This is a genomic window from Maribacter luteocoastalis, from assembly GCF_048890225.1.
GTDB lineage: Bacteria > Bacteroidota > Bacteroidia > Flavobacteriales > Flavobacteriaceae > Maribacter > Maribacter luteocoastalis.
In genome coordinates, this window is record NZ_JBMFZG010000006.1 from 230,686 (window position 1) to 288,356 (window position 57,671).

47 protein-coding genes and 1 pseudogene (1 of these 48 running past the window's edge) are annotated in these 57,671 nt (G+C 39.7%); 2 read left to right on the forward strand and 46 right to left on the reverse strand.

Features of this window, described 5'->3' with window-relative positions:
• Positions 1–1,493, forward strand: partial view of a DUF1593 domain-containing protein gene (locus ACOCEA_RS13370; protein ID WP_420756755.1) — the 3' portion only. It extends 1 nt beyond the left edge of the window; 1,493 of the gene's 1,494 nt are visible here — the last part of the coding sequence; only part of the start codon is in view: it crosses the left edge, with 2 bases visible at positions 1–2; the stop codon is at positions 1,491–1,493.
• Positions 1,494–1,593: 100 nt separating this feature from the next.
• Here ACOCEA_RS13370 and ACOCEA_RS13375 read toward each other — a convergent pair whose 3' ends face one another.
• The 46 genes and pseudogenes from ACOCEA_RS13375 to ACOCEA_RS13600 all read right to left on the reverse strand — a co-directional run bounded on the left by ACOCEA_RS13375 (position 1,594) and on the right by ACOCEA_RS13600 (position 55,233).
• Positions 1,594–3,768, reverse strand: coding sequence for an alpha-glucuronidase family glycosyl hydrolase (locus tag ACOCEA_RS13375; protein WP_420756756.1), 2,175 nt, complete (start codon positions 3,766–3,768; stop codon positions 1,594–1,596).
• Between the two features lie 248 nt (positions 3,769–4,016).
• On the reverse strand, positions 4,017–4,976 hold the full coding sequence (locus ACOCEA_RS13380) for a fumarylacetoacetate hydrolase family protein (protein ID WP_420756757.1): 960 nt from the start codon (positions 4,974–4,976) through the stop codon (positions 4,017–4,019).
• 16 nt (positions 4,977–4,992) lie between these two features.
• Complete coding sequence (locus tag ACOCEA_RS13385; protein WP_420756758.1) at positions 4,993–6,132, reverse strand: FAD-dependent monooxygenase; 1,140 nt, start codon at positions 6,130–6,132, stop codon at positions 4,993–4,995.
• Positions 6,133–6,160: 28 nt separating this feature from the next.
• Entirely contained in the window at positions 6,161–7,276 is a 1,116-nt protein-coding gene (locus tag ACOCEA_RS13390; protein WP_420756759.1) for an alpha/beta hydrolase family protein, read from the reverse strand.
• A gap of 37 nt (positions 7,277–7,313) precedes the next feature.
• Positions 7,314–8,303, reverse strand: coding sequence for a VOC family protein (locus tag ACOCEA_RS13395; protein ID WP_420756760.1), 990 nt, complete (start codon positions 8,301–8,303; stop codon positions 7,314–7,316).
• 161 nt (positions 8,304–8,464) lie between these two features.
• Complete coding sequence (locus ACOCEA_RS13400) at positions 8,465–10,120, reverse strand: GMC oxidoreductase (protein ID WP_420756761.1); 1,656 nt, start codon at positions 10,118–10,120, stop codon at positions 8,465–8,467.
• A 73-nt stretch (positions 10,121–10,193) separates the two neighbouring features.
• The gene (locus ACOCEA_RS13405; RefSeq protein WP_420756762.1) at positions 10,194–10,727 is read right to left on the reverse strand and encodes a nuclear transport factor 2 family protein; all 534 of its coding nucleotides are present in this window, start codon (positions 10,725–10,727) and stop codon (positions 10,194–10,196) included.
• Positions 10,728–10,745: 18 nt separating this feature from the next.
• A complete protein-coding gene (locus ACOCEA_RS13410) occupies positions 10,746–11,618 on the reverse strand; it encodes a hydroxypyruvate isomerase family protein (protein WP_420756763.1) in 873 nt (290 codons plus the stop codon).
• Positions 11,619–11,624: 6 nt separating this feature from the next.
• Complete coding sequence (locus ACOCEA_RS13415; RefSeq protein WP_420756764.1) at positions 11,625–12,512, reverse strand: hydroxypyruvate isomerase family protein; 888 nt, start codon at positions 12,510–12,512, stop codon at positions 11,625–11,627.
• A complete protein-coding gene (locus ACOCEA_RS13420) occupies positions 12,505–13,515 on the reverse strand; it encodes a sugar phosphate isomerase/epimerase family protein (protein ID WP_420756765.1) in 1,011 nt (336 codons plus the stop codon). Before ACOCEA_RS13420 ends, ACOCEA_RS13415 begins: the two co-directional genes overlap by 8 nt.
• Positions 13,506–13,907: a C-glycoside deglycosidase beta subunit domain-containing protein gene (locus ACOCEA_RS13425; RefSeq protein WP_420756766.1), complete on the reverse strand. Its 402-nt coding sequence runs from the start codon at positions 13,905–13,907 to the stop codon at positions 13,506–13,508. The genes ACOCEA_RS13420 and ACOCEA_RS13425 overlap by 10 nt, the downstream gene beginning before the upstream one ends.
• A 1-nt stretch (position 13,908) precedes the next feature.
• Positions 13,909–14,298 carry a C-glycoside deglycosidase beta subunit domain-containing protein gene (locus tag ACOCEA_RS13430; protein ID WP_420756767.1) on the reverse strand — a complete coding sequence of 130 codons (390 nt, stop codon included), beginning with the start codon at positions 14,296–14,298 and terminating at the stop codon, positions 13,909–13,911.
• Between the two features lie 16 nt (positions 14,299–14,314).
• Complete coding sequence (locus ACOCEA_RS13435; protein ID WP_420756768.1) at positions 14,315–15,301, reverse strand: sugar phosphate isomerase/epimerase family protein; 987 nt, start codon at positions 15,299–15,301, stop codon at positions 14,315–14,317.
• A 32-nt stretch (positions 15,302–15,333) separates the two neighbouring features.
• Positions 15,334–16,107 (reverse strand): MFS transporter, encoded by a 774-nt coding sequence (locus tag ACOCEA_RS13440; RefSeq protein ID WP_420756769.1) that lies wholly within the window; start codon positions 16,105–16,107, stop codon positions 15,334–15,336.
• 42 nt (positions 16,108–16,149) lie between these two features.
• A complete protein-coding gene (locus ACOCEA_RS13445; RefSeq protein WP_420756770.1) occupies positions 16,150–16,533 on the reverse strand; it encodes an MFS transporter in 384 nt (127 codons plus the stop codon).
• A 95-nt stretch (positions 16,534–16,628) separates the two neighbouring features.
• Positions 16,629–19,067, reverse strand: coding sequence for a TonB-dependent receptor (locus ACOCEA_RS13450; RefSeq protein WP_420756771.1), 2,439 nt, complete (start codon positions 19,065–19,067; stop codon positions 16,629–16,631).
• 389 nt (positions 19,068–19,456) lie between these two features.
• Positions 19,457–19,693 (reverse strand): annotated as a pseudogene (locus ACOCEA_RS13455) (glycosylhydrolase-like jelly roll fold domain-containing protein); the annotation flags it as partial.
• A 269-nt stretch (positions 19,694–19,962) separates the two neighbouring features.
• Positions 19,963–23,361, reverse strand: coding sequence for a glycosyl hydrolase (locus ACOCEA_RS13460; RefSeq protein ID WP_420756772.1), 3,399 nt, complete (start codon positions 23,359–23,361; stop codon positions 19,963–19,965).
• A gap of 224 nt (positions 23,362–23,585) precedes the next feature.
• Entirely contained in the window at positions 23,586–24,527 is a 942-nt protein-coding gene (locus ACOCEA_RS13465) for a sugar phosphate isomerase/epimerase family protein (RefSeq protein ID WP_420756773.1), read from the reverse strand.
• Positions 24,514–25,497, reverse strand: a complete 984-nt coding sequence (locus ACOCEA_RS13470; RefSeq protein ID WP_420756774.1) for a sugar phosphate isomerase/epimerase family protein — start codon at positions 25,495–25,497, stop codon at positions 24,514–24,516. Before ACOCEA_RS13470 ends, ACOCEA_RS13465 begins: the two co-directional genes overlap by 14 nt.
• Entirely contained in the window at positions 25,498–26,262 is a 765-nt protein-coding gene (locus tag ACOCEA_RS13475; protein WP_420756775.1) for a nuclear transport factor 2 family protein, read from the reverse strand.
• Between the two features lie 150 nt (positions 26,263–26,412).
• Entirely contained in the window at positions 26,413–27,336 is a 924-nt protein-coding gene (locus ACOCEA_RS13480) for a helix-turn-helix transcriptional regulator (RefSeq protein WP_420756776.1), read from the reverse strand.
• Positions 27,337–27,389: 53 nt separating this feature from the next.
• A complete protein-coding gene (locus tag ACOCEA_RS13485; RefSeq protein WP_420756777.1) occupies positions 27,390–28,616 on the reverse strand; it encodes an MFS transporter in 1,227 nt (408 codons plus the stop codon).
• Between the two features lie 129 nt (positions 28,617–28,745).
• Entirely contained in the window at positions 28,746–29,513 is a 768-nt protein-coding gene (locus tag ACOCEA_RS13490) for an SDR family NAD(P)-dependent oxidoreductase (RefSeq protein ID WP_420756778.1), read from the reverse strand.
• Entirely contained in the window at positions 29,510–30,139 is a 630-nt protein-coding gene (locus ACOCEA_RS13495; RefSeq protein ID WP_420756779.1) for an O-methyltransferase, read from the reverse strand. Before ACOCEA_RS13495 ends, ACOCEA_RS13490 begins: the two co-directional genes overlap by 4 nt.
• A gap of 1 nt (position 30,140) precedes the next feature.
• Positions 30,141–30,626 (reverse strand): cupin domain-containing protein, encoded by a 486-nt coding sequence (locus ACOCEA_RS13500; RefSeq protein WP_420756780.1) that lies wholly within the window; start codon positions 30,624–30,626, stop codon positions 30,141–30,143.
• Positions 30,627–30,753: 127 nt separating this feature from the next.
• Complete coding sequence (locus ACOCEA_RS13505; RefSeq protein WP_420756781.1) at positions 30,754–31,524, reverse strand: SDR family NAD(P)-dependent oxidoreductase; 771 nt, start codon at positions 31,522–31,524, stop codon at positions 30,754–30,756.
• Between the two features lie 102 nt (positions 31,525–31,626).
• On the reverse strand, positions 31,627–31,917 hold the full coding sequence (locus tag ACOCEA_RS13510; protein WP_420756782.1) for a Dabb family protein: 291 nt from the start codon (positions 31,915–31,917) through the stop codon (positions 31,627–31,629).
• 79 nt (positions 31,918–31,996) lie between these two features.
• Positions 31,997–32,290, reverse strand: a complete 294-nt coding sequence (locus ACOCEA_RS13515; protein WP_420756783.1) for a DUF3861 domain-containing protein — start codon at positions 32,288–32,290, stop codon at positions 31,997–31,999.
• 7 nt (positions 32,291–32,297) lie between these two features.
• Entirely contained in the window at positions 32,298–33,515 is a 1,218-nt protein-coding gene (locus ACOCEA_RS13520) for an MFS transporter (RefSeq protein ID WP_420756784.1), read from the reverse strand.
• Between the two features lie 27 nt (positions 33,516–33,542).
• The gene (locus ACOCEA_RS13525; RefSeq protein WP_420756785.1) at positions 33,543–35,636 is read right to left on the reverse strand and encodes a beta-galactosidase; all 2,094 of its coding nucleotides are present in this window, start codon (positions 35,634–35,636) and stop codon (positions 33,543–33,545) included.
• Positions 35,637–35,639: 3 nt separating this feature from the next.
• Positions 35,640–37,157, reverse strand: coding sequence for a carboxylesterase/lipase family protein (locus ACOCEA_RS13530; RefSeq protein ID WP_420756786.1), 1,518 nt, complete (start codon positions 37,155–37,157; stop codon positions 35,640–35,642).
• Between the two features lie 17 nt (positions 37,158–37,174).
• Positions 37,175–38,110 (reverse strand): prolyl oligopeptidase family serine peptidase, encoded by a 936-nt coding sequence (locus ACOCEA_RS13535; protein ID WP_420756787.1) that lies wholly within the window; start codon positions 38,108–38,110, stop codon positions 37,175–37,177.
• 29 nt (positions 38,111–38,139) lie between these two features.
• On the reverse strand, positions 38,140–40,251 hold the full coding sequence (locus ACOCEA_RS13540) for an alpha-L-rhamnosidase-related protein (RefSeq protein ID WP_420756788.1): 2,112 nt from the start codon (positions 40,249–40,251) through the stop codon (positions 38,140–38,142).
• A gap of 21 nt (positions 40,252–40,272) precedes the next feature.
• Entirely contained in the window at positions 40,273–41,982 is a 1,710-nt protein-coding gene (locus ACOCEA_RS13545) for a GH35 family beta-galactosidase (protein WP_420756789.1), read from the reverse strand.
• A gap of 17 nt (positions 41,983–41,999) precedes the next feature.
• Positions 42,000–43,976, reverse strand: coding sequence for an alpha/beta hydrolase-fold protein (locus ACOCEA_RS13550; protein WP_420756790.1), 1,977 nt, complete (start codon positions 43,974–43,976; stop codon positions 42,000–42,002).
• 259 nt (positions 43,977–44,235) lie between these two features.
• Positions 44,236–47,073: a TonB-dependent receptor gene (locus ACOCEA_RS13555; protein ID WP_420756791.1), complete on the reverse strand. Its 2,838-nt coding sequence runs from the start codon at positions 47,071–47,073 to the stop codon at positions 44,236–44,238.
• Positions 47,074–47,214: 141 nt separating this feature from the next.
• Positions 47,215–48,123, reverse strand: a complete 909-nt coding sequence (locus ACOCEA_RS13560) for a helix-turn-helix domain-containing protein (RefSeq protein ID WP_420756792.1) — start codon at positions 48,121–48,123, stop codon at positions 47,215–47,217.
• A 50-nt stretch (positions 48,124–48,173) separates the two neighbouring features.
• The gene (locus ACOCEA_RS13565) at positions 48,174–48,929 is read right to left on the reverse strand and encodes a cyclase family protein (RefSeq protein WP_420756793.1); all 756 of its coding nucleotides are present in this window, start codon (positions 48,927–48,929) and stop codon (positions 48,174–48,176) included.
• A gap of 16 nt (positions 48,930–48,945) precedes the next feature.
• Positions 48,946–49,683, reverse strand: a complete 738-nt coding sequence (locus ACOCEA_RS13570) for an SDR family NAD(P)-dependent oxidoreductase (RefSeq protein WP_420756794.1) — start codon at positions 49,681–49,683, stop codon at positions 48,946–48,948.
• Between the two features lie 3 nt (positions 49,684–49,686).
• Positions 49,687–50,964: a histidinol dehydrogenase gene (gene hisD, locus ACOCEA_RS13575; protein WP_420756795.1), complete on the reverse strand. Its 1,278-nt coding sequence runs from the start codon at positions 50,962–50,964 to the stop codon at positions 49,687–49,689.
• Positions 50,965–50,978: 14 nt separating this feature from the next.
• Complete coding sequence (locus ACOCEA_RS13580; protein ID WP_420756796.1) at positions 50,979–51,266, reverse strand: antibiotic biosynthesis monooxygenase family protein; 288 nt, start codon at positions 51,264–51,266, stop codon at positions 50,979–50,981.
• Positions 51,267–51,848: 582 nt separating this feature from the next.
• Positions 51,849–52,655, reverse strand: coding sequence for an SDR family NAD(P)-dependent oxidoreductase (locus tag ACOCEA_RS13585; protein WP_420756797.1), 807 nt, complete (start codon positions 52,653–52,655; stop codon positions 51,849–51,851).
• Between the two features lie 2 nt (positions 52,656–52,657).
• Positions 52,658–53,422 carry an SDR family NAD(P)-dependent oxidoreductase gene (locus ACOCEA_RS13590; RefSeq protein WP_420756823.1) on the reverse strand — a complete coding sequence of 255 codons (765 nt, stop codon included), beginning with the start codon at positions 53,420–53,422 and terminating at the stop codon, positions 52,658–52,660.
• A 29-nt stretch (positions 53,423–53,451) separates the two neighbouring features.
• Positions 53,452–54,297 (reverse strand): fumarylacetoacetate hydrolase family protein, encoded by an 846-nt coding sequence (locus ACOCEA_RS13595; RefSeq protein ID WP_420756798.1) that lies wholly within the window; start codon positions 54,295–54,297, stop codon positions 53,452–53,454.
• Between the two features lie 63 nt (positions 54,298–54,360).
• Entirely contained in the window at positions 54,361–55,233 is an 873-nt protein-coding gene (locus ACOCEA_RS13600) for an SMP-30/gluconolactonase/LRE family protein (protein ID WP_420756799.1), read from the reverse strand.
• 654 nt (positions 55,234–55,887) lie between these two features.
• Between ACOCEA_RS13600 and ACOCEA_RS13605 the strand changes: the two genes are divergently transcribed.
• Positions 55,888–57,669, forward strand: a complete 1,782-nt coding sequence (locus ACOCEA_RS13605; RefSeq protein WP_420756800.1) for an acyl-CoA dehydrogenase — start codon at positions 55,888–55,890, stop codon at positions 57,667–57,669.
• The last annotated feature ends 2 nt before the right edge of the window (positions 57,670–57,671 follow it).

The following is a 57,671-nucleotide window of genomic DNA, read 5'->3' on the forward strand; positions in this document are numbered from 1 at the left end:
TGAAAAAATGGGCACTTTTAATGCTATTGGCTTTTGCATTGAGCCACATTACGGCACAACAAACACCCAAACGGACCATAGTAACCACTGATGGTGAAATTGATGATGTAGATACCTTTATTAGGTTCTTGTTGTACACAAATGAATTTGAGACCCAAGGTTTGGTCTATTCTAGCTCTATGTGGCACTGGAAGGGTGATGGAAAAGGCACCAAGTTTACTTCCGAAATGGAGATGACCCAACAGATCTATGGGGAAGACCTGACTGATCTGCGATGGCCCGGCACACAATGGATACAAGAACTCTTGGCTGACTATGGTAAAGTATATCCAAATCTAATTTTACACGATAAAAACTTCCCTTCCCCTGAAAAACTCTTGGGTATGGTACGGGTAGGAAACATCGACTTTGAAGGGGAAATGGAGAAACGTACCGAAGGCTCCGAGCTAATCAAGGAAAAATTATTGGATAATGATGACCGAGACCTGTTCTTACAGGCTTGGGGCGGAACCAATACCATAGCCCGTGCCCTTAAATCCATAGAAGAAGATTATTCGGGTACTAAGGATTGGGAGGCGATTAAGGAAAAAGTATCAAAAAAAGCCATCATCTATACGATTATGGACCAAGATGCCACGTACAAAAAATACATTGGTCCTAATTGGCCTGAAATCAGGGTCTTTTATAATGCCAATCAATTTTGGTGCTTTGCCTACCCATGGAAACGAGTGGTTCCCCAAAGCCAGCAACCATATCTAGAAGGTAGCTTTATGGGCCCCAACATTATAAACGATCACGGTCCATTATTACAGAAATATTACTCCTATGGCGACGGACAAAAACAAGAAGGAGATCCTAACCACTTTGAGGGTGACATTTCAAAAATCATCAATACGGAACGGGGAGATTTTGCCAAATACGATTTTATCTCCGAAGGTGACAGTCCCGCTTTTTTGCATTTGGTAGATGTGGGACTCAACAATTATGATGATCCATCTAGAGGTGGTTGGAGCGGCCGTTTTGTCCTTTCGGAAGAAAATCCATACCGATATGAGGATGGGGACCATGCAGCGGATTTGAATCCAGAAACCGGGGAAATGGACAAAAGCTATCCTCAGACCCGTTGGATAAAAGCAATGCAATTGGATTTTGCCGCCCGTGCCGATTGGTGTAAGGAATCATTTGCTGAAGCCAACCACGCACCGGAAATCAATGTATCCGAAGGTACGGCTATTAGTGTCCAACCGGGTGATACCATCACATTAAACCTATCCACCAAAGATTTGGATAATCATCCTGTGGCGCTTGCTGCTTGGTGTTATGAAGAAGCTGGAAGTGGAAATGCTGAAGTGGCCACAAAGGATAACATAGCCACTGTACACATTCCGGAAACGGCTAAAACGGGAGACCAATTCCACATTATTGTTGAAGGAACCGACACCGGTTTCCCTGCGCTGACCAGATATCAAAGAGTGATTATTTCGATTCAATAATAAGTAGTTACTAGAGCCCAAAATTATATTTTGGGCTTTTTCCCATTCTTTTTCTAGTATTTTGAATTACAACCGCTAAATACAAAAAATTACCTTACCATCAATCCCACTGCGGTCTAATACCCGGAGCAAATGGAAATTTGAGTGATTTATAGTACTCTAGGCTATACAAGGGTTTAGACACACCGTCTGGTACATCTTTTTTAGAGAAAGTTTGAAAATATAATAAGCAAGCATCGCGCCACCATTTGGCTTCCTTTAATTGAATTTCCAATAACATAGTTACTTCTTCGTGTTGTTCTTTGGAAACAAAAGGCTTCATTATACTCCATGTGGTTATCATTCCGGCAACCTCGTCAACACCTTGTTGGTATTTCAAAGCTATCCCATCCCATAAGGTTGCTCCGTTTTTAAGTTTATAATCCCATGGAAGATGGTGAAACCAGAGTAAATATTCTTCTGGAATTGTTTGTGGATCATTCCAAAGTTCCTGCAATGGTTTTGCATATTGTTCTGTAGCGTTGCTTCCGCTTGGAGTTCGGTCAAATCCAATACCCTGACTATCTGCTTTATGGTAGTAGGTAGGATTCCATTCGGGTCTGCTTAATTCACTGACCCAAGGGCCGGGCCCATAATGGTGTCCGGTATCAAAAATATGGTGTAGTCCTAATGGATTCATATAGTTCACTACGGTTTCCCTAGATTTGATAAGCATTCTCGTCATAGGTTCCAAAAAAGATTCATCATTAGAAAAAGTCATCCGTAGCCACTCATCGGCAATGGTTTCTGAACTTAGATAAGGGTCCCATGCCAATCGTCCAAAACCATACCAATTGGCTTGCGCAAAGGGATGGCCTGTCCAATTTAAATCTGTCCCTATATTGGCAACACCTGCCATGCCGGTCAATTTCTGATTGTGTAGAGAACCATCGATAACCTTTGCTACCGTACTATTTTCTTCTTTTCTAAACGTATCTGCATCCAAGACTTCCTCAAAAAGTTTAGGTAAGAATACAAGGTGTGTACTAAAACCCAGATACTCTTGGGTTATTTGAAATTCCATCATCAACGGAGTTTTTGGCATGGCACCAAACATAGGGTGAAATGGTTCCCGAGGTTGAAAGTCTATTGCCCCATTCTTGGTTTGCACCAATACATTCTCCATGAACTTACCATCATAAGGAACAAACTCTGAATACGCTTGTTTGGCACGGTCATCGGCATCATGTTCAGAATACACAAATGCTCTCCAAATTACGTTCCCCTTATGGGGTAACAGTGCTTTGGCCAACATATTGGCCCCATCTACGTGGTTTCTGCCATAATTCTGTGGCCCTGGTTGCCCTTCTGAATTAGCCTTTACCAAAAAGCCTCCAAAATCTGGGATTAATTTGTAAATCTCATCTGCCTTATGAACCCACCATTGTTGAACCTTAGGATCTAAGGGGTCTGCGGTTTCTAGGTTCCCTATCTCAATAGGTGCAGAAAACCTGGCCGTCAAATATATTTTTATGCCATACGGGCGAAATACCCTAGCTAATGCCTCTACTTTTTCGAGATACATTGGGGTAAGTATTAAAGCGTTTGCATTTACATTGGTCAAGGAAACGGCATTAATGCCAACGGATGCATTTGCACGGGCATAATCAATATATCGCTGATCAATAAATTCAGGAAGTTTTTGCCAGTTCCATAAAGAAAAACCGGCGTATCCCCGTTCAACGGTACGATCCAAATTATCCCAATGATTAAGCATTCTGAGTTTAATTTTTGGAGTATCTACTGCATTGATATTGTGAAGATTTTTATGTTGTTGCATAAGGTTTAGTAGCCTATATACACCATAAAGTATTCCGATATCCGTATTGGCGGTCACAACTAAAACTGTTTTACTTTTGATAGATACCGTTTTTATAATAAATCCTTCGTTTCCAATTTCTACATACGCTTTAGATAGTGATTGTTGTATATCACTATTTAAGTTCTCCTTAGTACCAATAATCATGGTATTTTCTAATCTATTTGAATTAGTAGGAATACTAGCAAGTCCTAGCATTTTCCTTAAACCCGTATGAAGTTCGTTTTTGGCTATCATAAGTGTCTCGGTAGAACCTGGAAAATATATCGATTTGGAATAATCTCTATATTTCTTGGTCAGGGAAGAATCTTCTATATTGGAATAGGGCATCCAGAGTTCATAACCATTGGTTGATTGTGAGATTCCAGAAAAGACACATAGGAATACTAGAACAAGTACGTGTTTTAATTGTATCATTATATTTTCAAAAATTGATAAGTATTGTAACGAATTTTTAAAGATACAAAAAGGACCTTTAGCGAATTTATACCCCAATTATTAGGATAAAAAAGAGGATGTATAAAAAGTCTGATAATGACCTTACTGTCACATCGAGCGGAGTCGAGATGTCTTAAGCCTCAGTAGTTTATTGTTCTCGACTCCGCTCGAAATGACCGTAGCCCCGACTTTTTAGACATCCTCTAAACAAAGTTCCAAAACTTAAATTAGATAACTGTATTCCTCAAAACCCCTATTCCTTCAATTTCCAATTCTACCACATCACCAGGTTCCAATGGTCTATGAACTGTAAAATTGTTTTCTATTAGGCTACCCCATCCTACGGTTCCACTACCTAGAATATCACCCGGCATCAGGGTTACATTATTTTCAGAGGCACGTTCCATCATTTGCGGAAAAGTCCAATGCACCGTTTTGTAGTTACCCTCACAAATGGTTTTTCCATTAATCCGGGAAGTCATTTTTAAATCAAAGCGGCCATCAGTCGTTTTTGGCATAGCAAGATGCTCTGGGTGTATTTCCCTGGAAATACCACAACGGTATTGTTCAAATTCATCCTTGGTAACGATACAAGGTCCAATCGCATTTGCAAAGTCCTTTCCTTTATGTGGGCCCAACGGAACCGTCATTTCATGTTTTTGAATAGCGCGGGCCGTCCAATCGTTGAAGACGGTATATCCAAAAATATAATCATCTGCATTTTCAGTTTTGATATCCTTTCCCCTTTTTCCAATAACCACTGCCATTTCCAATTCAATGTCCAATTTGGTTTCCCCTTTTGGGCGCTGAATTTCGTCCTCCGGACCATATACACCATGATGATTGGTAAAATAGAAAATGGGCATATCATACCAAGCTGGGCCAACCGTATGTCCAAATGATTTGCTCGCATTTAGCATATGTTGTTCAAAACCTATATAATCCCTAAAACTTCTAGGATTGGGTAGGGGGGCAAGAAGTTGTACATCACTTAACCTATAGTGTGCATCAATTTGTTCTAGATTATTATCCTTGATAATCTTAAAATATAGTTCATGGTCATCGATAAAAGATAGCATATTGTTGGGAAGTCTTGAATCTGCTTTTGGCATATCTATAATACCATCGTTCTTTAACCAACCAATACTCGTATTCCCTCGCTTGTCCTTATAAGTTACTAATTTCATGTTCGTATTTTATCAATTAAAATGGAGCCATTAAACCTCCTACGGCCTGACCAATTAATTTTCCAGGATGGGCACCTGCTGGAAGGGGTTTCCCTTCAAATTCCAATAATTCCCATTCCGCCAATGTTTCTGAAGCATTTACCACCATCATACAACGGTCGTAACGCCTTTTCATAAATGCTGTAAAGGCATCATCAACTTTTATGGCATTTTTCAACTCTTCTGCCAACACTACCGCATCTTCAATAGCCAATGCCGCACCAGATCCCAGTTGTGGCACTGTTGCATGGGCACCATCACCAATGACAATAACTCTTTTTTTGTACCATGGGTCTGGAAGATGCACAGCATCCAAAGGCCTATAATTGACTAGATTCGGATCCTTGATCTGGGCACGGGCATCCTGTGCTATTTTTATATCGTATTCAGAGAGATAATCCTTTAATTTTGGAACGAATTCAGATTTATCTATCCAAGGATTATCAGCTCCTTCAGCAGAGACCAAGAACATGTACATACTATCCTTGGACATGGGAATGAACCCTATTTTACTCTGCTTACCGTAATAGATATAACCTGTATCTAAATCAGGATGCTTGGGAAAAGCGTAGCGCCAAACACTTAACCCCATATAGCGAGGCTTTAATTTTCCGAAAACCATATCGCGTATTTGGGAATGGATACCATCCGAGGCAATTAAGATGTCGTACGTTACAATACTTCCATCACTGAATGTTACGGTTACATTATCATCGTTATTTTTAAGTTCCTTTACCGTAGTGCCCATTCTATAGGGGATATTTAATTTTTGGGCCTCCTCATACATTACCTCATGCAGAATTCTTCTTGAAATCCCATTATGGCTAGGGTACTTTCCCATTGGGGGCGGACCTGCAACACCAACAGGATGTCCACCAGCAGTGTACATTTTTACCTGGCCATACGGAAAACCACGTTTCATGGCCTCATCGGCAATACCAATTTTATCCAATGCCTTAAGGGCATTTGCTTGTTGAATGATACCTACACCATATACGTTGAACTCTTCCAATCTTTCTACAATCGTGACATCGACGCCATTTTTAGCCAAAGCTATCGCAACGGATTGCCCACCGATACCTCCACCGACTACAAGAACTTTTTTAACTGCTGCCATACATTTTTAGTTTTAATTCAATACGTATTTATTCGTGGATTTTCTCTGCAATCCAATCATACATATCCAAGGTTGGCATAAAATTGTCCACTTGGCAATGTTGTGCCCCACTTTCACCTTCTGGTACAATTTTCATTTTATGCTCGCAGGTAAGATGTTTTTCCAGTGTTAAGGCATGTTCCACAAAGTTTTGTTTGTCCCCTCCGCCATGCATTATAAATGTGGGCATTGAGATTTTTTCTGCTACCCCGTTCTCTAAGGTAAATCCTTTAAGTTTCTCAAGAACTTCTTCATAGCTATTGGCATCCATGATATGTTGAACAATTTCGGCTAAGGGATGTTTTCCATTACGGCCTTCCCAAACCGAATAGTAGGACCACACAGCACCAAATATCATACATACCTTAAAACGAGGTTCAAATGCTGCACAACGAGCTGCCATATATCCGCCCATGGAAACACCGGCAATACCTACCCGTGTGGTATCCACATCATCCTTAAGATTTTCCAGTACCCAATCCAGTACCGCGGTACCCGCTACATTGTAGTCATGTCTTGAGTGAATATGATTTAAACGCAAAGCTGCACCTTGTCCTGGTCCATCCATAGCCAACAATGCAATTCCCCTTTCATTCAAATGGTTGCCTATTCCAAAATAAAGCTCTTCGGCCAAACTGTCCAAGCCGCCGAACATAACCATTACCGGAGGATTTTTAACCCCAGTAGGTTTAAATAGATACCCAGGTAAAAAAGATCCTTCAAAAGGGACTTCTACCTGTAAAGGTTTTTCATCAAAATAGGTAATGGCCTTTAGAAACGCTTCCCTAGCTTTTAGATAGGTAGGTATTTTACGGTCATCATGGAGATTCATAAAAAACTCGGCCGTCCGTAAATAATTAAAAGCCCTTAAATAGGTTCGTCTTGCAGAAACAAAAGCCTTTTTGTTTTCATAATCCTCTGCCCAGCCATATACCTCATCACCTTTTTTTAGCCATTCTAGATTAAACGTTTCTCTATTGTCCGGATCTATATTACCTGCTACCTCCAATATCTCGGCAAATTCACCACCTCCATAATGTGCTTGGGTCAATGCCCTGTTTACTTGATAAGAAGGCATGTACTTGCCTGGAAAAAAATGCCACATAATCTATTTCTGATTTATTTTATATAAAAGACAATATTTAAATGTCAGCTGGTTTTACAACACCATCTGTTAGACCTAATTTTTTTCCCTTTGCCATTTCTGCAAACGGATTAGCCGAACCCCATGCATCGTTAGGATTGTCCTTTAAATAATGGACATCTAAATGATCAGGAGCAAAAACCAGTCTGGCGCAAGCATAATATTCAAATAAGATCCCACTACCTGGATCTACAATATAAATGAAAAATCCTTCATCTGCCTTGTGCCTTGTGGGTGCCCCCATAACACTTTTATACCCTTTCTCAATAAAATAATCCAAGGCTAAAAGTACTTCTTCACGGCTATCAACATTCCAACAAATATGATTAAGCACTGCTTGGTTGGGCTCAATGTTAGGGTCGCTAAAAATGGCAATGTCATGTGAAAGGTTGGCTATGGTATGTAGGCCACCGATAGGTGGAATTTCATCTGAAATCCGAATTTCATCTGGATTTTTTAATCCTAATGCTTTCCAAAATGCTTTTTCAGCAGGGTATGCTCCTTTGGATACCATATAGGTGACATGGTCAAATCTTCTTGGATTGGCACCTTTTAAACGGTTGCTCGCATAACGGTCGGCATAGATACTTCCACGTTCGCCTTCTTCACGTAACCATTCAACCTCCCAAAAAACCTCGTGCATATGGCCTTCGGGTGATTGAAACCTAAAAGCTTTACCATGACCAAGGTCACCCGTATGCCAACCCCTTCCAGCGCCTATACTTTCCAAGTAAGTAACTACTTCTTCCAGAGCTTCCGGACTATCTGCTCGCCATCCAATATGGCCTAGACCAGATTCCTTGCTTTGTGTTAGTTTTAATGTATGATGAAAATAATCTCCCCAAGCCCTTAAATAGACCGAGTTTTCTTCTCTTCCTGTAATGTCCATCCCAACGACATCACTAAAAAAGTGTACAGATTTTTCCAAATCTTTGGTCAGTACCTCTACATGGGCCATCTGTGAAAAATAATGTGGATTTTTTGCCATTTTATTGATATTATCTTGTTTTATTAAATAATCCGTATCAAAAATAGATCGTAAATTAAAGTTTAATGAATCATTTATATGCTATTTGTATTCATAATCAATTAAATTATGTGATTATTGATTAATATATTGCGTATTAATATTCAAACTCTATGTGTTCATTATTTAAACTCCTTAGCAATAAATTCGCAAGCCCTTACGGTAAGTGCCATTGTAGTCAGTGTTGGACCACAAGAGCCATTGGTTGGGAAACAAGCACTGTCCGTTACAAAAACATTGGGGGCATCCCAAACCTGATTATAAGCATTCAATACTGAATCTTTGGGGTCAAATCCCATTCTGGCACCACCACATTCATGAATGGCCGCACCAAGGGCCACACTTTTCTTATAGTTCAATTTAAACAATAATCTTTCATACCACGGTGCATTAGGTAGCAAATCATACTCTTTGGCAATTCCTAACGGACTAATAGCAAAATCTACTTTGTAGCCTGCTGCTGCAATAAGGTCTTTTTGCGTCTGCACCTGCGTTTTTAACAGATTTATCTCATTCTCATACATTTTGATATTAATGTTTGGAATAGGAATTCCCCATTTATCCTTGCGCCTTTTATGAACAGAAACATAATTCTCTTTGTACGGAAGCATTTCACCATGGCCCATTAAACCAAAAACGGACTCCATTCCCTGAGGAACCATAGGTCTCCCGACAATGCCCTGAATATTGAACCCTCCCTTAAAGTCAGGATTTGTTACTTTATCCAAATTCTGAAATCTTGGTATATAGATACCTCCATGATTGTCCTTTGGGTTATCGGCATCGACCAATTCGCCCCCGTACTTACCAGGAACATTCCCGAATATCCAGGAAGGTACCTGATCCATAAAATACTTGCCCAAAATACCTGATGAGTTACCTAGTCCATTGGGATGTTTACCTCCACCAGAGTTTAACATCAGTCTTATGGTTTCCACGGTAGAAGCACAAAGCATCACCACATCGGCATTGACGGTATACTCCTTTTTTGATTCGGAATCAATGTAGGTAACCCCGGTGGCCTTGCCAGTCTGGGCATCCGTATTTACTTTAGAGACCATGGCATTGGCCCGTATTTCCAAATTTCCGGTGGCCATGCCCGCAGCAAGTGGACTGGTGGTTCTTTTGTCGTTTTCATCTACCGGTGTGGCCTCCTTTTTTACATAGCGCCAAGGCATCACCTTGCGTTCGGGCCATTTGGTTTCCACCGTTTTTTTGAACTCTTTCTCCAAAGTACTTAGTCCAGCTTTTCTAATGTATTTACCATTGGGCACAAAGGGGATGTTGTCTTCTTCGCCAATCAATCCCAAGAAATTTTCAACATGCTCATAATATGGTTCCAATTCTTTGTAATCAATGGGCCAATCTACCCCTGTGCCCTCTTTGCTGTATGTTTTAAATGCATAATCTGACATTCTCAACGCTACCCTTCCCCAAGACAGAAAACGGCCTCCTACTTGTTTTCCCCTTAAAAAGAGGAAGAAGTCGGCTGATGAGGTATATGGGTGGTCCCAATCATTTACAAATAAAAAGGATTTGTCCTCTGAGTAAAAAGAAGCGCGTGCCTGCTTATGATGGCCTGTAATCCCGGCCTTTATCCTGGAAAGGGAACCTATACTGCTAAACGCCCCACTGGTCTTTTGAAACAGTTCTTCATCATGTTGTGGACCCGCTTCCAGAACGAGTACGTTTAAACCCTTCTCAGCGAGTTCCTTAGCGGCAAATCCTCCGGTTGCCCCAGATCCCACAACAATTGCGTCATACGTATTATTTTTCATAATGATTTTTATTTTATTCTGTGTTCTTTTTTAAAACTGCCATAATATGTTGATACAACACTGTTTGATTCTATCAAAACATTGGTCTCGGATTAATGGGATTGTCCGATATTGGTTGTAGTACATCCCAATGCTCCACAATCTTTCCGTTCTCCAACCGATAGAAATCTGCAACAGCACCTCCTTTAAAGTTATTATCCATTCTGGCATGTAAGTGGATCACGGCCATGTTACCATCCACTAAAATGCGCTTGATTTCAAAACTGCTAGTGGGAGCCGAAAATTTTGGCTTTAATGCATCTATGGCTGCTTTAGGCCCATCCAGTATATTTGAATTATGTTGTATATACCCTTCTGAAACGTATTTGTCGAAAGCCTTGGCTACGTCTTTTTGATTGTAAAATATATCGGCAAAATCTTCAATAATTTTGCGATTTTTCTCAGTTAGTACTTCTGCCTTGGATATGCTATGTTCCTGATTATCTTTTACCATATTTTGTTCTGGGTCTTGAGTTTGCTTACATCCCGTAACACTTAGAATCAACATTATTAAATGACAATAGACCCTAGCGTCTTTGTTTATAAAAAGCATTTTATATATAAACATCAGATTTAAATTTTTTGGTTATAAAGCGGCCTCAATTTTTAAATAGGAATTCAATAAAGCTTCCTCTCCTTCTTTACCTTTCTTTGAATTGTAATGTTCCATGCCAAAAATGAACTCCTTCCCTTCAGATTTAGCTCTTTTATAAATATGTTGGAATAGGATTTCATGATTTATTTCTCCCGTGCCAGGCTCATGGCGTTCGGGAACATCCCCAATTTGGAAATAGCCAATCTCATCCCACACTAGATCTATATTTTTGATAAGATTTCCTTCATTCTGTTGAAGATGGAACATATCGAACAAAATTTTGCACGACGGACTATCAACCGCTTTAGCCAGTAAATAACATTGTGCAGACCTTTTTAAATATACTTGAGGTGGAAAACTCAAAGGTTCTAAAACCATGGTAATGCCATGAGGTTCAAAAATGTCGGTCGCCTTTTTTAGAGCTTCAATAACATTAGCTGTTTGAATTTCATAAGGTAGGGTAGGGTCTGCAGCATCAGGAACTACGGTTACATATTTACCGTTTAAACGTTTTGCAACTTCAACGGAGGTTCTGCATTTTTCTAAAAACTGCTCCCGCAAACCGGTATCACCGGAAGTATATGCGGCGTTCGGAGGCCAGCTGATGGGCCCCATAACGAAGGTTCCCATTTCCATATTTAGCTTTTCAAGTGTACTTCCAATCTTATCAAGATAGCTCGGTTCTTGACCCAGCATACCTATGCCCATTAAGTTGGGCATGGGAACTCCAGAAAAGGCATTGTCTTCAAAAGCGGTAAACCCCAGATCAGCCGCATACTTGATTTGATCCAATAGGTCATCACCTGCGGAAAGTTTAAAACTGCCAAAGTGAGGGGCGTATTTAAGTTTAAAATCATGTTTCATAGCATTTTAATCGTTTAAAAAGTTATCCGCCTCTAAATATGAATTTAATAGTGCTTTTTCGCCATCCACCCCATCTTCGGAGTTAAAGTGTTCCATACCTAAAATAAAATCCTTATGGGTTGCTTTGCTCTTTTGGTATATATGCTTGAAAATATTTTTATAATCGATTTCGCCAGTACCTGGTTCCGTCCTACCGGGTTCGTTGCCGATTTGGAAATACCCGATTTCATCCCAAACCATGTCTATATGATGGATTAACCTACCTTCATTTTTTTGGAGGTGATACATATCAAATAATATTTTGCAGTTCTCACTTCCTACAGCCCTGCATATTAAATAACACTGAACCGCCGTTCTTAAAAATAGTTCATGATGGTCGCTCAAAGGTTCCAATACCATGGTTACTCCAGAACCATCGTAAATATCACATAGTCTTTTAAGTGCATCTATAGCGTGTGCAGTTTGCATTTCAAAAGGTAAGGAACGGTCATAACAATCGAGTGTTACCGTGACATATTTTGCATTGATACGTTTTGCGACTTCAAGTCCACTTTTATATTTATCTACAAATATTTGGTGCATTTCCGGTTTGCCCGATGTTACAATATCTAGGGGAGGCCACACATGGGGGGTTACCACAAACGTACCCATGGTCATATTAAGTTTGGTCATGGTACTAGCGATTTCATCCAGAACCGAGTTCGGTTGATTGCACATTCCTATGCCCATTTTTGTAGCATCGAACGGTATATAATCTGCCTTAAAACCACTATCCTCAATGGCGGTAAAACCTAAATCTGCCATATACTTTATCTGGTCTATGGGGTCTTTCCCTGCGGTACTCACAAAGGAACCAATATGCGGTGCGTACTTTAGATTGAATGAATTAACCATTAATTTTTTTTAATATTTTATGAAATAATTTGTGTTGTTTTTCTACTTGGTCAAAAGCCGAAAACTCATCCGTAAAAGCGGAACCCTCATATTCACTTGAGATATAGCCGTTATACCCACCGTCTATGAACGTCTTGAATATTTTCTCATAGTCGATGGATTTTTCATCACCATTTTCATCAAATCCATAAAACTTGCCATGCAAATGAACTGTCCACGGAATGATCTCTGACCATTTTTCAACGGGCTGTCTGCCGTTCATACTAAAGGCCATGTTCAATCGCCCAATCTGTGGCGGGGTTGCGCCCAGAGCGGCTACCTTAGGTCCCAGTTCACCGAATTTTTGGGGGGTGGGAATGTCTTTAGACCAGATTTCCTTGGTAATGGCAATCATTTCATCCGTGACACCAGCTTCTTTAAAACTAGTGAGCAATGCATCTGGAATGGCGTGCATACAAGTTCCCATATCTGGAATAAAGCCCAATACATGGGAATCTATCTCCTCGAACATTTCCTGCATTTGTATTACAGATGGGTGATCTACACTGTACGGAGTATGTAGCTCAATCCCCATAACCACATTTGCTTTTTCCGCAAATGGAACCAGTTTCTTATATACCTCTGCCGGTGCCGTTGTCTGGCATCTTAAAATAGGAAAACCTAATTTTTGTGCAGCCGTGATTTGGGGTTTAATGTATTCTACCGTTTCATCAATATTCATGGGTTTGTTGCGTTGAATACCTACATCAATATTGGCATCCAAAGCAACGGGTTCAAATTCATATTTATCTAGTAGACCTTTTACTTCTTTAATCTGTTCATCCGAGATATGGGGGAAATTCCTTAGACTTTGAAATCCTATGATTTCCAATCCCGTTCCAAGATTCAATTCCCGTGTTTTTCTGATTAGGTCTTCTAGGGTATATTCACCAGAATTCCACTCATATGCATAAGAGAACAGCGAGGTAGCTAATTTTATATTTCCTTTTTCCATTATTGGCATACTAATTTTTTGGTTACTAAAGTTCCCGCTAAAAGTGGGTTTTGTTCTGGGCCTATTAAAATGTAAGGGATGTACAGGTCTAATTTAAAATCGATCAAACAGGATTCACCTTTTTTTGGAGGGTCTTCCATAGGCACATGCACCGTGGCTTTGTCTAAAATAAACAACCATTCATCTTTCAGCTCCAACATCTTATTCTTTGGAAAACGCACTCCATTTATCTCTACTTCTACTTCCTCATCATTTACCGGAACACCATTTACTTTTAAAGTAAAGTCCATACATGATAAAGGCAGAGCCCTATACCAGTGGGATTGAAAACGTAATCCTATTCCTTTTTCATTGCTGCTCAAGGCGTCTTCCCTTAAGATGTATTTATCTAATGGTCCCATATTATTCTATCGTTATTTCTTTTTGCGCGTTCCGAATAGCGGGAAATGGCAAATACCCGATTCGTATATTAATTTTTAATCCTAGTTGATGTGTTCCCTTTGGCAAGCCTCCTTCTTTTTGTACGAAAAGAGTGGCTACTTCACCCATTTCCCAACGGTCATCCAACTCTTCCTCCCTTTGTTTTAAATCATAGGTGTTATTGTGCACAATTAAATGTACTTTGTCCTGAGGCAAAACCTTGCCATCTACCGATACTTCGATTTCTTCAAGCATTGATAGCGAGACTCCCCTGTAATATGGTAATCTGGCCCCGAACTGAAATCCCGACACTTTACCTTCGTCGACAACATTTTTTAGGTTGTCCTCAACAATCATATATTTTTCGAACATAATCTGGTACTATTAGTTATTTAACTCCGTAATTCACGAGCATCTGTTGATGCCTTTTTACTTGTTTTACACTATCCACTTCTTGAATGTCCTGGATATGACGGTTACCTTCATATTCACTACTGATGTAACCATCGTATCCGCCTTTTATCAATACATCGATGACTTCTTTGTACGGAATACTGGGTTCGGTAAAATCTTCGGTCATGTCATAAAATTTACCGTAAACATGGACTATTCTGTCTATATGTTGTAACAAACTGATAGGGTTTGCAAAAGTGTTGTGGCGAGAAAGTTCGGCAACTGCCATGTCTATTCTACGGTCGCTCATACGTGAAACCTCATAAATTGTATATTCGGCCATGACGCCCTTTTCATGTTGTTCACATACATAAGCGGCAATCTTTGGATCGGCACCCTGTCGAATAAGTCTATCGACAATAACAGGAGCCAACCGTTTCGTAAAACCACCCATGTCTGGGATAAATCCAAAATGTTTTGTACCCGTTTTCTCCATGACTTCCCAATGGCGTGTCATCCAGGCCGAATTGATATGCCATGGGGCATGTACTTCTATACCTAATTTGATATCGTGATCTTCAGCATAAGGGATTATTTTCTCAATAATTTCTGGGGTTGTATTCACAATTACCCGTATTACCTTAAAACCTAGGGCACTTGCAAAACGGATATCTTTTTTAAAAGATTCCACTGCTTCCTCATCGGTCCAGTAGTGTCCTTTTTTCTTGTTATAATCCAAGAACATGTCATGGGCAACAGGGGTAACACCATATTTTTCCATCCATTCAAACCATTGAGCTATAAAAGCATCGGATGGTATATTTGGACAACCCGGAACACTCTGTTCCCCTACAATTTCTATGCCTGTTGCACCCGTGGCCGCCGTAGCGGCAATGCAATCTTCCAAGGACATTTTTTTAAGAAAAAATTCTTCCTGGTAACTATAAAGACTGACACCTCTTTTTATTGAGTGATTGTTCATTTATTCTATTTTGATGATTAAAAATTTAAAATTTACACGGTAGCGACTTGAGGTTTGCTGGAGCCAAAAATCCAGTTAATGACTACCAAAATGATGCATAGGACGCCAAAGGCCGTAAAAGCGGGAAGTAATCCTCCTACCACTTCACGCACCGCACCTACAACTATGGGTGATAGAAAAAGACCAAGGAAAAAACCACTGCTCCAAAAACCCATTCCCCGACCTCTGTATTTTACGGGAACAGAGCGAAGACCGTAGGCTATCAATACCGGAATAGCCATGCCACAGCCCAATTGTTGAACAATTGCAGAGGCCCAAACCATTTGTAAATTATCTGACTGACCGATTCCTATAAGTCCAATACCTATTAGAGTGAACATTAGTCCAAACTGTAGTCGGTTACTTTTCTTCCCTAGTAGTTTAAAGAGAATGGCGCCAATAGGCACCATTAAGCTGGCCACCGCGGTGATATTGCCTACCTTTTTTGGGTCTTTGATTCCAATTTCATCCAAGGCGAGTGAAAAGTGAAGGGTATAGACATAATACAGAATGGAGGCAATTAAGGTAGTAAAGGCTATCTTTAAAATTAGTTTCATTGGAAATTTATCCGTATCCACCGATTTTAAGGTATCAGCTTCTGAAATTACTTTCCGCTCTGGTTCATAGATAAAAAAGTAGGCCCCTATGGTAATTAAAAAGGTAAATGAATACAACAAAAAGGGATATTGCCAACCTATTGCCGAAAGATAGCCGCTTCCGGAAATCACAAAAAAACCAAAGGCCGGACCAATGATACTTTGCAACATGATCCAGGTATTTCTTTTGTCCTCTTCAAAATAGTCTCCTAATTAAGCGTTAGACACCGTTAAAATAAAGGCTTCCCCAATGCCCAATATCAACCGTCCTCCCATTAACAGGGCAAAACTTTCCACGAAAAAGGGTAAAATACCACCTAGGCCATATAAGAACGTGAAGAAGAGCAAAAGTTTACGTCTTCCCAATTTATCGGCTAGAAAGCCCGCATACGGTGCAAAAAGTGCCACACATAAACCAGGGGCCGAAATTACCAAAGGCGCCAATATATTAATGTATGGTATGTCACTAAAGTGATTTCTTATAGTAGGAATGACTGGCATTAAAGTAACCACAGCCATCATGGGCAGAATACTTATACCGGCAATAATGATTCCTTGTGGGATCCCTGCTTTTCTTTTACTTATGGCATTGTTCATATAGTTTGTTTTAACGGCTAATGTTGTTATGTGAAATGCGGACCGTTGGTACCTTCCAACGGCCTACAATTCAACATAAATTAAAGGAAACTAACTCAAAAATTGAAACTCGTTCTAACGCCGATTAGTCTAGGAGCTCCAAATGCAAAATTGTAAAGGTCTATACCTCCTCCAATAAAGGAAGCATACGTAAGGATCCTATTATCTTCCAAGTTATTTACAAATGCCCCTAACTCCCATTTTTTGTTGGCAGAGGTATATTTTATATTGACATCGGTCTTCGAATAGCTTTCTTGCCTATCCATGTTATAATTGAAAACTTGTAAGTAGTACTCAGATTTAAACATACTATTAATACCTGCGTCCAAGGTTCCTTTGCCAAGTTCAAATGTATGGTTATAGCCACCTATCAACGTCCATTTGGGTGCTTGTGGGGGAACGTTACCCGCTAAATTCACTTCTACTGAAGGGCTACCACCGGAAACGTTCGCTAACGTAGGTAAGTCTTTAAATTCCGCATTAAGGTAGTTAATCGTGAAGTTAAACCTATCTTTTGGTGTAGCCAACCAATCTCCATCCAGTTCCAGGCCAAAATAATCTGATTCACCTGCATTTTGTGTAAGGCCTCCAACTGCGGTATTAAAAAAGACATTTACTTGTTGGTCTGTGTATTTGTATACAAAAGCGGAACCATTTAAGCGTAGTGTCCTGTTTGCCAAATAATTTTTGCTGCCTACTTCAAAAGCTAATAGGTTTTCTGCATCATATTCCTCCAATACGTTGAAGCCACCTGACTTATAACCAGTACTCGCTTTTGCAAACCACATGGTGTTGTCGCTGGGTTTGTATTCTAAATTGGCCATCCAGGTTATCTGGCTCCATGATCCCTCTCCTGCTCCTGGGGCTTCACCTGTTCCTGGGTCACCATCAGATGGCGGACTGTCCGGAAAGAAATATGCTGGTGTGCCCGGAGGGCCAAAAGGAGCCGTTTGTAAATTGTAACCAGCCAAAGATTTATTGTCATTGGTATATCTTAGACCACCAGTGAAAGACCAAAAATCATTTAAGTTTATAGTGGCTTGTCCAAAAAGACCTGTGGTTTTGGAATTGACGTCAAGACCAAAAAAGTTCAAGAAGGGCACTTGGCCTCCAAATGCACCTGAAGCGGCAGGTAAAAAAAGTCCTCTTTTTGACGTTTGATCTTCATCTCCATAGAACAAGCCTGTTTGCCAAATAAAACTGGTAGATTCACCGTTTAGTCGTAACTCATGACTTTGGGTGTCATATTTTAAATCGTTGCTGAAACTAAAGATTTCAGGTACAAAACCATTTAGTGGTTGGTAATTATCTAGATCAATATTTCTATATCCACCGGTGTACGTCAAAACAGTACTTCCAAAATCATAGGACAACCTACCACGTATGGCGGCCTGATCTGTTTTTATAAAGCCAGGGGTAGGGATATCAAAATTTTCTGGTAAATCTGTTTCGAACTCAAAAGGGGGTTGCCCTGTAGAATCAACAGGAACACCATATTGAGCAACAGCCTGCTGGTCTATTTTGTTGATTTCTCCAGCCACATATGCAGTAAATTTATCACTTGGCTTAAGTAGCACGCCCAAACGGGCTCCCCAAACCTTGCCATTATCAAAATCACCTTTGTAACCTTGGGCAGGATCCGCATTACTTTCACGATAACCATCATGGCTGTCTGACATGGCAGCTATGCGAACCGCAGCAATTTTGCCTACCGGAAGGTTAACCGCTGCATTTAATTTTAAACTGTTATAGTTGCCATATTGGGCAGAAACATTTCCCTCTGTAAGATTTAATTTTGGTTTAGCGGCCAATATATTTATGGCTCCTGCCGTAGCGTTTCTACCGTATAGTGTTCCTTGTGGGCCTTTTAGCACCTCAATTCTTTCTAAATCAAATAAAGAGGCATTGAGTCCAACTGGACGGTTAATGAATTCGCCATCTATTGACAGAGTGATAGCTTGATCTTGAAGTTCTGCTGCCCCGACATCACCACCTACACCACGAACAAAAATTTGTGTAAATAATGTGTTTTGGTTAATCCCTAGACTCGGTGCCAAATTCTGTAATTGAGAGAGGTCTGTAACTCCCATTTCCTGCAATTTGGCGCCACTGACCAAATCCATTGTAATAGCAACCTTTTGCGCGGAAACATTCCTATTTTCAGCCGTTACGATAACTTCCCTAAGGGCATTGGCATCTACTGCCATAGTTACCGTCATACCATCTTTAGCGGCCAATTCTTGTCTCACATAGCCCACATAGGAAAGAATGATAGTACTTCCAGAAGGTACATTGTTTAGGATAAAATTCCCATCAAAATTAGTGGTGGTGCCATTTGAGGTTCCTTTAATCAAAACGGAAGCCCCTAATAAAGGTTCATTGTTCTCATCCAGTACTTTACCTTCAATTGTTTCTTGTGATTGAATGGAAAAACTGAGCAGTGTGAAAATCACACACAAAAAACAACTTAAACGAGTTAATTGTTGATTTTTCATTTTTTAGAGTTTAGTTTAACAATAGTTGAATTATGCTCCTTAATTAATTATAAATAAGCAATAAGACAAAGCTATTGTTATCATATTCTCATGGTTAAGCAAATACACAGAAAGACTATGCAATTTTCACACAATTCTTTTTTTTGACTTGATTAGGAAGTGGAAAGGTTTAGTTGTGAGCCTAAATTCGAAACAAAGGAACCGGTATTAACTGAACCTAAAATTCATCGGGTAAAAATATGCTGACCTTCGTTTTGACCGTTAATTTTGAGAACCTGTAATTATCTGTTCTATAGTACTACAGGTCCGAATAAACCAATGGTTTTACCCAGAATCGACCAAATGGCACACTTCCAGAAGGGACTGTTCTTTTAATTCTCGGGCAACAATTAATCTCCTACAAGTCGGTTGTCCCATTGGTTGGTCACTGAAATTTTTAATTCGTTTTTACCAATTTTAAGAGTTTTAGATACATCTATGCGATATGGTGCTTTCCACAATGTTCCCAAATACTGCCCATTCAATGAGATTGTGGCCAAAGCGTTGACTTTACTCAAGTCTAAAAGCCAATGTTCATAAGATTTAAGATTTTTCTTACCTATGTTAAATGATCTGTTATTGATGGTCGTGCCATGCCACTGAAATACTTGACATTAGTGTCCGTATGATCTGATTATGAAAGTAATCTATAAATAGGTATGGTTTTGGAAATTCTGGCCTCTTTAGGAAATTCAAGTACCCATTCCCTAGACAGATTTTGGCTTTGTTCATACAAATCTTTTGAAAGAATTAACTCAGATGTGTTTGTTTTTTTTGAAAAACCAAAAATACGGATTCGTTTGGCTCTGAAGGCTTCACTATTTTTGAAGACTTCAGGGCTCCATCTTCCTGAATTTTATTTAGATTTCAAAATTACCGGACCAATCAAGCCTGATTCTTTAAGTTCTTTAGAAATTCCAAACTCACCCGTAGATTGGAGCATCTTTTTCTCTTTTGGGAGTTTTTCATCCCCTATAATCCGGTTATCCCACTGATTGGTCACTCTAATTTCCAGTGTATTAGCACCCGACTTAACAAATTTTGAAATATCAACTTGATACGGTGCTTTCCAGAGTGTTTCAATTTCAACTCCGTTAATCAAAACAACTGCAATATCTTTAACCTTCCCTAAGTCTAATAACAAACCTGAATTAGATGCAATCCATGATTTTTTTACTTCAAAATCTTTGATGTATGTAGCCGTTCCACTAAAATATCTCACCCCATCCTCTTTATGATTTGTCCAAGAAATTAGTTTATCCAAAATTATTGTTTTTGGAGCGCCTGAATTCTCAGGAAAATTTACCGTCCAAAGACCATTAAAATTTATCAAATCGACTGATTTCTTTTCAGCAAGTGTCACTTCCTGTTGTAAAGCAGGTTCTTGAAACACTACAAAAACAGATTCCTGTGGCTCCAAATGTAATTGAACAGAAGTAATTCCGTTTATAATTTTATAGGCAAGAGACTTAGTAGTTCCTTTGTCGGCATACCACAATTCTGGAATTTTACCTTCGATTCTGAACTGAACTTCTAAATCTTCAGTCTGGTTTCTCATATTCAATAAAAAGTAATAATCCGCATTTTCAGTTTTACGGTGCATCCAAGACAACTTCGTATTTGTATGAGGCATGGTATAATCTACATCTTTTTTCAACCCCATTTCTCCAAAAATTCCTGAAAGAGGCGCATTCCAAAAGACTTTTCCTTGACCGAAATTATTTTGATAAATAAATTTCCCGTCAGCCCCACCCCAGACTTCATTCGCTTTTAGAGCTACTTCATTATCTGCATCAGGATAACCTGCTAAGCCAGGAGATTTTTCAGGTTTTGGCCCTACAATGACAGCTCCGTTTTTAACCAATTCGGCAATTTTATTCAATACTGTAAAAGTCATTGACTTTTTCTCAGGAAGTACCAGAACTTTATATCGCATACCACTTGGTAATACCAATTCCCCATTTTCAACTTCAAAACGATTAAGGATTTCAGTATTCACAAAATCATAGTCATAACCGGAAGGAGCTTCATTGCGCAATTTTTCCCAATATGGGACAACCACAGGAATATCTTCACCCAGATAATAAGCAATATCCGCCACAAAACGACCAGATTGCAACATAAACTGATTACGGGAAATATAATCCACAAAAGGCTTGGCCTGTTCTGCCCAGGTTATGTTACGATGAAAGTGTGTTCCTACCATGGTATTACCCGGCCTGGTATCTAATGGCTGATGTGCTGAAGTGTGAAAAATTATCTGATTTATTCCTTGTGTACTCCAATAATCCCCAATGAATTTTAAATCGGCTGGAGCTTCATAACCACCACCAGTCCAAGATTCCGCACCCACCACTTTTTTTCCGTAAATATGTGCTGCCGAAGCTGCCTCCCTAACATCAGCCTGATGCCCATTAAGTCTCTCGTTGGCTCCTCCATAGGCTTTTTGGGTGTCTAAATCAGCAGGTGAAGTCCAACTTCCTTCAACTCCCAAACCTAGCCCCATACCAAATTCTGCCATCGGAATATCTACTGCATTTTTATTGCGCAATGCATCCTGTATAACAGGCATCGAAATACCGGCTACTTCGCCGTAAGTCTTTATACCTTGTTTGTGGGCAAACTCAGTTATTGCCGCATAATGATTGTCAACTAATAAATCGGCTATTGTAAGCCGATAATCCCAGAGGAAACGGTCACTCACTTCAGCACTTTCCACTATTGTTCCAGTCAATATAGGCAAGTATGGAATGGGATCATAGCCTCTCCTTTTTTTAAATTCTGAAGTCATATTTTCGGTCCAATTTTGGGCATCTGCTTCGTAGCTATCTATCAAAAAATATTTCAGACTCTTGCCATACAAATCACCTAAAGCCTCTTTTATAGGTTTCGACCATTGATCCATATAGGATTCCAGATGTTTTTTGTTAAACTTATCAACTTCAAAACCTGTCGCTTCCTCAATAGCAGGCGCATTAGTTGCCCCGGTAAGTGAATACCCTAAACGTAAAACCGTCCAATTTCCTTTTGGCACTTCCCATTCCAAACTTCCATCGGGTTTTAATTTTGATGTTAAATCAATGATATCTTCCTTTTTTATGATAGAAGTCCCTGTAGTTACAGGTGTTGTTATCGTTGTAAAATCAAACAGCGGTGCATAATTAGCCTTATCTTCCCAACGGTTCACTTTTGCTACGGGGCTAAAAATAGCTTCCATCAAATCAAAAGTTGTTGGAGCTGCTTCAGACATTCCAAAACCACCAGTATCATCTGGGCCACCTATTGTTGTAATACCTGAACCTTTCACAAAAACAACTCTAAAAAACCTCCCTCTAACCTCAGGAAATGAAAACGTTCGAACCGGTAAGGCACGAATATCATGTTGAACCCCTGGTAACGATTGAAAAGTCTTGAAATTTTTACCATCATCACTAACTTGTAAATAGCCTGCACGCATGATTCTACTCGGAAACATTCCATCCCCACCTATAGACATCGAAAAGGAACGTATTGTTCGAGGCTTGGCAAATTCATATTGGAAATAAACGGGGCTACCGTCCTTTGGCACATCCAATTCCTGTTTAGTAGTCAAATCATCATCTAACAATGCTTTGGGGTTTATTTCTACTCCTTTATGATTTGTGATTTTTGGCATTAATGTTTGTAATTCCGCTTCGGGGGTTTTGTACGCTAAAACAGCATAGTCATTATAGAATGTTTGTTTTTGATCACCTCCAAAAAAATTAGGGATTTTCGGCAAATTTCGAATAGCCCCATTTACACTAGGCGGCTGAGGCAAAATCTCATTAATCTTTTTTCCACCTGCAAGCTTTGTCTGACTCCAAACCAATTTTTTCATGGCTTCTTTAGGCTTTACCCAAGTTCCACCCGTTTCACTCCAACCAGCAGCAGTCATCAAGGTCATGTCTAAACCCAATCTATCTGCTTCCGCAGCAGTATGCCGTAGTTGTTCCAACCATTCCGGCGATCTGTATTTCACTTTTTTTTCAATGCTTTGTCCACCACCAATCACGACGTCAAATGCATGGAAGCCTCCAATTCCAGATCGTTGCATCCATTCAAGGTCTTTGGTAATTCCCTCTTTGGTTACATTACCGCCCACCCAATGCCACCATACCAATGGTTTTGATTCTTGCGGCGGATTTTTGAAGGCTTCCTCCAGTCTATTTTGACCAAAGGCCATACCAATCATAAGGGTGTAGTAAATAATGAAGCATATTTTGGATTTGTACATGATTTAGTTAATTAGCGAGCTATGCCCATGAATTTATTTTTTAATAATCGTTTTAGGTTTCTACATACAAAATTTAGCATGTAGTTAAAATCAGGATTTTCTTTATATAAAAAATAGGAGGGTACATTATTCTTTACCTTGTTATGTTCGTTAAATAAAGGTTTTACCTAATCCTATAAAATAACTCTTGTCTTGCAGATAAAGATGTACTTCCAATACGTGATTTATTTATAGATCGGACTCAGTTCAGTATCAATAAAATAACGCGTCAACGCCATCGACGCCAAAAGGTCCGGCGTGCCATCAACTTCTATACTCAACCAACCTTTGAACTGGTGTTTTTTCATTAATTTATACAACCCTTTAAAATCCAAAAGTCCTTCTCCAAGTTCCCAAAACCATCTGGTACCATCATCTGTAATTTCTATATCCTGACTATGACGAACCTCATCAGAAAGATTTGGGTTGGCCGTGTCCTTTAAATGAAATGTACTGATGCGGTCATGGTAGGTGTCATAAAACTCCAAAGGATCTTCGCCCATAAGCGCAACCTGAGCGGTATCTAGGCAGTAATGAACGTATCGTGGGTCTGTGAGTTCCAGGTATTCCCTATGGTTTTCTTTATTGATCGCTAGAAAAAACTCATTGTGTATACCGATTTGAACACCTTGGTCTGTTGCATATTTTCCAATTTCCGTAATCACTTTGGCCGCATCCTTTACCTGCGCCCTTGTAAGCGGGCCGTTACCAAAATAATTATTAGTAGGTGCGGAGTTCAAGTGCTTTCCGCCAAACTCTACCAGTTGATCAATTGCACGTTTGCTTTCTGCAATGGTTTGCTCATGATAGCTACTGTCATGCGCCTTATCTATTAAGTGAAACATACCACTTACTTCAACCCCTCTTTCTTTGGCGAATGCCGAAAATTCTTTAGGAGAACCAAAAAGGGGGAGTAGCTCCGGGAAATCCCATGGGGCAAGTTCTATACCATCAAAACCCAACGCTTTTTGGTAGCGAAGAATACGGTCCCAATCAGAATAATACGCGCAATTGGTCTTGTCCTCGTAGTAAAATTCACGAAAATTGTCAATGGTTTTATATGGAATATTCTTCCAGTGATTCATGTTAGAATAGCGAATATTTCTCATTTTCTTATCGTTCTCCATTGGTAATTAATTCATTGTTTATAAAACTGCGTGTTCTCAATAAAGCCCTCATAGGGTCTCGGGTCTGCCTGTTACTGCAAATGACCCATCCTTCATAGTTAGCATCCCTAAGTGCCTTATAACATCCTTTTAAATTAAGATTTCCAAATCCTAGATCACGGAAAACCTGTGTTGCCGCATTTGATGGATATTGTGGGTTTGGGGTTTTCCAAACATCATTATTATCATCGAAAGCGGTATCCGTAAGGTGAACGCTACCGATATTTTTAACTCTACTTTTTAGTTGTTTCTCAGGGTCATTACCCGTTATGTAGATATTAGCTGGGTCGATATCAAAAAGAACACGGGCCTCTAATTGATGTATGAAATCTAAAATTTTATCGCCACGCAACATACTCCAATACTCATTTCTCAAAGTAATTTTAATGCCACCCTCATTGGCCAATTTCCCAAACTCATTGATCATTTGCGAAGTTCTGTTCACAAATTCTTGTAACCACTTTTCATCTTGTATCTTATTTCCATGATAATGTTCAATGAGTCCGTAGGGAGCGGTTGGTGTGATATTGATGTAATCGCAACCTAGCGCAATGGCGTATTTAACAGCTTCGCTTCCAAAATGTCCGGAAGCGCCAAAATAGAAATTCAAATCTGAATTTCTCATGAACATGGTAGGGTCAAAATGAATACCTGCAACTTGATCTATGCCGGCACTTTTTAAATGAGCAATATAGGAATCTACATCACCATATTTAACGTCAATACAGTATTTGGTGAAGGGAACACCTGAGCCGCCACGAAAGATCCAGAAAGGATCAAATGGTATTTCAATCCCTGTAAATCCTGCTGCTTTGACCAAGGGATATAGTTCTTCCCAGTAGTATTTACTTTCCTGTCTGTTTCGGTTGGGTTCTTGGTGATGCATGTTGATCATATCCAAGCTGTAGCCCATTTTTATTTTGGTTTCCATTTAATACAATTCTTCGTTGTGGGTTTCATAAGGTTTTGGAGGTTCAGGCACCAAAGTCTGGATGGTGTCTGGCCTATAGGGTGTATATGGGTGTTTCACTGCCTCTTCTGCAGGTGGCATAAAAACCGGCTTTCCATCGTCCCCAAAATACATTAGGTCCAATTCGAAAGCATGGGTGTTCTTTTCGGCAAAACAGATCCAATTTTCCTCAAAAGGTGCACGACTGAGTTCAAAGCAACGGAATTTCCAAATTTTCCATTCGTCGTCCTGTTTTTTAAAATGAACCGCATATTTGCACCATACCCAGTGTGCCCAAACTCTTTTTCCTTGGACTACTTGAGGGGAAAACATAAAATCGGGCATTTTCTCAGCTTCTTCTATTGTACTAAGACCAGACTCACAACCTGCCATCACCCAAACTCCTTTGGCGGTCTCCCCATCACCGGCCACTTCAATTACCGGGGTGGTGGTGTAATGTAATATAAGTTTGCCCACAGGTTTTGGCCTCCCTTGGTGATATTTTATTACGCTTTCATAGGTTGTATAGATTCCTGCATTGGTATACTGAGCCCTAATGCCGGGTGTACCTTTTTTAACCCACATGGGTATGATATGTTCATCTTCAAAAGCATTGTGATAATACATATATCGGTTAAAAAGATTTTCAATCTCACCTCTGTCATTTGCCCTAGTGGCAATTTTTCGAAGGCTGGCGACTTCCTTTTTTAAAGACTCCAACTGTAGTAGCAATTCGTGTTTACCCATAATAATCTTTTAATCTGTCTAAAATGACTTTCTATTAATATGGCGGAATATTTCGCCAAAAAATAGATAATTGTCATTACAGTAAAAATAAAATTATTGAATCGGCAAAAGTATGCGCAAAAAGTAAATAACTATGCTATTTTCACACTACTACTTATGGTCTTCACCATCGCGAAACTGACCCGGGGTAATACCTGTGTTTTTTTTGAAGAATCGACTAAAGTCACTATGGTTTTTGTTCCCTAATTTAAAGGCGATCTCGCTAATGTTCAGTCCAGATTGTCGCAAAAGACTTTTGGCCTCTATGAGCTGCATTTCGGTCAGAATGGCCAAAGCGGTTTTGCCAATGGTGTTTTTCAAGGCTCTGTTCAAATAGTTTTGCGAGACTCTTAAATAATCGGCATATCCTTTTACGGAGTGGATGTCGTAGATATGTTCCATTAGGGCGTCCTTATAGGCTTGGGTAAGAATGGATGCCCTACTTTTTACCTTTTGGGTATGGGCAGTAAAGCTGTTCAATTTATAGAAAAAGGTCATTAACAGGGAACAGATTACATTGAAATTGCTATGGGACTCTTTTTGATATTCGCCATGAAGCAATTCCATTAAAGACAAGATTTCCGGCATGGATTTCTCTGGTACTTGCACCAGTGCATTGCCCACGTACTGCAAAAATGGAAACTGGGAAAAATTGTCATGGGGAAAACGTGATGGATGAAAGATTTCCATATCAAAATGACAAAAAAAGCCGTCAAGATCATCACTTATAAATTCAGAAGTACGTATTTGGTAGGCTGGCACAAAAAAAACGCTCATGGGTGTAAGTTCATACATATTTAGTCCTTTTGAGCGGATGGACTTACCCTTGGTAATGACCATAAAATCGGATACTGATTTTCGGTAGGGTGGTTGCTTGGCCCCTGCAAAAGGTGCAAAATCCTTTATCCTGTTGATATGGAATTTACGAAAATAGGACTGTGCCGCAATGGTAAGCCTTTTCGGAAACTTGGCATGGATTTCATCTAATTTAAGAAGTAATGAATCCTTATGTTTTTCACGGAATTGATTTGGCATGGCCTAAATGTTGTGACTTATATTTTCTTTAAAATAAGGATTTTTGTTGACATTCATTTTCTTTGTTTTACCCAGAATAAAATGGACGCTACCATAATTACCAATCCCCCCACCAATACCGGGTAATGAGTGCCCAATGCAAGAATAAAACCACCAATAAGGGGGGGGACTAATTGTCCCACAGAATTAACAGACTGATTTATTCCCAAAACCTCACCCTGTCTATGGTCTGGTGCCTCATTGGACACCAAGGCCGTTAGGTTAGGGGACGTAAGGCCAAAGGCTATGGCTATCAAGGCATTGACTGTGTACGCCAAAACTACATTATCAGAAAAAACCAATAGGATCACCAAAACTGTCAAAATAGGAATGGTAATGCTCAACAGTTTTCTTTGGTCAATTTTACCTGAAAGTATGCGTACCAAAAAAGACTGCGTAAAGGTCATCCAAATACCTATCCAAAGAAAAAGAAACCCAACCTCCTTTACGGAAAATCCTAAATCGCGATATAAAATAATGGAATAAAACTGCGTGAAAAATGTAAAGCCTAGTTGAATGAATAGAACAATGGTGAGTATACCTCTTAATTTTGGTATTCTAAACACTTTAGCGATATTCTTGATGCCTTCAAATACAGATATTTTTTTCTCCGATTTATTCTTTAAGGTTTCAGGAAAAAACAATCGTACCAAGATGAGGTTAATCAAGGTTAGCAAGGCGGTAAACCAAAATGGGGTTGCATAGCTAAACCATGAAACTATGGTATTGTCTGCCAAGAAACCACCAACACCTGGTCCTATGGTAAAACCCAGTCCAAATGCAGCACCTACAAGTCCAAAATTCTTGGCCCTGTCCTGAGGCTTGCTTATATCTGCTAGGGAAGAATAAATAACAGCCAAGTTGCCCCCCATAAAACCAGGTATCATTCTAGCGATGAAAAGTAACCAGAAAATACCCGCGCTTATAGCCCATCCAAACAATAAATAACCCATGAAAGCCCCAATGAGTGAAATAGTTAGGATAGGTCGGCGTCCATATTTATCGGAAAATGCACCAAGGATAGGCGCCCCAATAAATTGCATAACAGAATAGGAACCTATTAAAAGGCCATAGAACATAGAACGGATTTCAACGCTCGAAAATTCGAACGGGGCGTTATCTCCTTCAAAAAGTGCCGGTATTACGGGAATAATTATAGTAATGCCCAACAGATCTAAAAAGACCGCCAATAAAATAACGAATATATATTTTCCCTTTGTAGAATCTTGTTGCAGTGTCATGGTCAAAAAGGTTGTTTAGAGAGAAGCAAGATATAGGTAAGGATGATGCTATACCATACATCTTGATACTTAAAACTTATGATCGTGATAAGAGAAAACTATTACATTTATTATAGAGGTGTGTTCATTTTACGCCATGGCCCCACCATCGGCAGCTAGAGCGATTCCGGTTATAAAACTGGATCGGTCCGAACATAACCATAAAATCACATCGGCAATTTCTTGTGGTGTTCCCATGCGTTTCATCGCTTGGAAATTTATGGCGGCCTGTCTAGCATCTTCATTATGGGCCAATTTCCGTCTACCTTCCATGATCATGGGTGTTTCTATGGCCGTAGGGCAAATGGCGTTTACCCTGATGTTATCTGTCGCATATTCTTTTGCGGCCGTGCGGGTGAGTCCCACCACCCCATGTTTTGATGCAGCATAGGGAGCATTCTCGGGTTGTGCTATTAAACCGGCTGCCGAAGAAAGGTTTACAATGTTTCCCCCACCATTTTTCAACATTTGACCAAGTTGGTATTTCATACAGTACCATGTGCCCGTAAGGTTCACATTAATCTGTTGGTGCCAGAATTCCTCTGGATACTCATGGATTCTTTTGGAAACCGGACCGGCGACCCCAGCTATATTGGCAGCACAATCCAATCGGCCATAGGTTGCGACAGTTTGTTCAATGGCCTTTTTTACCGCTGCGCCATTTGAAATATCCAAGGCTATCACCATAGCCTCCCCACCTTGGGCCAAGACTTCATCTTTTGTGTTTAAGGCATTCTTTTCATCGATATCGCATAAGACCACTTTTCCGCCCTCCCGGGAAAAGGATAACGCCGTAGCTTTTCCTATGCCAGAACCTGCACCCGTGATAAAACATATTTTGTTCTCGAATCTTTTCATTTAGGATTAAATTGACTTACCTCTATACCACTTCCGATAGGAAGCAAGATTGAAGTAAAATTTGTATTGTTTCGTATATGGTCTTGATACTCTTTTGCTTCTTTATGGTGGTGTGGCGGAAATAGCATGTTATCTCCCAATACCCAGGCCCCTTTGTTCAATTTGGCATAAAAGGCATTTAGGCAGGGCACATAAAGTTCTTTCCAAATATCCACCAACACAAAGTCAAAGGTTTCCTTGGCCTTTTTAATGCTTTCCAAAGCGTCACCTACCCTAAATTCAACATAATTTGACAAACCGGCTTCATTTATTTTTTCTTTGGCATACTGTACTTTTTCATCATCAATTTCTAAGGTGATAACTTTACCCCCTGTATTTTGGGCGGCTTCTGCCAACCACAAGGTAGAATAGCCATAGGAAGTGCCAATTTCCAAAATGGTTTTTGACTTGGCCGATTTTGCCAACGTATTCAAGAAGGTGGCCACATCTTCACCCACTGAGAGCAAGAATTCATCCCTTCGTTTCATCCCTTCTTCTTTTTGGAGTGAGGCCATGAGTTGGTTTTCTATTGCCATACGCCCATGGTAGGCTGCCAAGACTTTTTTGAAGTTTTTATCTGGTTCCATATCAATGTTCCATAAATTCTGGCAAGGGTTCACCGTTTACTCCAAAGGGTTTGGCCTCAATTAAAACAAATATAATCCTGCATATTTCTGTACTGCTCGGATTTTTCCATTTATGTATGGTACCTCGCTGTATTATGATTTCACCAGGCCCAACTTTTTTGGTAACATCCTTATCTAGTTCCAGTTCAATCTCCCCATTAATAACAATTCCATAATCAATACTATCACTACGGTGCATTGGTGAAGAGGCCCCGGGAAGCATGTCCACTACCCTGATTACAGACCCTCCTTTTAAAGTTGTTCCCGCATCACGATAGCGCCCATCGGTTTCATCATTGCAATCTGCAGGTACGGTTTCCGTGGTCCAGATTGTGGCCATGGCCGCGTCGCCTGTAGGGATGACCAAAGGTTCAATACTTTCGTCTATGGCAAAAATAGCCGTACCATCCTTGGTATGCCCGGTGACTATCCTTCTAATTTGGTTCATGGTAAATACATTTTTTCGTAATTAAAATCAGTATATTTTTACAGCAAGGACTGAAATCTAATCGCATAGGGGTAAATTGAATTAAATGGATTCATTTTACTATTGTCTTTCATTGGAATATTTATAATCAATTACCATCACTGATAGTGGTTCCCCCGTCAATAATAAGATTTTGACCCGTAATGAAGGCGCCTGCTTTTGAGGCCAATAACAAGGCCATACCGGCCACTTCTTGGGTTGTACCAATTCTTCGTAAGGGGGTAAGGGCAATTCTCTTGGCCATTACCTCCGGATCACTGGTCATGGGTTTTGCAAATTCTGTATCAATGACCCCCGGGGAAATGGCATTTGCCCTAATATTGTCAGGTCCAAATTCAACAGCTAAATTTCTTGCCAATTGGGTCAATCCCGCTTTTGAAATACCATACAGGCCAATATTTTTATTACCCCTTATACTAGACAAACTAGAAAGATAGATCAATACACCATCTTTGTTTTTTTGCATGGTCGGGATCACTTTTTTGGTGAGATAAATAGCTGATTGCAAGTTAAGTTGCATGGTCTTTTCAAACGAAACAGCATTTATATCCATAAATCCACCGGGGATAGCTATGCCTACACAGCTCATCAAAATATCAATTTCACCCACTTGGTTATGTATTTGAGCGAATAGGGAATCTATTGCGTTTTTATCTGCGACATCGCATGGCATGGCAAAGGCATTTATGCCTTTATCCTTAAATTCATGAACCGTTTTGACACAGCCTTTGGTATCCTCGCTAGAAACAATAACAGTGGCACCATGCACGCCCAAAGCTTCGGCAATGGCTTTGCCCATACCGCTACTGGCGCCGGTAACTAATGCATTTTTTCCGTTAAGGTCAAATAGGTCCTTCATAATTTTTTGCCCATTTTTAGATGTTGTATTTCATCATGCAGTGGAAGATTAAATTCTATAAAAACAAATATTTCTGTTGTTCAGCAGTACTACATTTTTCTATTATATAGCTTTTAAGTCAATTTCCAAAAAGTCTTTGACCAGAGGTAACCATTGCTTTTGAATAAAAGACTGGTGTTCAGCGTGATCGTTATAACGGTGATAGGCTTCAAGGGTATCAAACGCCATGGATATGCTATATTGAAAAGTGTTCTTTGCGTTAAATTGCCGCAAAATTTCTAAGTCTTTAACACCAACTATCAATGACAGGTTATTGGTAGACTTAAAAAAATCATGCTGTTCAGTTGGGGTGATGTCCTCCCTAAAATTGAATAATACGGAATGTTTTATCATAGTTCTTTTTTTAAATGAATATGGATCTTAATCCATAATGGCACACTACTGTAAAACGGAAATAGTAGCGCAATAGGCGTCATTTTCCTTTCAATTTTTTCATAAAATCACTAAATGCAGGTCTAAACTCCTCAAACAAAACATTGTCGCTGTTTTTAAGCATTACCTCACTGAAGAGTTTTAGGCCTATGGCAAATTCCACGGATTGTTGGGGTGTTTTGAACATGTCACGCGCTTTCATGAGCGCTATGATATCAAAAATATTATCGTGATTGTCAAACTCAAATTCAATGGGTTCATAAACAGTAGTAACAGGTTTAACAGTTTCTAGAAGTTCAAGATTTAATTTATATGTATTTGTTCTTTTTTTCATATTTAATTTAGGTATCCAAATAATGAGGGAATTCTTTATGTTGTCCTAGGGTCTCTTTTAACTTAAAGGCAAACAGTACCCCAATAAAGGCCAGCGCTGCCGAGACCCACAAAAAAGCGGAAGGATGTATGGTGTCCGAAAGAATTCCAGCTAGAGCAGGTACAATAACACCTCCTACTATTTCGCCCACGCCCATTATTAGCCCCATGGCCTTTGCCCTTAAATGGGGAGGCACAGCCTCTGAAGGTAGGACGGCAGCTACCATGGCCAAACAACCCATCATAAAATAGGTGATGAACATGGCAGGTAAATGAAATACCGTACCGTTGAGAAAGTAAACAGCAAATGGATAAAGTATACCTATACCCATAAACACGAACATTATTTTTTTACGACCAAATTTATCGGACAAAGCTGGAACGATGATGGAAGCTAGCAAACCGGACACCCCCAAAAGCCCCATAGTCTTTCCCATTTCGTCTGGACTCATGCCTTGTGCTTCCACAAAATATTTAGAAATGAAGGGAAGTGTTGCAAACCACCATCCAAAAACACAACAGGCCACAGGAATTCCCCATTTCACATTGTTATATTTCAATAACTCTTTAAAACTTACTGATGATTCCTCTTTTTTTCCTAGGCTTTCTGCGGTTGATTTTTTAATGTACAACCATGAAACCAAACCAAGAACAAGCCCAGGAATACCCGCTATATAAAAGGCATTTCTCCATCCAATGTTTTCTGCTATGGCCACTAAAATGACCGGAGCCAATATAGATCCGAACAACGCGGAACCCACGCCTTGTAAAATGCCGGCATTTAGTCCTAAACGATTTGGGGAAGACTCCTTTTCCACAAAATTTTGTGCCAAGGGAATAACGGCACCTTCAGACAGTCCCATCACAAGTCGTGCCACCAAAAGCCCGAGAAAGGATATGGCAATTCCTGTTCCAAAAGAGCACAATGAAAATATAATAACGGCCGCAATGAAAACCAATTTCTTTTTGTTATTGGTCTCGGCCCAAGCCGTAGAAAAATAACTGGAAAACGCCCATGCCAATGATAGGGCACCGGCCAGCAAACCAATTTGAGTATCACTTAGCGCAATATCCTGAACAACGAACGGGATCAAGAAATTAAGGGCTAAGCGATCAAAGAACAAACATCCGAACACTAAGGCCATTAAGGCTACAAGTCCGTTTTCATAAGAGAATATTTTTTTCATTTTACTCGGTTTTGGTCGATTAGTTGTTTATCTCAATTCTAAAATTTTCACTCCCCAAGGGGCCAATTCCAATTCCTCATTTTCCGAAACCTTTGATCCGCTTAAAAGTTCCAATCCTGCACCGAATTGATTTTTGACCGACATGGCCTCTGGTGAATAGTTGAAAAGATATCTTATTTTCATACCATCGGAATTTGTCCCAGTTTTGGTAATTATTGGGTAATAAACGGATTGTTTGTCATTCCAAAGCCCTGCGTTCTGTAACGTATCCTTTAAAATAGCTTCCATTAATTCGGCAGACATCATACCGGCCACATAGGTTACGATGCCTTTTCCAAAATTATTTTGGGTTACCGCTGCATACTTGCCCCATTCAGGGTGATTGTAATAGGCTTTGACCTTCGCGGTTGTAGGCCTTACTAATTCCATCCAGGTATGAACGGTATTATTTTCTTCTCCAACCTGATAAGGATCATCCTTTAAACTTACATTATTGGGAATTACAAATTGACTGTACGCAATGCCGGCAGCTTCCCCTATAATACCTGGTTGAACAGAACTTCTTACTTTTACGTTTTCGTCGGAGAAGCCACTTTTGAAACTATAGACCACATGCCCTCCATTTTTCACATAATCGTTCAACTGCTCCAATAGAGCATCTGGGGCGGCATAAAGCGCAGGAACCACGATCATTTTGTATTTGGTAAAATCCTTAACCGAAGGGTCTATAAAATCCATTCCCACATTCATTCTATAGAGCGCATCGTAATAGGGTCTAAGAACATCATTATAATTCTCACTTGTGCCCCAGCCAAACTTAAAACCGTTAAATGCCGTAAGCGCTTCATTGCTAAAAAGCATGGCAACCTCATTCTCTATTTTTACATTGACCAATTTCTTGCCTATTTCCTTAAACTCGTTTCCAATGACACCGGCTTCTTCATAGGTGGGGTTGGGCTGAAAATCATGGCTTAACAATCCTTTCCAATAGGTCTCCGCGGAATTATGAATGGAATGCCAATGCCAGTAGGCCACCATATTGGCCCCAGAGGCTAAATGGCTATAAGCTTGTAAACGCAGTTGATTTTTATACGGTACCCATTGTGGAAATCCTTGTGCTTCAGTCTCGATCACAAAATAATTTTTACCTTTTTTCATAGAACGGGCCAAATCACCACCAAAAGAGATTTCCGTTCCCGTGAGATAATCTTGCGTTGGATGGTAAATATCAATTCCGGCAACATCTAAACTTTTTGCCGCAGCGAAATGGTCAACATCAGGTTGAATACCATATGAATAGCCTCGCCATTCCATATCAAAGTTTTGGGTTACAAATTGTTCCGGTTTTGAATATTCCTTTACAATTTCAGATTGCCAACTTAAATAATCAGTAACCAATTGTCGTTGAAATTTTGAAAATTCTGATGATAGGCTGGCATTAATAGTACCGTTCATCGAAGGAAATTCTTCCCAACTATTGATACGGTTGCTCCAATAATCCAAACCGAATTTTTTATTGATAGTCTCAAGTGTCCCAAATTTGTTTTTCATGTGAGCCACAAATTGTTCTTGCACATTGGCACCCGCTGAATTATAATGTTTGGTCTCATTGTCTATTTGGTACCCTATAATCGCTGGATGGTCCTTAACATGCTCCATTATTTTACGGATTACCCTTTCAGCATGAAATCGAAAGTCGGTATTTGTAATATCCATATTTTGGCGTGCTCCATATAGCCGCTGTCCTTGAGCCGTGGTAACCAATATTTCGGGATACTTCTTAACCAGCCAAGCGGGAACGGCATAGGTAGGTGTACCCACAATAACTTTTATACCCCCCTTGTGCATGGCGTCTAAAACCCGGTCAATATGATAAAAATTGAATTCATTATCTTGAGGTTCGACGGTACTCCAGGTAGATTCGGCGATTCTAACAAAGTTGATACCGGTCTCCTTCATCATTTCAATGTCCTTTTCAAGACGATCATATGGCATGTACTCGTCATAATAGGCCACACCAAAAAGTGGTTGCTCTAACTGTTGTGCCAGGGACAAACCGGAAATCAGAAATAAAGAAAGGACACAAAAATTTCTCCTTATAGCATTCAAAAAACGAAGCATAGGTTATTGGGATAAAAATTTAAATTCTTCAGTATATTTTTTTTGCATACGTATGTCACTGGTATCCAGAAGTAAAAGTTCACCTTCTATTGCTTGGAATGCATTCCATTGGGGTAATCCTTCTCCATTTGGATTTCCTGTTTTTGCGAAATTTACCCAATAAGCGGACATCTGATTTTCCAACGTTCGCTCTTCTGGTTTCCAGTCCCTATTCCATTGATTTAACGTATGGAGGGCAAAAGGGACTTCTGAAGTATGGAATGCACCATAGTTCGGAAATCCTGGCTTATCTGTAGGTACATGTTGAAATTCATACAGCCACGTTTTCTGAGAATTATACTGGGCCAGTTTATAGGCTGGCACCCCAGCAAACCCCAACAAAGTCAATTTTTCCTGTGCCTTTTGCGCCTCTTCATCCGATTTGGTAGGGAATAAGGAACGGAATATTTCATAACGACCGTTAAACCTTTCTTGGGTCATTTTTTGAAAACTTTCAACCGTAATATCTTGGGGAGTCAAAAAACCACCATCACCAGAGACCCAACCGGTAAGTACCGGTACTTGGTTGTGTTTGCCGTTCTTAAAATATGCATTGATATCCTTTGGAAGAAAATAGCCATCCGTAACTACGCCAAATCTTCCCACCTCGGGCATGTTGCTTAATTCTTGTAACTTATTGGCAGGAAGTTGTCTTAATGCTTTCAAATCTTGTGACGCTGCCAATTGCATCAACTTAACACCTTGTTTTTCAGCATCTGGGAGTTCTTGAAGTAACCTGCCTGAAAGAAGACCACCACTTTGGGCAATAGCTTTATGAAAATATCCTTGGGCGAGGGGAGAGGCAATTTGTGCGTTAACGCTGAAGGAACCGGCAGATTGCCCAGCGATGGTAACATTACTGGGATCACCGCCAAAGCTGGCAATATTTTCCTTGACCCATCTCAGGCCCTGTAATTGGTCCATAAAACCATAATTACCGGATGCATTGTGCCCCGATTCTTTACTTAGCTCAGGATGTGCCATAAACCCAAGTACACCAACACGGTAATTTAGGCTTACGAAAATAATACCCTGTTTGGCCATCTCCTCCCCATCATAGATATCGCAATTGGCAGAACCACTACTGAGACCACCCCCATAGATCCATGCCATTACGGGAAGTTTTTCATCCTTTTTTTTCGCCGGGGTCCATACATTTAGGTAGAGGCAATCTTCACTTATGGGTTCTGGTTTTGCTATGAATTCCTCTGTCCAGCAAAGAAATGGTTCTGGGGTGTTTTGAATAGGACTCGCGGCAAACTCCAAGCATTCTTTAACCCCTTGCCAAGGTTCCACGGGTTGTGGTTCTTTCCATCGGAACTCACCTACGGGTGGGGCAGCAAAGGGAATTCCTTTGAAAATACGGATAGTATCCTTTTCATAACCTTTGACCTGTCCATCTTGCGTGTTCACAATGGTTTGTGCCAATGTACCCATGGGTATGAGAATATATAGTAAGAGTAGCTTTTTCATATTATTCATGGTATCTATTTTTATAATTACTGTTTATTCATTTCGGCTTTAAAAAAATTGATCATCTGGGTATAGTAGGTATCGATCATCACACCAGGCCCATGACCTCCACCATCAACGATGATCAAATTAGAGGGTACCTTAGTATTGTGTAGCACTTTATAGAGCGCTTCACTTTGGCAATGGGGTACCAGTGGGTCTTTATTGCCATGTAGAATTAAAAAGGGCGGGTTGTCTTTATTCACATAGTTCATAGGATTGGCCAAGGCGGTTTTCTTTTTGTTTTTTTGGATAGGGCCTCCTATCAATGATGATTCGGGAGATTTAGGGTCGTCATGAACCATGCTACTACCACAACTATCCATGGTCAAAAAATCTGTTGGACCAAAGAAATCGACTACCGCATCAACATGGCTGCTTTCATCGGTGAAGTTTCCAAGGGTACCTTCTAGATCAATGGTCAATCCTTTAATTTCAGTATTTTTTATATGACTGGTTACACCGGCCATGGCCGATAAATGACCACCAGATGAAAAACCTGTTATGCCTATAAACTTTTCATCCAAGGAAAAGGTTTTGGCATTGCCCCGTATAAAACGTATGGCCGCTTTTACATCATGTATTTGAGCTGGCCATAGTGCATCTTTACTTGAACGATGATTGATACTTACCACCGCAAAACCATTTTGTAATAATGTTTGGCCAAAGTTGTCCTTGAAACAATTGGCTTTAGATGAGTTTGAGAAAAAAGCACTACCATAAATGGTTATTGCTACAGGATATGGAGCTTGACTGGTTTTTGGCAAGAAAATATCGAGTTTATGCCCAATAATGCCATCACCGACATAATCGATATCTATCCATGATTTTGAAGATTCAATGCCCATACTGGCATAGTCCTGGCGTGGTGATTGGGCCATAGCATTAATAGAAATAATCAACAAAAGAAAAAGTTTTTTCATACTACCCTTTAATTACATCCCTTGCTTAATTAATATTTTTCTGTTAACGAAATTGGTCCCTCGATGAGCTTATCTTTCCAAAGTACTTGTATGCCCTTTGGAATCTTCAAATACATCATATCGCCATCAATATCAATCGTAATATTTCCATAAGTGGTGGGTACACTGGCACTTGCCCATTTCAAACTACCTAAATTAGGTTTCAATGTAAATTTTTTCCATCCATCCTCTAATGGTTTTAACCCAAATATTTGGGATGGTAAAATTGCTGCCGGACCAGCACTCCATGCATGATTTAAACTTTTGGCATAGGGCCGGCCATAAAATGAATATTGTTCTGGATCATTTTGTTTTTCATCATAGGCTTCCCAAAATGACGTTGCACCTTTTGAGATCATGCCGCCCCAATACTTGGAAATTCTGTTCAAAGCATAGTCAATATTACCCATTTTTGCCAATGCCATCATTTCAAAACCGGCCATATAGGGAGTGCCAACTGGTCTTGTAGTATCATCTTCCAATAGCTTTTCTATACCTTTTGTTTTGTTCAATGGTGTTATACCGGTTACAACCGCTAGAAAATTTGGATGTCTTGTATAATCACCTATGGTGTTTCGGCCAGATAGCCAGACGTTCTTTTCTTCGTCCCAAGCTACTTTTTCAAGGTTGATTTTTAATTGTTCGGATGTACTTGTCCAATAGTTTGCCGTTTTCGCATCGCCCATTCTTTCTGCCAATTCAACGGCACTTTTTTGTGCCCACCACCACATAATCTGCAAAGCGGTCCACTTTTCTTGGTCTACCCAATCTATAAAGAGCCAATCATCTTTTTCAACATGTATAAAGCCATCTTCATCCGTTCTACTTTCTAATACTTTCAGGGTTTCTTCAATACGGGCCCATTCCTTTTTCAAATGATCTTCATCCCCATAGTAATGTTGAAACTGGTTCTGGGCAATTATCCACCAGACCGAATAATCTACAATACCGTTAATGTCCTTCTCTTTTATACCAGCCCTACCCAAGGCCACTAAGGAGCGCCTTACCAATTCAGCATCATAAAAAGTATATGAATTAACCAACATGCTCATGGCCATATCCCCTGTCCATGGTAAACGATCCCTTTTCATACCATCCAATAAAAAATCGTGCATGTTCAAACGTAATGTATAGGCACTGTTCATCCATATTTTGGTCAGTAAAGAATCTGAACAGGCAAAAGCACCTTGGTATTTGGCCGAATTAAATATTGCTTCGCAGGTTACCTTAACGGCTTCTGTATTGGGTACGTGTACATATCTAAAGGCTAAAGACACTTTACTTCGCCATTTGTTTTCTCCTATTTTTACCAATTCCTGTGTTTGTTCAATAACTGTATTGTCAATATCCAAAGCTTCGGTCTTAGATTCTCCAATCACCATTCTAGGTTTTTGACCGCTTTCAATATGTACATAGCCAAAAAGTTCCTTGCCAAAATCGAATAAACCATTAGATTTATCATCTGGCATTACCGTAATTGAGGATTCCTCTAAAGCATGGGGAGGGATATTTTCACTATTCATTGGAAAAGCAGTGACATGGGTCCAAATGGAATCAGTTGCTTTCCAACGCCAGTCTTTATTAGCAGTGTTTAAAGGCCCTTCAGCAATTCGTAGCGCAGGTATATCTTCTTTTGTGGTAATAGAAAAACGTATATTTTGAATAGTTTCGGTTAGGTTCCAAGAAAGGCTTTGATCTTCATTTGATTGCTTTATGGTGTCCACCATTTTCTCGTTTATGAAAATGGTTCCAAAACCATTGGTCCTAAATGTAACTTTGTCCAATGGTTTTGGTTCATCCAGTCTTATCATAAATTCTCCTGAATTGTACGGTTTATGATATATTCCCGGATAACCTACTTCTAGTTTGGCACTATCCTTTCTGGCCATGAGCAATTGTAATCTATACGCCTCAAGTTCCGCAGAACCATAAATCCAAGGGGTTTTATCTGAAAAGGTCTTTTTTGAAGGATAGTATTCTTGGCTATTATAGGAGGGGTCAATAATGGCAAAAGCTGATTTTTCATGAGCCTTACTTTGGCCATAACCAATACTAGAAATTCCAAAAAAGAACATTAGTAGCAATAAATTGAAAATTTTCATGAACATAGTATTATTTATGGATTAAAAATGATAAAGTTTGACTTTTAAGGTAGTTAATTTTTCTGCAGGAAGAACAACTTTAAGTTCATCACCATTCCATCGTTTGGTGGCTATGAAACGGTCATTTTCAAAATACCCTTCTTCGATGGATAAAAAACCTAAATGATCAAAATGGATGTTTTCCTTTAGCTCGAAACCAAACTTTACACCATATCCCAATATATAAAATTCGTTAGGTGCATCTTGTATGACCATGGCAGACCCTATGTTTTTGGGCAGTGGGCCAAAGGGTCCCGCGGGCATGGCCTCATCTTCACCATCCGCGGTGGCTGGCATGGGAAAGGCAGGTTTCCCGGCCTGTTCCAGGGATTTTCCAAAATCAATGCTAAAGCCCCCTACACGGGAACTTTTGGCCTTAAGTACATAATCGCCGATCGTAATTTGTTGTTCTTTTCGTAATGGATACAGGTAAACGCCCTTCATGCTTGGTTTTCCATAATGCTCCGTTACCAAACCCATCATACCAGAAAGCGCTTTGTTGGTGGCCTGTAACACTTTTACATTTTCTTGATCTTCAGAATGCAGACCGCGCTGGCCATCAATACCAAAAGGGGCAAATCCTATCGAATTATATTCGGCTATGGAATATATAGTGCCTGCGGGAACCATGAGCGATTCTGGAATGAAAAGCGTATTACCGCCAAGGGTATAATCGGAAAATAGTCTGTCATATTCCAAGGTATATACATTTGGCGAATAAAAATCCAATGCACTTCCCCCTGCACGGTAGGCATCTAAAACATGGGGATTTACAGTGCCATGGGGGTAAAACCCAGAAGGATTATAGAGCCAGCCGTTACAAAAAGCGGGCAAATTCAGAATCTGTTTGCCTTGTTCTGCGATATTGTTAACAAACTGGGAATAATGGAAAGCCATAAAAAGCTCTTCGGTGTAGTACTTGTGGTCGCCTTCTTCAACGGATTTTCCAAGAATTTCCTCCCAGGTGCCTTTGGTTTTGTACCCATTGGTTTTCCATGCCGTTTCCAGTGCTGGAAACAATTTACCCTTGTGCAGTTTTAAGTACGATACCATTTCTTTTGGCATTTCACTGTTCCATGCTTTTTTGCCGGCAGGGGAATAATCCCTATAATTTTCAAAGCAGCCCGGTTCGTTTTCTACTTGCATCATGATTACGGTATGGTCCTTGTCCGTCTCTTTTATGTGTTGCATTAGGGCGATATACGCTTTGGCATCCGCATTTCTGTTTTCCTCATAAAAGGGGGAGAGCATTTCTAAGGTACTACCATCCTCCAAGGTATAGCGTTGAAAGCGTTTTGGGTTGGTCTTTACCCATTCTGGCACGTAGGATGATGCCGTACTTTTCCAACTGCCAAACCAGACTAGTATTACTTTTAAGCCTTCTGAACGGGCTCCTTCAATGAGGGCATCGACCAAATCAAAATTATAGACCCCTTCTTTGGGTTCTACCATTTCCCAATAAGCATAGCCTAAAACAGTGTTTAGGTTTAGGGCCTTTAGGTCTTTGAAGGTTTGTTTAAGCTGTAAAGTGTCGGTACCTGATGAGTTATGGAGTTCGCCCCCTAAAATCAAAAAAGGTTTACCATCGACCAGCATCTTAGTTGCATTTTTATCCTTCTCTAAGCTGTGAAGCTGGGCATAACCTATAAAGGATAGCAATAACATTACGAATACATGGAGGTACATTTTCATTTGGTCATATCTTTAGGTTAATCTTTGAATAATAGAGGTGCTAGATCGTACAAGTTTCTTCGCCACGCTCTAAAAGTATGTCCGTAAGATCCGTTTTCATACTGGTAATGAATACCAAAAGTGTCAAACATTTCCATCATGTTAATGTTATTTTGATAGGCAATATCCACTTCACCGCCCATATAAATCTTGAAAGTCGTAAAGGTGTTGATGTTTTTATTGGCCATGATATCTGTATATTCTTTCTTGATTTCCGCAATGGTTGGAGGAAAATAGCCTGTACTCATGGGAAATACCTGACCAAAAACTTCAGGGTTCCAAAGAGCGAGATTTAGAGTCTGTACACCACCCATGGAAAGACCAGCTATTGCCCGGTCCTCTCGTTTTTTTGAAACGGCATAATTGCTTTCTACGAAGGGTATAATATCGTTCAAGAAATCTTGACAAAAAGGATCTTGTTGTGGCCCTGCACCCATAAAGAATCCTTCCACAGGTGTATGGCCCGAAGGCATCACTACAATCATAGGTGATAATTTACCTTTAGCATATAAATTATCGAGGATTACATTGGCACGACCGGCCGTGTTCCATGAAGCATCGTTATCACCACCACCATGCAAGAGGTAAAGAACAGGTAGCTTATCCTTTTTATTCCTTTGGTCATATCCTGGCGGTAGATATATATGTAGCCTTCTTAAGGCCCCATCAAGACTTTTTGAGGTATACCAAACTTTTTCCACTTTACCATGGGGCACATTTTTTACGGTTTGAAAGTCATTTTCCTGTCCTTCGACTTCGAAAAGATTTGAAAACCCATCTCGGCTTTCTTTGAATTGATTGTTTTTTGGGTCAAGGGTCTTTATGCCATCTACCGTAAAATCATAGGTATACAGGTCTGGTTCTGCCTTTGTGGAAGCAGTGGCCGACCATACACCGCTAAAATCCTTTTCAAGTTGAAGACCCGGAAACCCTCCGGAAAAATCGCCTGTAACTTTTACCTCCTGTGCCATCGGTGCGTATATGTTAAATGTAAGATGGCCTTGTTTATTCCTAAGAACAGATTGTAAGGTGTCATTGGGGGTAGGGATTCTCTGAAAGGGTGTGTTGGGTGCTTTTGGAGCCTCCATAAAGCCATGCATTTTAAGCCAATCACCATATTTTTCGTACCATAAATCCGTTGTGATATTTTGTTTTCGCATTCCGAATCCGTGTCCACCTTGTTCATAGATATGCAGTTCCGCCGGTTGTTTGGCCGCATGCCATTTTTTATAGATGTTGATGCTAAAAGGCATCATTCCCAATTGATCATCACCGGCCACGGCCACAAAAATTGGTGTCACTTCTGCAGGGATTTGGGAACCGATTATGGCAGGTTCATAGGCATAAATGGGAGCCACAAAATTAGGTCGGTTGGTTTCGTCCGCATTATAGACTACGGACATGGTCAATGTACCACCGGCAGAGAACCCCATAAAACCAATTTTAGCAGGGTCAATATTAAATTTATCCGCATTGTCACGAACATATTTTACAGCGGTTAAACCATCTGCCATGGCAAGGGGAACAATAGGTTCGTTTTCTTTATCCAGGGCCTCAAAATCGCCCATCTTTTGCATAAGTTCCGTAACGGGATCTTCTGCATAACTTCTGGCAACCCTATATTTTAAAACGAATGCAGCTATTCCCTTACTGTTTAGCCAACGCGCCACATCGCGACCTTCATTGTTAATACTTAAGGTGTGAAAGGCACCACCTGGTGCAATGACAACTGCAGTACCATTGGCCGCGGCCTTTGGTGGTAGGTATGCGATGATTGAAGGGTCTACCACATTATAGACTACTTCTGTATTGAAGGGGTTGTTGGTACTTATCGCTTCGCTCCATGTCCAATCTTCGGATCCAGGGGCCTTGCCTTCGTATAACTTAAGTTCCTCTTGACAAAAAACGCCCTGAATTGCAAAGGATAGGGTAAGGGCTAGGACAACATGTTTCATTTTAGCTATTTTAAAGGTTAATGGTAATAGTATTGTCTCAATTTGTTACAATAATATATTCAATTTTTGAGATTTGATTGGTTTTCCAATCTAATTTTTATTTTTTCATACTTAAAAACTTAATATTTTAGGATTTATAACAAATATTTTCAAAATTCATTAATAATTACCAACACGTAATACGTAATCCCCAAGTATTAAAAATTAAAACACCGATGATTATTTACCATCGGTGTTTTGGAAAATGACTAACTCAAAATTAAAACTTGTAAGTAGCTGTCAGGAACAAGGATCTTGGCATACTCCCTTGGGAAGAGAATGGCGCTGTTGGGTTAGCCGCTACAAAATCTGGTGTAACCCCATCTCTATCCAAAGCAGCGGGGAATCCTCCCGTACCAAACCATCCTAAAATACCATACGTGTCAAATACATTGTTTAGATTGGCTTGTAAACTAAATTTTTGGCTAAAATCATATCCAAGGGTTAAATCTACCGTGGTAAATGCGGGCATTTGCCATGCGTTTTGATTATTAGCCTGTCTTTCTCCCATATAACTAATGTTTAGGGCGCCAAATAATTTATCGCCACTGTACATGGGGTTAATGTTAAACATTAAGTTGGGGGTATTTTCGGTATCATTGCCAGAGAGATCAAGAAGTACATCATCTGCAGGACCATCCGCACCACCAATCCAACTTGTAAACTTGGTCACTTCTGAAGATTGTACCGTAGCCCCAGCCTTTAAAATCATTTTATCGGTAAAAGCATAGGAACCATCTAACTCTATACCTTTTGTTTTATAAGTGTTAAACTGTATCGGGGCAATGTAGTTGGTGCCATCTGTGTCGTTAAAAGCTTGACTTACAGGTACATTGCTTAGAACACTATAAAATGGCGTAATGAACAATTTAGCTTTGGCAGAACTAAGTTTGTAACCAGCCTCTATTTGTTCTACCGTCTGTGCCGAAGACGGGGTATTGTCTATTAAAAATTGTGATGTTTGATTTGTGTAAAAAGTTAAATCTGGGGCTTTTTTACCATTAGAATACCTAACATATAAAGCTTGGTTGTCGTTTAATTTATAATTTAAACCTGTTGAAAAAGAAGCAGTTTTCACGGTTTGGTCTATATGTAAGTTTGGTCCTTCGGTACCACCAAAGTTATCATACAAAGTTAATGGGTCGTTATCCCTACCCGCAGATTCCTCATTAGGTATGGCTTGACTGTTGTACCCATCAAAATTGATAGACTCATGCCTTAATCCCACATCTAAATTCAACTTTTCATTTACCTTCCACTCCCATGCTAAAAACCATGAAATCTGTTCTTTGGTGAATGAAGAAATATTTGTTCCAGCACGACCAACATCCATTATTCCGTTTGGATCTGTAACTGCGTAAGTATTACCATCAAGGCCAGCGAGGGAAATATCTACAAGATGAGGTTGATCTTGCATTGTACCGACAGCGATACCATGATCTTGACCTATTCCTATATTTTCTTGATCTGATTTTGCATAAAAGGCACCAGCCACAAAATTCATATTTTCAAACTTTTTTGAGAATGTGAAATTGTCCATAAACTCGTTTGTTTTGACAGATGCACTACCGAACAATGGCAAAAAGAACAATGAATTCTCTTGTACATTGGCCCCAGGAAAATTGTTATTCGTGCCTGGAGTAAAACTTAGCGGTGGACCAAAAGGAACTGTTGGGTCAAAGGCCTGGGTTGTAGTGCCCAAAACCTGACCTGTTACCCTATCCGTAAAAGTATAGGTCCCTTGTTTGAATAATAAATGGGGTATGGCGTAAAACAAAAAGCCATCAGTGGCAAAAGGAGTTACCACAGCAGGAATATTGGAGGCATTTTGCATCTTTTGGTACCGTGCATCATTGGTTATTTTAAACCCGTTGCCCAAATCTTGCTCCCAATTGATTCCAAAGGACTGCTGTTTATTGTGCAATTTGTCCTCAGAGTTGAAATTGAAACTATCGTTATCATTTATAGGAATATCTAATGACAAACTTGGGAGATAATAGGAATCTGATGAAGAATACCCATCTATTATGCTTGGGTCAGACCAATTAGAAGTTGGTGTAAACTCTCCTAAAGCATTTTTGTCGTTTAATACTTTAGCATATATCTTAACTTTCCCTGAATTATAATTTTTCACCAAATTGGCCCTGAACTGTCCACCATTGTTCATGGGGTAACCCGGATATCTAGCACCATCTGAGCGTCTATAAAAACCACTTAAATTATAGGTCCATGTTCCTAATTTATCTAGAGGACCGCCTACGTTAAAATCAGTTCTGTAATAAGGGTTTTTAAGATTTCCTTCTAAACCAAATTTAGCCCTTACCTCACCCGTAAATTCACTTCCCCCTTCTCTTGAAACATAGTTAAAAATTCCACCTGGTGCATTGGCACCTAAAATAGACGCTGTTCCTCCTCTTACTGCCTCAACCTTGGCAGTACCTATATCCGCTCGCAAAAAGCCATCGACATTCGAGTTTAAGTTGGTTACGGGCAAACCATCTTCTTGCAAGGATACATAATAATACCCATTGGCATTATCATTGGATCCTGCAGAAATACCTCTAGAGTAAACCGTATTCCAAACTTCACCTCTTGCTTGGTTCACATAAATTCCTGGCATGTTCTTTAATAGATCTGCAGAACTGGTTGGCGCCAATCTTGCTATTTCTTTTGCGCCAATTGATGATATGGCCACTGATGACTCCATTCGGGTTCTTTTATCAAAAACACCCGTTACGATAACTTCGTCCAATTGCTGGTTGTCTACCGCCATTCGAGCATTTATTGTACTACTTCCATTGATGGGTACTTCCTGCCTTGAATACCCAATATAGGTAAAAACCAAGAGGTCATCTGATGATGCCGATATGGAGTAGTTACCGTCAAAATCAGTGGTAGTTCCGTTTGTCGTTCCCTTTACCAAAACGGTTACTCCAGGAAGCGGTTGCCCAGTCTCAGCATCGGTAATAGTACCGACAATGGAGGTTTGTTGAGCAAATGAAGTCATGTTCATTATTAAACAAAAAACCAATGTAAAGATGTACTTGTTTGTTTTCATATTGTCACTATTCTGGGTTGATAAATTGATAATTATTCAATAAATAATCGATTAATTACGATTGCGGTAGAAAATGATCATTCAAAAATCAGATTTAATGATCCGATTTGTGAATCAAAAAACATACAATACTATTCTAAATCAATTTTTTTGCGAATATTGCTTGGGGGTCATTCCAGTTTGCTTCCTAAAAAAACGCGCAAAATTACTTGGCGTTTGGTTACAGAGTTTTACTGCAATTTCTGAAACATTTAAATTGGAGTGTTTGATCAAGGTTTTAGCTTCTAAAATCAGCATTTCCTTCAGCAGTTCTTGTGCGGTTTTATCAGTTGCTGTTTTTACGCATTTATTGAGGTAGTTTGGGGTCACGTTGAGCATATCTGCATAATCAGCAATTTGTTGATGGTCGTAAATATGCTCTGTTAGTGCCTGCTTGAATTTTTTGGTAATTAGGAAATAGGAGTTTTTACCTTTATTGGGGGCGCTAGGTATATCAGATTTTAGTTCTTCAAAAAGGGTCAATAGATAAAGGGAAACCAAGCTCTCATTATAAGTTTCCGTTTTTCTATAGAGATAAAACAATCGCTCAAGTAGAGCTGCTATATTTTTTTGCGATTCAGGGTTTAAAGGGATAACAGGACTCGATTGAAACTGAAAAAAACTATAGTGTTCACTTAAATATTTATTAGGGAGATTATTGAAAATATGTTCATCAAAATGGCAGTAAAACCCCTCTGCGTCCTCACTAATCATTTTATGTTCGGTAATCTGATATGCGGGTAGAATAAAAATGGAAGGAGCTGTAATTTCATAACTATCCAATCCTTTGCTTCTAATGGATTTGCCTTTGGAAAGGTAAAAGAAGTCATGGAATGTCTTACGATGGGGGAGTACTTGGAACTTTGACTTATCACTTATATCCTCCAATTTATTTATGTGATAGTTTTTATGTTTGGTGTTGGAAACGATAGGTAACCAACTAATGGAACGTTTGTGAAATCTTGAGATTTCATCAATTGTCAAGGTTGGTATATGTGTTTCTTTGCCCAATTGTGTTAATTGATATTTACCAATATTAAATAAGCTATATACTCTTTGATTTAATCTAAGATTGCGACTGCCCTAGTCCAACCAGCACTTCCCCCTTTAATTTTTGCGGGAAAGCAGGAAACTTTAAATCCAAAAGGAGGCAGTTGATCTAGATTTGCCAATTTTTCTATTTGGCAATATTCCTTTTCAATCCCAACATAATGTGCTTCCCATATAATTCCCGGTCTAGGATTTTTTCTATATTCAGCAGCTTGCAGGTGTAATGGAATATCCCAACCCCAACCATCGGTACCCATAACTTTTATCCCTTGGTCTATAAGCCAATGGGTGGCCTTTGCGGAAGCACCTACATGGATTTTTACAAAATCGTCATCATGGATCCTTTTGTAGGCATCACAACGTATCAAAACAATATCAAAGGGTTTTAGTGTATAATTGATAGCTGCCAATTTTTCAATCAAATCCTCAGGTTCGAACATATAACCATCTGGCTTATCCGTGAAATCTAAAACCACCCCATCATGGAAAAACCAATCCAAAGGCATTTCATCTATTGTTCTAGACGGTTTGCCCTCACAGGTTGGAAAGTAGTGGTAAGGGGCATCTACATGGGTGCCACAATGACTCGTTACACTCAAGAATTCACCAGCGGGCCCATTCCCATCAATAAAAACATCGGTAAGGCCTTCAAAAAGTTTACCGCCCATTTTTTTGGCTCCCTCTTTATGGTCCTCATAAACAATGGTTGTGGGCAATGGTTCTTTTATTTCTTCTGAAATGGTAACGGATAGGTCTATTATTTTCATAGTACAATTTTAAAATTTATAAAAGTCTTCCACCATCTACGGTTATGATATTTCCGGTGGAAAAGGTGAGTTGTGAAGCAAGGGAGTATACGGCGTTTGCAACATCTGTTCCCAAGGCAAATTTTCCTAAAGGGGTTTTGTCTTTTTGGGTTTTAAGGAATTCGGGGTCCATATTTGCGGTATATTCCCCTTCAACAAAACCGGGCGAAACGGATACTATCCTAATTTTTGGCGCCAATGCCCTTGCCAAGGAACGCGTCATAGAGTCCAAAGCAGCCTTAGAGGCACAATAGGCAACATTACTGCCGATGCCAAAGATTCCGGCAATGGAAGATATATTGACAATCAAGGCCGTTTCTTCCGATGATTTTTGGAGCAGGTCCTTAAATGTCCTGACCATAGCAAAAGATCCCCTAAAATTGGTCTGCATAATTTTGTCAATCCATTCATCTGTGAGACCGTTAAGATCGTGGTGAGGAACAGGCGTAGTGATTCCGGCATTGTTCACAAGCACATCTAACCGATCATAGTGTTTTAAAAAATCGGCTTTTAAGTGCTTTATAGCTTCTGCATCCGTTGTAGGTGCCTTAAAGGCCCTATGGTTGCCCTTAGGTAGCAACGCTATAATTTTATTGGCCCTTTCAGAATTGGAATGGTATGTAATGACCACATCATACCCATTTTCGGCAAATTTTTTGCTAATTGCCGATCCAATTTCGCCAGATCCGCCCGTGATCAATACCGTTTTGCCCATATGCTACTTTTTATACCGTCTAACCCGAATATCTGCCTGTTCTTTGTGGCCCCAAAAATTTTCTATGGCACATAATCTAGAGCAATATTCGCCTACCATAGCACTTGCTTCTGGGGTTCTAACTTCTTGAAAGGTACAGGTTTTCATAAATTTCCCTACCCAAAGTCCGCCTGTAAATTTGGCACCATGTTTAGTGGGTAAGGTATGGTTGGTACCAATAACCTTGTCACCGTAGGCTACATTGGTGTACTTTCCTAAAAACAAAGCACCATAATTCGTCATGTTTTCTAAAAAGTACCTAGGGTCTTCGGTCATAACTTGCACATGTTCACTGGCTATACGGTCTGCCTCTTCAACCATTTCATCAATAGTATCCACTACAATAATTTGCCCGTAATCTTTCCATGAAACTGAGGCAATATCAGCCGTAGGTAGCGTTTTTAATTGTCGTTCAACTTCTTTCAGGGTATCATTGGCCAATTTCTCTGAATTGGTCAATAAGATGGCAGGAGATGTTGGACCGTGTTCCGCTTGTCCCAACAGGTCTGTAGCACAGATTTCTGCGTCGCTGGTGTCATCTGCAATAACCAGGGTTTCTGTAGGCCCAGCCAGTAAATCAATACCTACTTTTCCGAACAATTGTCTTTTTGCCTCGGCTACATATGAATTTCCAGGTCCAACGACCATAGATACAGGTTCAATAGTTTCTGTTCCCAAGGCCATTGCGGCAATGGCCTGTACACCTCCCAAAAGGTATATTTCATCTGCCCCCGCCATGTACATGGCAGTTACGGTGGCAGCTGGTATTTCGCCATTGATCGGCGGTGTACAGGCTATCACCCTTTTTACTCCGGCAACCTTTGCCGTAAGCACGCTCATATGGGCCGAGGCAACCATGGGATAACGACCCCCAGGAATATAACAGCCAACACTATCAACAGGGATATTTCTGTGACCAAGAAAGACACCGGGCAATGTTTCCACTTCAATGTCCTTCATGGATTTTTTTTGGTGGGTCGCAAAATTTCGAATCTGTGCCTGGGCAAATTTAATATCCTCTTTTACTTGTTCAGGGACACTGGCAACTATAGTTTTTATTTGTTCTTCAGAAAGTCTAAAATGCTCTGGCGACCATTTGTCAAATTTTTCAGAAAAGGTTCTAACCGCCTTATCTCCGTCAGCTTTTATTTCATCCAAAAGTGCTTCAACGATATCCCTAACTTTTTTGTCGTTGGATTCTGCTTCAAAAAGTGTAATACCTTCTTTAATGATTTTTTTCATTTTTGTATTTCTACTTAGATTAGTTGAAAATGCTCTGCAACTGGTGGTGTATTAAAATATGGCGACATAATAGCGCGCCATTGAATAAATAATTCAGATTCCCTAAAACCGATGGTATGGTCTTGTAAGGTCTCCCAAGAAATTAAAGCCACAAATTTGGTTTCTGTCTCCATACATTGCTTAAAATCTAAATTCAAGAAACCTTTTGACTGTGATATCACCGCTTTGGCCTTATGGGTTGCTTCTTTAAATTCGTTTAAATGATTTGGTTTAACATCGAATGTTGCGATTTCTAAAATCATATTTTAAATTATGTTTTGATAGTATTTCTTCATTTTATGATGACTATCATTGTTTAATTATCTTTTTTTGACTAAACCAATGTAAAATTCTTAAAAAGAATTCTTTTTTAAGAATCATTTACAGGCTAGAAATATTCAAAATCAATCATTTTTGAATAATTTTTACTTTATATGGTAGAAAGTATATTCTGAATAATGTGACATCCCATCTTGTTTTTGAGAAAAGTAGTAGACTTGTCCCAATTTTCAAAACTAAATTGACAGTTTTGTTTGTTTTCGTTATGGATAAAAGGCAGCGGGATTTAACCCTTGTTCAATAAACATTCCTGTCTTAGGCCTAACACGAACTACAATGGACTTAGGGTGCTACTCTTTATTGAATTGCTTACCGGATATAAAACTTTGGAAAAAGAATTAGAAAGAAATTTTTTCAATGTACCTATAGTATAGGTTGAACCGTTTTATTTTGGTCTGAACATTATCGTTTGGATTATAAAAGTTTCATCCTATTTGCTATTGTTTTTGTATTAAAAACCTACATCTTAATCTTGTAACGTTATCGTTCCAAGTTCAACACTTAGGTTAGTCTTTTGGTGCGCTATTTTGTAATTGACTGTCCAAGCTATCTTCTGCAAATTTTCCCTGCACGCTCCAGCCTCCATCAACATAAAATAGTTGGCCTGTAACGTAACTAGATTCATCTGAAGCAAGAAAAATTGCAGGTCCGATCATTTCCTGTGGTTCACCAGTACGTTTCATGGGAACAACACGTCCCCAATTTTGTCTATAATCAGGATCCTCCAATAAATTACGTTCCGTGTTAATTGGTCCTGGTCCAAATGTATTCACTCGTATATTATAGGGAGCAAGCTCAACAGCCATTTGTTTGGACATCGCCTCTATGCCACCTTTACTGGTAGAATAGCATATGAGGTTCTTAACACTCAATACAGAACAGATAGAGGAGATGTTTATAATGCTGCCACCCGTACCATTTTGCTTCATTAATTTGGCAGCCTCAATGGCACAGAACAAGGTACCTTTAAGATTTAAACCCATTACTTTATCAAAAAGAGCTTCATCGGTATTGAAAAAATCGCTCCAACCTGTAATTCCTGCATTGTTCACCAAAACATCCAATTGACCATATTTTTCTTGAATATGACCAAACATTTTACGAATGTTCCCTACTATTGAAATATCCGCTTCGTATAACACGGCAGATCCCCCTTTTTTGGTTATTTCGTTTACCACATCGTTGGAATACACCGTACCCGGCAAGTCATTTATGATGACAAAGGCCCCTTCGGCCGCGAAACCTAAGGCTATTTCTTTACCAATACCTTTACCGGCCCCAGTTACCAATGCAATCTTTTTATCCAGTCTCATTTTTAACTATTTAATTTTATAAAACCTCCGTCAATAGGGTAGTCGGTACCAGTTATAAACTGGGCTTCGTCACTACAAAGATACAAGGCTAAACTTGCAATTTCTTTTGGTTTGGCCATTCTGCCGATGGGCTGGGTATTTGAAAGTTTTTCAAACATTTCTTCCTGGTTTTCCGGAAAGTTTTTGGCCAGATAACCATCTACAAAAGGAGTATGGACACGAGCGGGAGAAATGGAGTTGCACGTAATGTTGTCCTTAATAAAATCTTTGGCAACGGTAAGGGTCATGTTTAAAACGGCGGCTTTGGACATGGAATAGGCAAATCTATCTTGTATGCCCACCGTTGCGGCTACACTTGCCATATTTAAAATTCTACCTCCGCCATGTTTTTTCATTAAAGGGATACAAGCATGTAAACAATTATAAACACCTTTTATGTTGATTTGATAAATTTTATCAAAATCTGCCTCAGAGGTGTTTTCGGCTGTTCCAATATGTGCTATTCCTGCATTATTGATTAAAATATCTATCTTATCAATAGCATTGAATGTTCTGATGACCGCTTCTTGGTTACTTACATCACAGGAGTGAACGTGGCCTTCTCCGCCAGTACCCTCTATGATTTTTAAGGTTTTCAAAGCTGCTTCCTTGTTGCGCTCTAGAATATGGACCACGGCGCCTTGTTTCGCTAGTAAAGCAGCTATTGCCTGGCCAATACCACTACCCGAACCTGTTACAACGGCAACTTTGTTTTTTAAACTGAACATCATATCAAAAAGATTAAATGGTGTATATCTTAAGCATTACTACATAGTTGTTCTTGACGACCAAGTTGCTCAATTTCTAGAACCACCTTATCCCCGGCTTTTAAATATTGTGGTGGTTTCATACCTAGACCAACTCCTGGAGGGGTTCCGGTCGATATAACATCACCCGCCTCCAAAGTCATAAATTGCGATAAATAATGTACTATAAAATAACAATCAAAAATCATGGTATTGGTGTTGCCATTTTGTACTTGTACACCGTTTACCCATAAGGACATTTTTAAGTTATGCACCTCCTTAACTTCATCTGGAGTTGCTAAAAATGGGCCTAGTGGGTTAAAATTGTCGCAGGACTTGCCTTTGGTCCATTGTCCTCCTTTTTCTAATTGAAACGCTCTTTCAGATACGTCATGGGAAATACAATACCCAGCGATATAATCCTTGGCATCTTCAATGGTATCAAGATACCTTGCGTCTTTGCCAATAACAATACCTAATTCCACTTCCCAATCTGTTTTTTCGCTTTTCCTAGGAATAAGGATGTTGTCATTTGGCCCCACTACGGTATTGGCCCCTTTTTGAAAAATTATGGGCTCCTCTGGTATCGCCATTCCAGATTCGGCGGCGTGATCGGAGTAGTTTAAACCAATGCAAATAACTTTACCCGGACGTGGAACACATGATCCCAGTCGTTCGTTAGCACTGACCTCGGGGAATCTTGAAAAATCTAACGTACTTAATTTGTTGAGTCCACCAGTTTGAAAAAAAGTATGGTCCCAATCTGTAAATACACTGGATACGTCTTTTCTTTTTCCGTCGTTATCAATGATACCGGGTTTTTCTGCACCAGCTTTTCCAAATCTAATAAGTTTCATAGTATGCTATTTATTGTTTTTTAATATGCTTTGTAATTAAAGATTCCAGTAATATATTGAGTGTTATCGATTAAATTTAAATGCCGGTACCCCTTGATAACCGCAATTCTTGATTACGAATAAGGAACCTGCCAAGGGTTGGTTTTTCAATTCTTCATCGGTCAAATCTGCTTTTGCTGAGGTAATGAATAAATCGTTCAGCTGTGTTCCCCCAAAAGTACAGGATGTTATTTTGGCTGCGGGCAATTTTATCCGATATAATAATTCACCTGTATTTGGATCCCAACGTGTGACTTGCCAACCTCCCCAATGGGCAATCCAAAGCATACCTTCCTGATCAATCGTCATCCCATCTGGATAACCCTCTTTTTCATCAATAGCAATGACCACTCTTTTATTACTAATGGAGCCTGTATTTAAGTCAAAATCATAAGCTACAACAGTAGCGGTAGGTGTGTCAATAAAATAATAAATTTTATTGTCGGCACTCCATGCCATGCCATTTGAAATTGTGGTTTTTTTTATTTTTAGGGTACTCCGGTTATTTTCAAATACATAAACGGAACCTGCATTTGGCGTTTCTAACAATGACATGCTTCCTACCCATAATCTACCTACAGCATCACATTTCCCATCGTTAAACCTATTTTCTGGTAGGTGGCTTTCCGGATTTTCTACATATTCAATTTCTCCTGTGGCCCTATTTAAAAATCCAATTCCAGATTTGGAGGCCAAAATAAAATTACCATCGTTGCACAAGGCGATGCAGCCAACCATTTCGTTGACCGCGTACGTTTTATGCTGTTTCCTTTGAAGGGAATAGTGATGGATTTCTCCTTGTAGGATATCTACCCAGAAAATTACTTCTTCTTGAGCATCCCACACTGGACCTTCCCCTAATTCGCATTGATGATTATGTACAACTTCTATTTTCATAGGTTTTGCTCCCTTAGGGGTAGCTCATTGAATATCCGAACCAGAAGAACCTTTAAGGTAATCATACCTGCCCATTGTTCTGGTTGAAGCACATGTTCAATAAATTGTTGCGTAAAGCCCCTTTTATGTCCTATAATCTACAGGTTTAAAATTTCTTTTTCTTTTGATAAACCCAGTATCATTAACATGTTACTTTATTATTACTGGAAAAAGATATGAATATTTCAACCATTTAGTATACTAGTGACGATAACAACCTATCCAATTTTAAAAAATCGTTTACGTTGGTGACCCGTAAATCTACTTATCAATATCAAAGAGAAATATAGAGGCATCGTTAATTTAAATTTTTTCTGTCAGGTAAAAGAACTTACAGCAAAGCAGTTAGGGGAATAGCTTATGAATTTTATTCAATTGGTACTATTGGGGTTTTATTCATACACCTAGATCAATTTTAGCGTTTTGATAGTTTTTTGTTTAAAAGTAAAGGCTACATAATGTGCTAATCGTTCCTGTTTTTAAAGAAAACAATGAACTTAGTCCAATCTTCAAGACCAATGTACTAGTATTTGTTTGTAAATTTAAAAGTGCAAAAACGGAATACGTTGAATAAAATATTGGTTGGAAAGGATTCACCTGTAATACTATTTTAAGATGAAATTGTTCTCAAGAAGAAATCTGGATTTTGTATTGTTCGATGTTTTGGAAATTGATAAACTTAAGGGTTTGGATTTTTTCAAGACACACGATCAAGAGTCCTTGTCACTCGTATTGGATATGGCAGAGGACTTATACGAAAGGATTGATGACGAGGCTATTGTAGAAGCAGACCGCCGGGAGCCCTGTCTTAAAAATGGTTCCTTAAAGGTTCATCCTGCGGTTCACAAATTTGTAAAGGATTATGCGGAAGCTGGCCTAATAGGGGGTGCACTTTCTGAGGAAATGGGAGGTTTTCAGATTCCTAAAACAATAATTGCCGCCATTGACTTTATACTATGTTCCAAGTCCAATAGTTTTATCATGTTCACAGATTTGGCGAAAGGGGTGGCAAATGTGATTTCTACATTTGGCACAGAGGAACAAAAGAATTTTTTTCTGCCCAATATTCTTTCGGGAAAATGGCTGGGTACCATGTGCCTTACCGAAACGGAATCGGGTAGTTCGTTAGCAAATATTGCCACCAAGGCCACTCCTGAACCCAATGGAAATTATACCATTAAGGGACAAAAGATATTCATTTCCGCTGGAGACCATGACATTACCGAGAATATAGTTCATCTGGTTTTGGCTCGTATAGAAGGCGCACCAAAAGGCACCAAGGGAATCTCCTTATTTCTTGTTCCCACAAAAAATGAAGACGGTTCTAATAACGATGTGTCCTCAATTGGTATATATCATAAGATGGGGCAAAAGGCAACGCCCGCCATGCACTTGGAATTTGGGGCCAATGACACCTGTACCGGCTACTTGATCGGTGAGGCGAACAAGGGGTTGAACCATATGTTTTTGATGATGGACAGTGCTCGGTTAAGTGTAGGTTCAATGGGTGCAGGAATTGGTTCTGCGGCCTATTATACCGCTTTGCGCTATGCGAAGGAAAGAAAACAGGGTAAGCGATTGAACGCAGCCAAAGGTGAGGAACAGACTGAGATTATACACCATCCTGATGTTCGAAGAATGTTGCTTAGGCAAAAAGCCTTTGTTGAAGGTACACTGGGCTTTGTGTTGCAATGCTATGCCTATTTAGATATGCAACAGCATACCGATAACGAGGAGGAGAGAACAAAATATACCAGATTGCTAAATCTGTTGACCCCGGTTGCCAAAACATATGGTGCTGAAAAAGGTGTTGTTTCGGTACACCAGGCAATGCAAGTATTGGGAGGATATGGATATACCGAAGATTTTCCATTGGAGCAATTGGTGCGTGATGTGCGTATACTTCCTATTTATGAGGGCACAACGGGCATTCATTCACTTGGCCTTTTGGGCAGACAGGTCTTGGGCGATGGCGGTAGAAATCTTGAGGTTTGGTATTCAGAAATCAAGGGAGATATAGAAAAGGCATCGCGTTTTAAAAACCTGGAGATTTATGCGGAACCACTTTCAAGGGAATTGGAAACGTTGCGGAAAATAACAGCACATATCCTAGGGCTTAGTAAAAAAACATCTCCGGATATATTTTTGGCGGATGCTACACTTTATATGGAGTTTTTTGCTATTCTAAATGTGGCATGGCAATGGCTAAAACAGGGCACAACCGTACAAAACCGAATTCATGCTACCGAGGACGATACCTTATTTTATGATTCCAAAATGCTAACATTACAGTACTTCTTTGATTATGAAATTCCCAATCTTGGAGGTATTGCAGAACGCCTTTTGAACAACAGTAGACCCACTGTTTTGAGTAATGATAAAGAGCTACTAATTTAATA

Coding starts and splice junctions, on each gene's coding strand:
- ACOCEA_RS13390 (WP_420756759.1), bottom strand. CDS start 7,276: ATGTGGCATTTTTTTCCAGGCAAGTACATGCCTTCTTATCAAGTAAAC.
- ACOCEA_RS13500 (WP_420756780.1), bottom strand. CDS start 30,626: ATGAACCAAATTAGAAGGATAGTCACCGGGCATACCAAGGATGGTACG.
- ACOCEA_RS13480 (WP_420756776.1), bottom strand. CDS start 27,336: ATGCCAAATCAATTCCGTGAAAAACATAAGGATTCATTACTTCTTAAA.
- ACOCEA_RS13565 (WP_420756793.1), bottom strand. CDS start 48,929: ATGAAAATAATAGACCTATCCGTTACCATTTCAGAAGAAATAAAAGAA.
- ACOCEA_RS13425 (WP_420756766.1), bottom strand. CDS start 13,907: ATGGGACCATTAGATAAATACATCTTAAGGGAAGACGCCTTGAGCAGC.
- ACOCEA_RS13600 (WP_420756799.1), bottom strand. CDS start 55,233: ATGAAAATAGAAGTTGTACATAATCATCAATGCGAATTAGGGGAAGGT.
- ACOCEA_RS13380 (WP_420756757.1), bottom strand. CDS start 4,976: ATGAAATTAGTAACTTATAAGGACAAGCGAGGGAATACGAGTATTGGT.
- ACOCEA_RS13465 (WP_420756773.1), bottom strand. CDS start 24,527: ATGGAGAACGATAAGAAAATGAGAAATATTCGCTATTCTAACATGAAT.
- ACOCEA_RS13570 (WP_420756794.1), bottom strand. CDS start 49,683: ATGGGCAAAACGGTATTGATCACGGGCGGATCTGGCGAAATTGGATCG.
- ACOCEA_RS13530 (WP_420756786.1), bottom strand. CDS start 37,157: ATGAATAATATGAAAAAGCTACTCTTACTATATATTCTCATACCCATG.
- ACOCEA_RS13490 (WP_420756778.1), bottom strand. CDS start 29,513: ATGAAAAGATTCGAGAACAAAATATGTTTTATCACGGGTGCAGGTTCT.
- ACOCEA_RS13375 (WP_420756756.1), bottom strand. CDS start 3,768: ATGATACAATTAAAACACGTACTTGTTCTAGTATTCCTATGTGTCTTT.
- ACOCEA_RS13435 (WP_420756768.1), bottom strand. CDS start 15,301: ATGAACAATCACTCAATAAAAAGAGGTGTCAGTCTTTATAGTTACCAG.
- ACOCEA_RS13400 (WP_420756761.1), bottom strand. CDS start 10,120: ATGAAAAATAATACGTATGACGCAATTGTTGTGGGATCTGGGGCAACC.
- ACOCEA_RS13510 (WP_420756782.1), bottom strand. CDS start 31,917: ATGATAAAACATTCCGTATTATTCAATTTTAGGGAGGACATCACCCCA.
- ACOCEA_RS13555 (WP_420756791.1), bottom strand. CDS start 47,073: ATGAAAACAAACAAGTACATCTTTACATTGGTTTTTTGTTTAATAATG.
- ACOCEA_RS13595 (WP_420756798.1), bottom strand. CDS start 54,297: ATGAAACTTATTAGATTTGGAAAAGCTGGTGCAGAAAAACCCGGTATC.
- ACOCEA_RS13485 (WP_420756777.1), bottom strand. CDS start 28,616: ATGACACTGCAACAAGATTCTACAAAGGGAAAATATATATTCGTTATT.
- ACOCEA_RS13415 (WP_420756764.1), bottom strand. CDS start 12,512: ATGGTTAATTCATTCAATCTAAAGTACGCACCGCATATTGGTTCCTTT.
- hisD (WP_420756795.1), bottom strand. CDS start 50,964: ATGAAAAAAATCATTAAAGAAGGTATTACACTTTTTGAAGCAGAATCC.
- ACOCEA_RS13395 (WP_420756760.1), bottom strand. CDS start 8,303: ATGGCAAAAAATCCACATTATTTTTCACAGATGGCCCATGTAGAGGTA.
- ACOCEA_RS13540 (WP_420756788.1), bottom strand. CDS start 40,251: ATGAAAATTTTCAATTTATTGCTACTAATGTTCTTTTTTGGAATTTCT.
- ACOCEA_RS13515 (WP_420756783.1), bottom strand. CDS start 32,290: ATGAAAAAAAGAACAAATACATATAAATTAAATCTTGAACTTCTAGAA.
- ACOCEA_RS13410 (WP_420756763.1), bottom strand. CDS start 11,618: ATGAAACATGATTTTAAACTTAAATACGCCCCTCACTTTGGCAGTTTT.
- ACOCEA_RS13580 (WP_420756796.1), bottom strand. CDS start 51,266: ATGATTTTAGAAATCGCAACATTCGATGTTAAACCAAATCATTTAAAC.
- ACOCEA_RS13590 (WP_420756823.1), bottom strand. CDS start 53,422: ATGTTCAGTTTAAAAAACAAAGTTGCCGTTGTAACAGGTTCGGGTAGT.
- ACOCEA_RS13545 (WP_420756789.1), bottom strand. CDS start 41,982: ATGAAAATGTACCTCCATGTATTCGTAATGTTATTGCTATCCTTTATA.
- ACOCEA_RS13420 (WP_420756765.1), bottom strand. CDS start 13,515: ATGCCAATAATGGAAAAAGGAAATATAAAATTAGCTACCTCGCTGTTC.
- ACOCEA_RS13605 (WP_420756800.1), top strand. CDS start 55,888: ATGAAATTGTTCTCAAGAAGAAATCTGGATTTTGTATTGTTCGATGTT.
- ACOCEA_RS13495 (WP_420756779.1), bottom strand. CDS start 30,139: ATGGAACCAGATAAAAACTTCAAAAAAGTCTTGGCAGCCTACCATGGG.
- ACOCEA_RS13550 (WP_420756790.1), bottom strand. CDS start 43,976: ATGAAACATGTTGTCCTAGCCCTTACCCTATCCTTTGCAATTCAGGGC.
- ACOCEA_RS13470 (WP_420756774.1), bottom strand. CDS start 25,497: ATGGAAACCAAAATAAAAATGGGCTACAGCTTGGATATGATCAACATG.
- ACOCEA_RS13445 (WP_420756770.1), bottom strand. CDS start 16,533: ATGAACAATGCCATAAGTAAAAGAAAAGCAGGGATCCCACAAGGAATC.
- ACOCEA_RS13385 (WP_420756758.1), bottom strand. CDS start 6,132: ATGGCAGCAGTTAAAAAAGTTCTTGTAGTCGGTGGAGGTATCGGTGGG.
- ACOCEA_RS13520 (WP_420756784.1), bottom strand. CDS start 33,515: ATGAAAAAAATATTCTCTTATGAAAACGGACTTGTAGCCTTAATGGCC.
- ACOCEA_RS13525 (WP_420756785.1), bottom strand. CDS start 35,636: ATGCTTCGTTTTTTGAATGCTATAAGGAGAAATTTTTGTGTCCTTTCT.
- ACOCEA_RS13535 (WP_420756787.1), bottom strand. CDS start 38,110: ATGAAAAAACTTTTTCTTTTGTTGATTATTTCTATTAATGCTATGGCC.
- ACOCEA_RS13405 (WP_420756762.1), bottom strand. CDS start 10,727: ATGTTTATATATAAAATGCTTTTTATAAACAAAGACGCTAGGGTCTAT.
- ACOCEA_RS13460 (WP_420756772.1), bottom strand. CDS start 23,361: ATGTACAAATCCAAAATATGCTTCATTATTTACTACACCCTTATGATT.
- ACOCEA_RS13585 (WP_420756797.1), bottom strand. CDS start 52,655: ATGAGACTGGATAAAAAGATTGCATTGGTAACTGGGGCCGGTAAAGGT.
- ACOCEA_RS13450 (WP_420756771.1), bottom strand. CDS start 19,067: ATGAAAAATCAACAATTAACTCGTTTAAGTTGTTTTTTGTGTGTGATT.
- ACOCEA_RS13430 (WP_420756767.1), bottom strand. CDS start 14,298: ATGTTCGAAAAATATATGATTGTTGAGGACAACCTAAAAAATGTTGTC.
- ACOCEA_RS13440 (WP_420756769.1), bottom strand. CDS start 16,107: ATGTTGCAAAGTATCATTGGTCCGGCCTTTGGTTTTTTTGTGATTTCC.
- ACOCEA_RS13475 (WP_420756775.1), bottom strand. CDS start 26,262: ATGGGTAAACACGAATTGCTACTACAGTTGGAGTCTTTAAAAAAGGAA.
- ACOCEA_RS13505 (WP_420756781.1), bottom strand. CDS start 31,524: ATGAAGGACCTATTTGACCTTAACGGAAAAAATGCATTAGTTACCGGC.